This window comes from Brucella pseudogrignonensis, assembly GCF_002252525.1.
GTDB classification, from domain to species: Bacteria; Pseudomonadota; Alphaproteobacteria; order Rhizobiales; family Rhizobiaceae; genus Brucella; species Brucella pseudogrignonensis.
Window position 1 is genome coordinate 1 of the sequence record NZ_NNRM01000049.1, and the last position, 53270, is coordinate 53270.

Genomic DNA, 53270 nt, shown 5'->3' on the forward strand with positions numbered 1-53270 from the left:
TATGCTTCTTGGCCGTACGGCAAATGGGCTTTACTGGATGTTTCGCTATATCGAGCGCGCCGAAAACATGGCACGTCTGGTGGATGCGGGGCTACGCATGGCGCTGACCAAAACTTCGGATGCACCGGAAGAGTGGTCTTCTGTGGTTGTGTCAGCTGGTGCAAGCCAGACATTTTCAGCCAAATATCACGCTTATAATGCAGCAAACGTCGCAGACTTTCTGCTGCGGGACATGGATAACCCTTCCAGCGTCATGTCCTGTATGGAAACCGCACGTTCAAATGGTCGCATGGTGAGAACAGCGCTCACCCGCGAAGCGTGGGAAAGTGTCAACGAAGCCTGGATGACGCTGAAGAAATCCCTCTGCAAACCGTTGAAAGAAGCCGATCTTCCACCGCTCCTTGATCAGATAAAGCGGGAAACGGCACTCATACGCGGCGCATTCCATGGGACAATGCTGCGCAACGAAATCTTCGATTTCGCGGGGCTTGGCACATTTATTGAACGCGCAGACAACACTGCGCGCATTCTCGATGTCAAATATTACGTACTGTTGCCCGCCGTCTCCTATGTCGGGACCACGCTCGACAACTATCAATGGGAGTCCATTCTACGCTCCGTTTCAGCGCATCGGTCTTATCGCTGGGTTTATGATGGTGATTATCGCCCATCGCATGTTGCTGATTATCTGATCCTGAATGGCCGTATGCCGCGCTCACTTAATCATTGCTACCAGTGCATAACCGGTCATCTCGGCTTTCTTGGCAAAGACTACGGCGAGAGTGCTGCCTGCCATGCGACTGCGGATAAAATCTACGGCAGCCTGCTAAATCAGGACATTAGTGCGATATTTGATGTCGGTCTGCACGAGTTTCTGACCGAATTCATTACGCGCAATAATCGGCTCGGCAATGAGATCGCCGAAACCTATAATTTTTATTGAGGTGTTCGCTTGCTGCTCAATATCCGGCACGTCTCGCATTATCGCTATGAAAATCCGGTTCCCTATGCGGTGCAGCGCCTGCGTTTGCGCCCACCGACGCTGCCGGGACAACTGGTCAAACATTGGGAGCTGAAAATAGAAGGCGGCGAGCCTGAAGTCTCCTATATTGACGGCTTCGGTAATAAAACCGACCTCGTGCAGCACGCACGAAACATCAACGAGATCATTATTACAGCCAGCGGCAGCGTCGAGGTTGAGGATCGCGTCGGCGTGCTTGGCCCGGTCTATGGTTATGCTCCGCTCTGGCTTTTTGAGCGAGAAACGCCGCTGACCGAACCCGGAGAGCGCATTCGAGCTCTCGCTGGCGATCTCAGCAAAGAGCAGGAGCGTCTTGCATTGCTGCACGAGCTGATGAATGCAGTTCATACAGCGGTCGCCTATATGCCCGGCACCACCAGTGTTGCCACAAATGCAGAAAGTGCGCTTGAGGCAGGCAAGGGCGTTTGTCAGGATCACAGCCACATCTTTCTGTCTGCAGCTCGCTTGCTGGGAATCCCCGCACGCTACATTTCCGGTTATCTGCTGATGGAAGGCATGGAAGAACAGACTGCAAGCCATGCATGGGTAGAAGCACATATCGATGGACTGGGCTGGGTCGGCTTTGATGCTGCAAACAATGTCTGCCCCAATGATCGCTATGTGCGGATTGCAACCGGCCTTGATTACCGTGATGCTGCACCAATTTCAGGAGTAAGGCTTGGAGGAGCGGTTGAAAGCCTTGCGGTACACATCAATGTAGGGCAGTGATTATTTCAATTTACGATTTGCCTGCCGGAAACTGTTGATGACCTATTGCGTTGGAATGAAGATTGATCGCGGCCTTGTGTTTATGTCCGATACCCGGACAAATGCGGGCCTCGACAATATCTCGAAATTCTCGAAAATGCGGAGCTGGACCAAGCCGGGCGAGCGCGTGATCGTGCTCCTGTCGGCAGGCAATCTAGCGACGACGCAAGCCGTTGCGAGCCTGCTTGAAGAGCGCATGAAGGCACCGGAAGAGCGCCATCCTTCGATATTCGAAGCGCCATCCATGTTTCAGGTTGCGCGGCTTATCGGTGATACGGTCAAAGAAGTCATCTCAAATTCGGCCACAGGTGGACAGAATGCGGATGCATTCGGTGCATCCTTCATTCTGGGTGGGCAGATCAAGGGCGGACAGCCACGCCTTTTTTACATCTATCCCGAGGGCAACTTCATCGAGAGTTCAGATGACACGCCGTTTTTCCAGATAGGCGAAAACAAATACGGCAAGCCCATTCTGGTACGAGCCTATCAGCCTGAAATGAGTTTTGAAGACGCGGTGAAACTGCTGTTGGTTTCGTTCGATTCAACGTTGAAGGCTAATCTCTCGGTTGGTCTGCCACTCGATATGCAGATCTATGAAAGCGACGATCTAAAGCTCGGTGAGCATCGCCGCTTTGAAGCGACCGATCCTTACTATCAGACTGTGTCTGAGAGCTGGTCCGAGGCGCTGAAATCGGCACTCGAACAATTACCTTCTTTCAGCTTCGAGAAATAAAGAGAAAGCCGGGCGTTTTATCACCCGGCTTTTTTTGTTTTAGTCCTTCGTCACTGTTGCAACATAGTTGGCATCCGCCACCATATTGAAATTGTGAACGTTGGAAGCCGTTACAGCCGTTTCGATCTGCTGATAGATGACAGTGATCGGACTATCTTCCTGAAATTTTTTCTGAAGATCGTGATACATGGCTTCGCGCTTGGCTGTATCGCGCTCCTCTGCTGCGGCCATTGTTTCCGCTGTCAGCTCGGGAATATCCCAAGAGGCCTGCCAGGCCGTGGTCCGCAAGTTTACCTCATCACCATTATTCGGGTTGTTGGTAAAGGTGACTGCATTTGTATGTGGGTCCCAATAGTCTGGTCCCCAGATGCCAAGCGCCATCTGATGCTTGCGCGCACGGACCTTGGTTGTCGTGAGCTTACCATCGCCCTGCAAAATTTCGACATTCACCCCAGCCTTCGCCATGGTTTGCTGTATGTTTTCTGCGATGCCGACATAAGGCTGTGAGTTGCGAACATCAAGCGTGATGCTGATGCCATCCTTTAGTCCAGCTTTTTCAAGCAGTTCTTTCGCTTTCGCAACATCATACTTGAACGGCTTGTCGTCAGTAGCACCAAACATGCCGAGCGGTAGGAATGACTGATGCGTACGGCCGATACCCTTGATCAGCGTGGCTTCAATCGTATCGTAATCAATCAGATACTTCAGTGCCTGACGCACTTCCGGCTTGGCCAGTTCTGGCACATTCTGGTTTGCGCTCAGAAAGTAGATGCGGCCTTTCGGAGCGTTGATGACGCTGAACTTACTGTCCTTGCCAAGCTCCTCGATGTCGCCCGGTTCAAGATTGCGTGCAATATCAATATCACCCGCCTGAAGCAGCAGGCGTTGCGACATGCCTTCCTTCACATGACGATAGATGACGCGCTTCATCTCAGGCTTCGCGTCTGTATAATTGTCGTTGCGCTCAAGCAGCAGCACTTCATTGGCGCGCCATTGCTTGACGGAAAACGGGCCGGAACCGGCATAACCGTTCTTCAGCCATCCATAACCAAAATCCGTTTCATATGGATTGGTATCGGTCTTTTCGATTTTCTGTTCGTGTTCCTTCACCAGTTTGCTGTCAACGATAGACGCGACACTAGAGGTCAGGCAGTTGAGAACGAAGCTTGGTGCAAAGGCTTTGCCAGTGGTGAAAACAAAAGTCTTATCGTCAACGGCGACCACATTCTGATCGACATTTTCCCGCGTGATACCGAACTGGCTCAATATGAATGCCGGGCTCATGTCGAGCTTGATCGCGCGTTGAATGGAGTAAGCGGCGTCCTGTGCGGTAATCGGATTGCCTGACGCAAATTTCAAACCGTCTCGGATTTTGAACGTGATCGACTTACCGTCGTCTGAAAATGTCCAGCTCTCAGCAATCTGCGGAATGATCTTCGTCGGGTCTTTGGTATCGGTCGTCACCAGGCGCTCGTAAGTACTGGTGAGCATTTCCGATGTTGTGATCTCAAAAATTTCTGCCGGATCGAGCGAAATGACATCATCGATGCTCATCGCGATCACAAGCGTGTCCGCTGGCGTGGCAGCTTCAACAGCCTTAGGCGAGGCCGAGAGGCAAAGCGCAAAGGCAAGTGCTGCCGGAATGCTCGCGCGCATCATTCGTGTCGCAACGACATTCTTATTAAAGCTGAAAAAGGAGGTTTGAGTGTTGGCTTTCATGCGGTGTCCCTCTGGAGATCAGAGCCTATCAAGGCAAATGATCGTCAATGCTCATTGCGTATCCGTCGCGTCTCCCCAGACAGCGACTCTCAAGCACGCGCGAGCATTAGATTCCGTTTTTTGAGGGGGCACAATGGCGGGAATAATTTAGCCGCAAAATAAAAACGGCTGGAAAATCCAGCCGTTAATCTAATGCTTTGAAATAAATTATCCGAAGACTTTAAAGCGGTCGGCATCGTCCATGAATGCCTTTTCGCCGAACGGCTGTTCGTTCGAACCGAAAGGCATCTGCGCGCGCAGTTTCCACGAAGCTGGAATGTTCCAGGTCTTGGCAACTTCTGCATCGATCAGCGGATTGTAGTGCTGAAGGCTTGCACCAATACCTGCATTGGCAAGAGCCGACCAAACCGAAAGCTGAGCCATGCCGCCAGCCTGTTCAGACCAGACTGGGAAATTGTCTGCATAAAGCGCGAAATTTTCCTGAAGACCCTTAACGACGTTCTGGTCTTCAAAGAACAGAACTGTACCCGCACCAGCTGCGAAGCTGTCGAGCTTGGCTTCAGTCTGAGCAAATGCGTCCGCAGGAACGATCTTGTGAAGCACTTCCTTGGCGATGTTCCAAACCTTGTCGCTTTCGGCGCCAAACAGCACAACTGCGCGCGAGCTCTGGGAGTTGAATGACGATGGCGAATGCTTGATGGCTTCGCGGATCAGTTCGGCGACGGAGTCCTGGGAGAGGGGAAGCGTCTTGCCAAGAGCATACTGTGTGCGGCGCTTCTTAAGGGATTCGATATAGCTATTGCTCATCATCAATGTCCTGTTGTTCTGCGATTCTATGCTGCGAACCAATCGCAGCGAGTGGGAAAACTTGTTGCAAATATTGTGATTTTCACACGAGGCGCCAGCCCGTGTTTCTGAAACACACTGTCAACAAATAGGGATGGACAGTCGTATCATTGTCATCCTTTGGTGAACCAAAGTTGCTACGTTTTGGCTGTCTTTAGGATTTTTTCTTTCCCGCCGGTTTAAAATCTGATCAAATTAGTAGGAAACAAGGGAATGCCCAAAATAACGGGTCGATGGATGCGATATCCGTAAACCAGCGACGGGCAATGAGGTCACGATAATTTGAAGTCAATTATTATTATTGGTGGTGGTGCGAGCGGTGTTTTGATGGCCGCGCAGTTGCTTGGACAATCGTCAGATACAAGCGTTCGCATATTCGAGCGATCAGGTGATATCGGGACAGGGATCGCCTATTCAACACAAAACCCCAACCATCTTTTAAATGTTCGCGCCAGTAATATGAGCGCTTTTCCGGAAAAGCCGGATCACTTTTTAAACTGGCTCACAACCAACACCGAAACGCTCAGTGCAAGCGAATGGCAGCCGCAATCTTTTGCACCGCGCGCGTTTTACCGACTTTATCTCCAAAACTTGCTGCAGCCATATCTGACGAGTGAACAGCAGCGTCTTTTTATCGAGTGTTCGGAAGTTTCAGATGTCGCGATTGAAAGCGGCCGTCCGCAGGTCACGAGCTCATCAGGTGAGCTTTTTCCTGCCGATGCCGTTATCATCGCGACAGGAAACGAAGCCGCAATTGCAACATCCGGAAATCATGTAACCGAATATTGGTCCAGCAATGGATATTTCGACATTCCGTCGAATGATTCAGTCGCTATTCTTGGCACTGGCCTATCCATGGTCGATAGCGTGATTTCGTTGCTCGATAGTGGACATAAGGGTGAGATCCACGCAATTTCACGACGCGGACTGCTACCGGCACGCCACGCACCGGCAGATGCTATGTCGATAGACGCAGAACAACTTCCCGTCGCTGATGGTTTGCCCGCTCTGCTGCGTGATGTTCGGCATATGATTGATCAGCGGGAAAACGAAGGCAAAAGCTGGCGCGACGTTATTGACGGATTGCGACCGCATACGAAAAACATCTGGTCTAGATTGCCGATCAGGCAACGCCAGAGTTTTTTGCGTCACTTGCGACCGTGGTGGGACGTGCATCGCCATCGAATGGCGCCCGTCATAGCAGATCGCATTGAAGCTGCACGACAGTCAGGGCAACTAAAAATCATTGCCGCACACCTCGTTTCAGTCAAAAACCAGGCAGAGCACATTTCCATTCTTTACCGACAACGTCGCGGGCTAGCGATAGAACAGCTTGATGCAGCGACGATCATCGATTGCCGTGGCGGTAGTTCCCGTTTTTCAACCACGCGCAACTCTGCACTGATCAGCCTGATGGAAAACGGCTTGGCAAAGCCGGACGCGCTGGATCTTGGTCTTGACGTCACTGCGGATCTGCAAGTTCTCAATGCGCGGGGAGAACCTTCAGGGCCGATCTTTGCCATCGGACCAGTGACCAAAGGCATCTATTGGGAAGTGACGGCTGTGCCTGATATCCGAGTGCAAGCTGATCGTCTGACGAAAGTCCTTCTTGAAGGTTAGGAATCACTCATAAATATCGATAATTCCTGCAACCGGCACTTGTCATTCAGATGCAAAATTTACGCGGCAATATGTCCAGGAAAAAGCGGATATGTGGAAAACCCATACCAAAGACGCGCATTTCCTGGCCATTTGCAGACTAAAATGATTCAAATCATTGCGATAAGCCATTGAAAGCTATTGCCATAATAACCGCTAGCCGGTCATAATAATGACATCGGAATATATGATTCCACTCGACAACTTACCGGAGCGTTTCTGTTGCTGTTTTCTTGAGCGGTGCCTGCTTCGGATCAACCAAGAATTCGGTTTAGGAGGCCTTTAGCGCATGACGATGGACGGCAGAATGCTTTTTTTGCTAGTCCTTCTTCCCTTTCTTGGCAGCGCTATAACAGGTCTATTCAGAGGCGTTGATCGTACAGGATCAGCCTGGTTCACCGCAGCGATCGCAATGGTCGCATTCGTTATAACGGCAAGCCTTTATCCTATCGTTTCAGATGGTGGTGTCATTCGTGGCACAATCGAGTGGCTGCCTGCTTACGGCCTCAACATCACGTTGCGAATGGATGGCTTTGCATGGCTGTTTGCCATGTTGATTACCGGCATCGGCTTGCTGGTCGTCATTTACGCACGCTATTACATGTCGCCGGAAGACCCCGTCCCGCGCTTCTTTTCTTTCCTGCTGTCCTTTATGGGCGCGATGCTCGGCGTGGTGCTTTCGGGCAATATCATTCTGCTCGCAGTCTTCTGGGAACTTACCAGTATTTTCTCATTCCTGCTCATCGGCTACTGGTATCAGAATGCCAGCGCCCGCGATGGCGCACGTATGGCACTCACCGTTACAGGTATTGGTGGATTCTGTCTGCTTGCAGGCGTGCTGCTATTGGGTCACATCGTTGGAAGCTACGATCTCGACAAGGTTCTTGAAGCCGGAAATGTTGTTCGCACGCACCCGCTTTATGTTGTAGCGCTTGTTCTCATTCTTCTGGCCGCATTCACAAAAAGTGCGCAGTTCCCGTTCCATTTCTGGCTGCCAAATGCGATGGCCGCCCCAACGCCAGTTTCGGCCTATCTGCATTCCGCGACAATGGTGAAAGCAGGTGTATTCCTGCTTGCGCGCTTGTGGCCGGTTTTTGCTGGCACTGAAGAATGGTTTTGGATACTCGGTCTCGCTGGCTTGACCACGTTGTTGATCGCGAGTTTCTTCGCTGTATTTCAGCAAGACCTCAAAGGCTTGCTTGCCTATTCGACCATCAGCAATCTTGGTCTCATTACAGCGCTTTTGAGCCTTGGTAGTCCGCTCGCTGCTGTGGCTGCGATCTTCCACATGGTCAACCATGCGATCTTTAAAGCATCGCTTTTCATGGCGGCTGGCATTATCGATCATGAAACCGGCACGCGCGATATGCGAAAGCTTAGCGGCCTGGCGCGAGCGATGCCCTATACGGCAACGCTGGCAATGGTTGCCAGCGCATCGATGGCCGGTGTTCCGCTGCTTAATGGCTTTATTTCCAAGGAAATGTTTTTTGCCGAAGCCGTTGAAACGCACATGGCTTCGTGGCTCGACACGATCACGCCTTATGTTGCAACGCTGGCAGGCATTTTCACGGTCGCCTATTCGATCCGTTTCATCTATTCGACCTTCTTTGGACCGCCGCCACACGACTTGCCAAAAGAGCCGCATGAGCCACCGCATTGGATGCGCCGTCCAATCGAGCTGCTGGTTCTGCTTTGTCTGCTAATCGGCATCATTCCAGCTCTGTCTATCGGTCCATTCCTGCATTCAGCTGTTCTCTCAGTGCTTGGCGATGCTACACCGCAATATAGTCTCTCGGTCTGGCATGGCTTCAACCTGCCACTGATGATGAGCTTTGTTGCGATGATCGGCGGTATCATCCTGTTCTGGGCGCTGAAAAACTATCTTGCGACGAGTGAAGATGGTCCTCCATTGTTCCGTCACCTGCAGGGCCAGCGTATTTTCGAGCGCGTGCTTGTCACGCTTTCATGGAACTGGGCTCGTAAGGCTGAAAGCTTCTTCAGCACACGGCGTCTGCAACCGCAGCTGCGTATTGTTGTTGCCGTTGCACTGGTCGCGGCCGCATGGCCAATTCTCGAAGACGGTATCCATGCCGGAATGCTGGGTGCTCAGCCTGTCGATCCGATTTTCGCAGGCCTATGGATATTGGGTGGAGCCTGCGCGATTGGTGCAGCCTATCAGGCAAAGTATCATCGCCTTGCAGCTCTTATACTCCTCGGCGGCGCTGGCCTGATCACCTGCATCACCTTCGTTTGGCTTTCTGCGCCTGATCTAGCCGTTACACAGCTGCTGGTGGAAATCGTCACAACGGTTCTGCTTCTGCTTGGCCTTCGTTGGCTGCCAAAGCGTTGGGAAGATCCAGATCCGATCCCCGTCAAGTTTGGTCCACGTCTGCGCCGCTATCGTGACTTTGCGCTGGCGATTGGCAGCGGGGTCGGTGTTTTCATCATTTCCTATGCCATGATGACCCGTCCTTCGCCTTTGAGCATCGGTGATTACTTCTTGCAGAACGCCTATTCAGGCGGTGGCGGCAAAAACGTGGTCAACGTTACTCTTGTTGATTTCCGGGCCTTCGATACTTTTGGTGAAATTGCCGTTCTTGGCATTGTGGGTCTCACAGTCTTCGCATTGCTGCGTCGTTTCCGTCCTGCTCCAGACAGCACCGGCTCAACCGCGCAGCAGAAGATTCAGGACGCCTATGATGAGGCAATGGAAGACCGCGAGAAGGGCGAAACGCTCACCGATTATCTCGCAGTGCCGTCCGTAATCATGCAGTGGCTTTTCCCGGTCATCATCGTGCTTGCAGTCCATCTGATCATGCGTGGTCATGATCTGCCGGGTGGCGGGTTTGCTGCGGGTATCACTTTGGCAATCGCGTTTATTCTGCAATATCTGGCAGCTGGTACGCGTTGGGTGGAAGATCACCTGCGCATCCTACCGGTACGCTGGATCGGCGTGGGTTTGCTTGTTTCGGCCGCGACAGGGGCGGGCGCCTGGATATTCGGTTATCCGTTCCTGACATCGTATTTCCAGTATGCCGACATTCCAAATATCGGGAAAATGCCGATTGCGAGTGCGCTTCTGTTTGATATCGGCGTATTTGCTCTGGTCGTGGGTGCCACAGTTCTGATGTTGATCGCGCTGGCTCACCAGTCCATCCGTAAACACCGTGTCGAAAAACTAGCCGCTGCGAAGGAGGAGAACTGATGGAACTTGTTCTCGCTATAGCAATCGGCGTCCTTATGTCGTCCGGCGTTTGGCTAATTCTGCGCCCCCGTACGTTCCAGGTAGCCATAGGTCTGGCGCTCGTCTCCTATGCCGTCAATCTGTTCATCTTTTCGATGGGTCGCCTGCGGACCAATGCACCACCAGTGCTTGACTCCGGTATCAATGTTCAGGCGGCTCAATATACCGACCCAGTGCCACAAGCACTGGTGTTGACTGCTATCGTTATCGGCTTTGCAATGACCGCACTTTTCCTTGTCGTGTTGCTCGCATCGCGCGGAATGACACGTACCGACCATGTCGACGGCAAGGAGAATTGATGATGGATTGGAAATCGCACCTCATCGTCGCTCCCATTCTCCTGCCGCTGGTAACGGCTGCATTGCTGCTGATGTTCGACGAACGCAAGCGCAAGCTGAAGATGGCGATCAACTCGATCTCCATCATAGGCCTGATTGTCATCGCCTTCACATTGCTGGGTGTCGCAAGCGACAAAGCGCCGGCAGCAGATGTTTATCTGATCGGTAACTGGCCAGCTCCATTCGGCATCGTGCTGGTTCTGGACAGACTTGCAGCGCTCATGCTGGTGCTGACAAGTGTACTCGCAATGGCAGCGCTCAGCTTTGCGCTGGCGCATTGGCACAAGGCCAGTCCGAATTTCCATACGATTTTCCAGCTGTTGCTGATGGGGTTGAACGGCGCTTTCCTGACGGGCGATCTATTCAACCTGTTCGTCTTCTTTGAAGTCATGCTGGCAGCGTCCTACGGCCTGGCGTTGCATGGCTCTGGCCCGGCACGCGTTAAAGCCGGTATGCATTATATTGCAGTCAATCTGGTTGCATCGTCCCTGTTCCTGATCGGCGTCAGTCTGATTTATGGTGTCACCGGAACGTTGAATATGGCTGACCTTGCGCAGAAGATTGCACAGGTTACGCCAGAAGATCGTATGCTATTGGAGGCAGGTGCTGCCATCCTTGCCGTCGCCTTCCTGGTGAAGGCGGGTATGTGGCCACTCAATTTCTGGCTCGTACCCGCATATACGGCTGCTGCTGCTCCAATTGCTGCGATCTTTGCAATTATGAGTAAGGTCGGCATTTATGTTCTGCTGCGTCTTTCGCCGCTTATGTTCGGCATTGGAGCAGGGGACTCTTACGGCTTCGGCAGTGACTGGCTTTATTACGGCGGCATGATCACACTGGCCTTTGGCCTTATCGGCGTTGTCGCTTCGCAGGCCATGGGCCGTCTTGCAAGCTACAGCATTCTGGTTTCTTCGGGCACGCTGTTGGCAGCTATTGGCAGTGGTAATACCGCTATGACCGGCGCTGCACTCTTCTATATGGTCAGCTCGACACTGACGATTGCAGCATTCTTCCTGCTGATCGAGCTGGTCGAGCGCGGGCAGGATGCGGCTGCAAACGTTCTCGCTGTTACCATGGAAGCCTATGGTGACGATGAAGAAGAGGACGATGAAGAGGAAGTCGGTGTTGTTTTGCCTGCAACCCTTGCGATCCTCGGAACCTGTTTTGCCATCGTGGCAATTCTGCTGATCGGCCTGCCGCCATTCTCCGGATTTATTGCCAAGTTCCTGATACTCGCAGCCGTATTCAATGGCGACGGGACAGCACCAACACTGGCCATGCCTGTCAGCCCGGCAAGCTGGGCGCTGATCGCGCTTATTCTTCTATCTGGTCTGTCGGCTTTGATTGCGATGACCCGTACCGGCATACGCACCTTCTGGGCATCCCTTGAAGGTAATGTCCCGCGCGTTCTCGTCCGCGAAGTTGTGCCAATCGCCGGTCTTCTGGCCGTGTGTCTGGCGCTCACAATCGCAGCTGGCCCGGCCATGCAATATATGGATGCAACGGCTCGATCATTGCATAGTCCAAAAGATTATATCGATAGTGTCCTGAATGCGCCTCGTGTGGGCCGTGAAACAGTGGAGGTAAAATGAGAAAAATTCTACCTTTCCCGCTGCTCTTCGTTTCGCTGATCATCTTTTGGCTTCTGTTGAACGGGTTTACACGCGCGCAGCTGATACTCGGCGTCTTCATTGCGCTGTTTGCCTGCCATGCAATGACAGCACTTCAGCCGCAGAAGAACCACTTGCGATCTGTACCAACCATGATCTGGCTGTTTGGCGCCGTAAGCCTTGATATTCTCACATCAAACCTTGCTGTGGTGAAACTGATCTTGTCGCCCCGTAAGGAGCGTCATCCAGGCTTCGTTGTTATTCCGCTCGATCTGGAAAACAGAACCGCCCTTGCGGTGCTTGCATGCATCATTACGACGACGCCCGGCACTGCCTGGGTGGATTACAACGTAGCGCGCAAGGCTTTGACAATCCATGTTCTGGATCTGGAAGATGCAAAGGCTTGGCGAACGACCATCAAGCAACGTTATGAGCAGCCGCTTATTCGCATATTCGGAGCAAGAGACATCGTAAAAGAGGAGCAATCGGCATGAGCGCAGTTATTCTTTTCTGGTCGCTGCTCGCTGCACAAGTCATGCTGATTGCTGCAATGGGCTGTGCTGTTTATCGCCTGCTTATCGGTCCGCGCGCGCAGGACCGCGTGCTTGCTACCGATGCGCTTTATCTCAATGCTCTTCTTCTGCTGCTCACATTTGGTATGCGAACTGGCAGCGTTATCTATTTTGAAGCCGCACTGATTATTTCGCTACTCGGTTTTGTTGCAACGGTAGCGCTTGCCAAATTCCTGATGCGCGGGGAGGTGATCGAATGATCGGAGCTGCTGATCTGCCCGTCTGGGCTGCAATCATTATTTCGTTTTTTCTTGTCGCCGGTGCTTTCCTGACGCTCGTCGGATGTATTGGACTTGTTCGTTTTAAGAGTTTTTATGAACGCATTCATGCACCAACGATCGGTTCTTCGTTCGGCGCAGGTGGAATCTTGATCGCTTCCATCATGTTTTTCTCCATCTTGCAATCCAAGCCGATTCTGCATGAAGTGTTGATTACCGTCTTTGTGGTCATCACAACGCCGGTAACGCTCATGTTGCTGAGCCGTGCGGTGATTCATCGTGATCAAACGCAGGACAGCAAAGAGCTCCCTTCATCTTCCGACCAGAAGTGATGGTTGGAAGCGTCGGCTTGAAGCATTTGGAGGAGTGCTAAGGGCTGCGGCCAATTGTCCATATGCGCCTTGCATCCAGACATGCGGATTGAAGGTTCAGGTCATTTGAATTATCTGAATTTCAGTAATTTCTGAAAATTCAGAATTTACGGGAGAGAGAACTTGGAATTATCGCCAATTGTTCAGTCGTTTGTTCTCCACTTTGGAGAGATGGGTAGCCGCTGGGGCATCAACCGCACGGTTGGGCAGATCTATGCGTTGCTCTTTCTATCGTCTGAACCCCTGTGTGCGGATGATATTGTTGATGCGCTTGGTGTTTCACGCTCCAACGTCTCGATGGGTATCCGCGAGTTGCAGGGCTGGAATCTTGTGCTGCTGAAGCACATACCCGGTGATCGCCGTGACTTCTTCACGACGCCGGGTGATGTGTGGGTGATTTTGCGAACGCTTGCCGAAGAGCGCAAGAAGCGCGAGATCGATCCGACCTTGTCCGTACTGCGCGAAGTTCTGATGGAACAGCCGCAGGACGCTGGCGACCGTTATGCGCAAGATCGCATGAAGGACATGTATGCGCTGATCGAGCGTCTTACTAACTGGTACGACGACGTCAAGAAACTCGATACCGACAGATTGACCAGCCTTCTGGCGCTCGGCGCCAAGGTTACCCGCTTTCTGGAGACGACCGATAGGATCGTGGCTCTGGGACGCGGAAGAACAGCGGCCAAGAAGGAGCCTAAACGCGAGTGAAACCCGTTGCCCCCCGAACGGAAGAAACGGCACAACAAGACGGCGAAACTCCTGGCGACAAACGTCGCCCGCCTCGGCGTCCAGTTCCGGCTCTGCTCAAAACGGGGGCTAGGTTTCAGGCAGTGGCAGCACTTTTATGGCTGCCACAAGCCGCACTTCTCGCCTATGGCGTAGGCTATCTGGCCGATACTGGTTTTGACGCCACCATCTATTATCTGGCTGCCGGATTGTTTCTTATAGGTTGCTTACGCAGCCTGCTCGATGCACGCGGCGCAACCAAGGCTTTCGACGCAGCTCGCAGTGAGCTTGCCAGCTTACGCGAAAAAGCAGTCATCGCCTTATCCAAGCGCTCTCCACTTGATACATCGCGTCCATCTTCCGGCGAAGCCGCCAGCATATTGGCCGAGCAGGCCGAGATGGTCGTTCCTTATCTCTCCCGCTTTGTGCCTGTGCGTATTCGCGTGATGCTGGTTCCACTGGCGATACTCGCAGTTGTCCTGTGGTTTTCATGGATAGCTGCGCTCATTCTGCTCATTGCCGCACCTCTGATCCCGATTTTCATGGCGCTCATTGGCTGGCGCGCAAAGGCTGCCAGCGAAAAACAACTCGTCGCTTTAGGCGATATGAATGGCTTCCTGCTTGATCGTCTACGTGGCCTTGCAACAATCCGCAGCTTCCATGCTGTAGATATGACCGCTACACGTTTGCGCGACAATGCCGAGACTTTGCGTCGCAAAACGATGATCGTTCTGCGCATCGCATTCCTCTCATCCGCAGTGCTCGAACTGTTTGCTGCCTTGGGTGTCGCCATGGTTGCCGTCTATATCGGTTTCCATCTGCTCGGCCCTCTGGATTTCGGTGCATGGGGGCACAAGCTCACACTTGCGGAAGGCTTGTTCATTCTTCTGCTTTCGCCAGCATTCTTCGAGCCTCTGCGTGATCTGTCGGCTGTCTGGCATGATCGCGCTTCGGGTGAAGCGGCAATTGATGCCCTAGAACAGCTTGCAAAGCATGAAATGCCGGTGGTGGGCACTATCAAGCCTATTGGCGACGTTACAAACGAACCCTCGGTGATGTTGCGTAATGTCCGTTTTCGCTATGCCACGGGCACCGCAGATATATTCAACAGTTTTAATCTTGATATCGAGCCGGGCGAGCATGTGGCTCTGCTTGCGCCAAGTGGGTATGGCAAATCGACCTTGCTGGCCCTGATCGCAGGTCTGGCCGCACCACAGGAAGGCGAAATCCGGGTTGGGAATATCGCTTTGAGCGATGAAACTGCTGCTGCAATTCGCACCCGCATGAGCTGGGTGGGTCAAAAGCCGCATATTTTCGCGGGCAGCGCCCGGTATAACATCAGTTTAGGCCGCGATGCTGATGTAATGAAAACATCATCCATCATCGATCAGATGGCACTCAGCCATGTCGCGGGTGTCACCGGCTCCGGAGTTATTGGCGAAAACGGCGCAGGCCTTTCTGGCGGCGAAGCGCTGCGATTAGCCCTCGCACGGATCGTCGTCGATGATCATGCAGACATTATTCTTGCCGATGAGCCAACCGCGCATCTTGACCAAGAAACAGCAGGCCGCATCGCCGACAGTCTGGTTAGTCTCGCCAAGGGCAAGACGCTGATCATCTCCACGCATGACGAGAAACTCGCTAGCCGTATGGATCGGATCGTCCGGCTTGATGATCTGAGCGCAAATGCGCAGCTCTGGCAGAAGAGGGCCGCAGAATGAACGGCCTTCAATCACTTCGTCCGATCCTTCAGCTCTTTTTCCGCACAAAGGGTACAGCACTTTATGCAGGCATAGCGGCAGCCACCGCGACTGTTCTGGCAGGCATAGCGTTGCTCGGCCTATCAGGTTGGTTCATCACAGCCACAGCGATTGCTGGTCTTAGCGTTGCAACAGCGGTCGTGTTTGATGTTTTTGCACCTGCTGCGGGCATTCGGCTGCTTGCCATTCTGCGTACTGGCGCGCGCTATCTTGAACGCCTCGTCACGCATGATGCGACGCTTGCAATTCTTGCAGCGCTCCGCGAAAAACTGTTTCGCGCCTGGGCGCGGCCTGCCGCAGCCAGCAGCTTGCTCAAAAGGCCTGCTCGGCTTCTCTTCAGGCTGACAGCGGATATCGACGCACTCGACTCCCTCTACCTGCGCGTGCTTGTTCCGGCAGGGGCAGCACTCGCAACAGCCTTTGTTGCTGGTATTGCAATTGGCCTCATGCATCCGCTTTTCGGATTGGTCATCGCGCTGACATTGCTTTGTGTCGGTCTTGGATTGCCACTTGTTGCGGCCAAACGCTCGGAAAAGCCGATGCGCCAACGCGCCAAAGGAACTGAAGCCCTGCGTGCGCGAACTGTCGATCTGGTGGCAGGTCAAACCGAACTCGTCATGGCCGGACGCATGGATCATCAGAACGCCTCGATCATGCGTGCCGATAGCTACATTGCCTCAAGTGACCGGATACTTAATCGTATCGAAGTTTCGACCGGGGCAGGGCTAGGCATTCTTCATGCAGGGCTCCTTGCCGGTGGTTTGATTGGCACTGGTTTGCTGATGCAGGCGGGCCTAATCAATGCGCCTGTTGCAGCACTTGGACTGTTGATAATTCTCGGTGCTATGGAGCCCTTTGCTGCGCTAAGACGCGGTGCAATGGAACTCGGCCGCACTATACTCGCTGCGCGTCGTGTTGCTCCGGCACTCCATGCGACGGATGCAATTCAAACGCTCACTTTGCCTGCCGAGGGCGATGCGGTCCAGCTTGAGAATGTAACTGTCCGCCACGAGGGCTCCAGCACGAAAGCGCTCAATGCCATTAATCTGAATATCGCGACTGGCGAACGCGTTGCGCTTATCGGAACCAGTGGGGCCGGTAAATCCACGCTGTTTAACGTGCTTGCGGGCGAAATTCGGGCCAAAAGCGGTGAGATTTACGTCCTTCCTGCACGGCTTCTCACACAGCGCACCGAGCTTTTCAAAGACAGTCTTCGAAACAATCTCAAGCTCGCAAAACCTGATGCCACCGATGCTGATTTGAATGCCGCATTGGAAGCTGCAGGGCTTGGCGACTTTATGAAAACCCAAGCCGAAGGACTGGATACAGTTCTGGGCGAAGGGGGACTGGGGCTTTCTGGCGGTCAGGCCAGACGCCTTGCTTTGGCTCGCCTGTTTCTGACCGACGCTCCGCTGTGGCTTCTGGATGAACCCACGGAAGGGCTTGATCAGGCAACCGCTGAGGATGTGCTTCGCCGCCTCAGTGAACAGGCAAAGGGCCGTAGCCTGTTGATAGCAACGCATATTCAGCGCGAGGCACAGATTTGTGATCGAGCGATTGTTTTGGATCAAGGCGTGCTGGTTCAATCGGTGAACAAAGGAGAGCCGTCGTTTGGCACAACCCTCAATTCCTTGAGGTGAAATTTGAGTAGGGGGGCTGTTTGCTGATATCATATCAGTGACAGCTCGTAACATCAGGAGGGCCGGATTTGCCGGCTTAAAGAGATGGAATTCGATATTGTCTCCCTGTCGCGATTGCAGTTTGCAATCACGGCACTTTATCACTTCCTCTTCGTACCTCTGACATTGGGTCTATCCGTGCTGCTTGCCATCATGGAAACCGTATATGTTATGACCGGAAGACTCATCTGGCGGCAGATGACGAAATTCTGGGGTACGCTGTTTGGTATTAACTTCGTTATGGGCGTCGCGACCGGCGTTGTGATGGAATTTCAGTTCGGCATGAACTGGAGCTATTACAGCCATTATGTCGGCGACATTTTCGGAGCGCCGCTGGCAATTGAAGGCATGATGGCCTTCTTCCTTGAAGCGACCTTCGTTGGTCTATTCTTCTTCGGCTGGGATAAACTGTCCAAAGTGGGCCACCTTATGGCCACTTATGCAGTCGCCGCCGGTTCCAATTTTTCTGCGCTTTGGATTCTGATTGCGAATGGCTGGATGCAAAATCCGGTTGGTTCGGCTTTCAATCCCGAAACCATGCGCATGGAAATCACCGATTTCTTCGCAGTTCTTATGAACCCGGTTGCGCAGGCGAAATTCGTGCATACGGTTTCGGCTGGCTATGTAACCGCTTCGATTTTCGTGCTCGGTGTTTCTGCCTGGTACTTGTTGAAAGGCCGCTCCACCGAACTCGCCAAGCGGTCGATGACAGTTGCCGCATCCTTTGGTCTGGCGGCATCGCTTTCTGTTGTCGTTCTGGGTGACGAAAGCGGTTATCTCGCCAACGAACATCAGAAGATGAAAATCGCGGCAATCGAAGCCATGTGGGAAACAGAGCCAGCTCCGGCTTCGTTCACAGCGTTTGGTTTCCCTGACCAGGAATCCCGCGAAACCCATTATGCCGTGCATATTCCTTGGGTTATGGGTCTGATTGGAACACGCTCGCTGACAACGCCGATTGAAGGTATTGAACAGCTTGTCGGGAACGCTGAGGGCCATATCCGCAAGGGTATTATTGCCTATGACGCGTTGCAGCAGATCCGCGCTGCTGGCGATACAAATGCTGTGTCACAAGAGGTGAAAGATACCTTTGCCGATAACAGTCAGTGGATGGGCTACGCGCTTCTTCTGAAGCGTTATGTCGATGATCCACGTCAGGCAACGGATGCACAGATTACGCAGGCTGCGAACGATACTGTTCCCGGAGTTCTGCCGCTGTTCTGGGCCTTCCGCATCATGGTGGGTATCGGCTTCTTCCTGATCCTGCTGACCGGCACATTCTTCGTGCTTTCAGCGCGCCGTGCGCTGGATCGTCATCGGTTCCTGCTGAAAGTCGCAGTCTTTGCCATTCCGCTTCCATGGATTGCAGCTGAAATGGGCTGGATTGTTGCCGAATTCGGGCGACAGCCATGGATTATTGAAGGCATTCTGCCAACCGCAGTCGCCGTCTCCAATCTTGGTGCTTCGACGGTTCTCTTCACCATCGTCGGCTTTGTCGCGATCTACACGGTCCTGTTCATCATCGAGATGGGCCTGATGCTGCGCGCGATCAAAGCCGGACCTGAACCCGACAGCAAACCGGAAGCAAAGCTTGCCCCTGCAAGCATTGCGCCAGCGGAGTAAAGATCATGATACTCAGCGATTTGTTGGACTATGAAACACTGCGCATCATCTGGTGGGTGCTGCTAGGGGTATTGTTGATCGGCTTTGCCGCAATGGATGGTTTCGACCTTGGTGTCGGTACACTTTTGCCATTCATCGGCAAAACCGACATTGAACGCCGTGTCATCATTAACACCATTGGCCCTGTCTGGGAAGGCAATCAGGTTTGGCTGATCCTTGGCGGCGGCGCAATTTTCGCCGCCTGGCCACCACTTTATGCGGTGTCTTTCTCTGGCTTCTATCTGGCGATGTTCGCCATATTGTTCGCGCTCATCCTGCGCCCGGTCGGCTTCAAATTCCGCTCCAAGCGGGACAGCGTGGCCTGGCGGACAGGCTGGGACTGGGCATTGTTCATCGGCGGTTTCGTGCCATCGTTGATCTTCGGTGTTGCCGTCGGCAATGTGCTTCAAGGCGTGCCGTTCCGCTTTAATGACGATCTCCAGATCTTCTACGACGGAACGTTCTTCGGCTTGCTCAATCCGTTTGCACTTCTTTGCGGTGTAATTTCATTGACCATGCTTATTATGCACGGTTCCGCATGGCTTGTTCTGAAGACAACGGGTGTCGTGCAAGCGAGGGCCCGTGCCTATGGCAGCATCGCCGCACTGCTAACCAGTGTTCTTTATGTCGTTGCCGGTGTCATCAGCTGGTATTGGGTTTCGGGCTACAAGATCACCAGCGCCGTCGTTACCGGAGGGCCATCCAATCCGCTACGCAAGGCTGTCGAGCTTGATCATGGTGCATGGTTCGTCAACTATATGAACTATCCGGTATTGCTGATCGCGCCAGCTCTGGGCATCCTGGGGCCATTGCTTCTGTTTGTTTTGTTCCGCAGCAAACGTGAAGTGGCACCATTGCTTATCGGTAAGCTGTCGATCTTCGGCATCATCTCATCGGTTGGCGTTTCGATGTTCCCATTCATCCTGCCATCGTCGGCCGATCCACGGTCAAGCCTGACAGTTTGGGATGCATCGTCGAGCCATATGACCCTGTTCATCATGCTGGTGGTTACGCTTATCTTCCTGCCGCTCATCGTCGCCTATACGTCGTGGGTCTACAAAGTACTTTGGGGCAAGGTTGAGCAGCGCGACATCGAGGATGAAAGCAACCACGCTTATTAATCTATCTGCGGGCGCTTGCAGCCCGCATAACCCCAATCAAGAAAGGAGAGCAAGATGTGGTATTTTTCCTGGCTTCTGGGCCTGCCGCTTGCTGCAGCTTTCGCAGTTCTGAATGCCATGTGGTACGAGTTGATGGATGACAGGGCGCGAAAGCGCCTTGCCGGAGACCCGACCGCCGATCTGGCGCGCGAAGGCAACAAGCATCACTGAATTGAGAAAAGCGGTCCGGAAACGGGCCGCTTCTTTTTCGTATCACGATACCGATTGAGCGACACAGCGCATGATGCATCTGTGGACAAAATGCCTCATCCCACGATCATTATTGCTTATAAAGGTTTGGTAAGCGCTCGAATAGTACCAATTGGTACTGACGTTATCGTCAATTATGCGCAATAATGTTGCGTTCTCGACATCAAATATTACCAGATAAAACATATATAAAAACAGTCGTATAAGCTTGTTTCGGGAAGGGCCGTACACCTTCATTCGGCCCACCGAGAACGCTTTTGGAATTCAGGCCCTGACGCCTTTGAAGAATAATCTTGCTTTATTCTGAAACCCGTTCCACCCTGACAAAAGTGAAATCGGAGGAGGAAACCGGCTTCACGTCGCATGGGAGGAAATGAAGCTGATCTCATCTGGATTGGCTCTCGGCTGCACTTAAAGCTCGCAGCCGGAACAAAACGCAATTTCTCCCGTTCGACATTTTGTGCAAGTTTACGAGGAACACCTGCATGAGCGATGATGTCGTACTTTCTCTGCATGTCCCAGAACCGGAGTGGCGCCCCGGCGATGCTCCAGATTTCTCCCACGTTAAAATTCCGCGGGCAGGGAGTGTCAGACGTCCGGAGATAGACGAAAAGCCGGAAGCCATGCGCGATCTGGCTTTCAGCATCATCCGTGTGCTGAACCGCGAAGGCGAGGCGGTTGGCCCCTGGGCGGGTACGCTGACCGATGACGAGCTGAAAGACGGTCTCCGCCACATGATGATCCTGCGTGCTTACGATGCCCGCATGATGATGGCGCAACGACAGGGTAAAACCTCGTTCTATATGCAGCATCTGGGTGAAGAGGCGGTCAGTTGCGCGTTCCGCAAGGCGCTGCGTAAAGGCGACATGAATTTCCCGACTTATCGGCAGGCAGGGCTTCTCATCGCCGACGACTACCCGCTCGTCACCATGATGAACCAGATTTTCTCCAATGAGCAGGACCCGCTTAAAGGTCGCCAGTTGCCGGTGATGTATTCCTCGAAAGAGCATGGCTTCTTCACCATTTCCGGCAATCTTGCCACGCAATACACGCAGGCTGTGGGCTGGGCGATGGCTTCAGCCATCAGCCATGACACCAAAATTGCAGCTGCATGGATTGGCGACGGCTCGACCGCTGAAAGTGACTTCCACGCGGCACTTGTTTTTGCATCCACCTATAAAGCCCCGGTGGTGATGAATATCGTCAACAACCAATGGGCAATCTCAACATTTCAGGGCATTGCACGCGGTGGTTCGGGCACTTTTGCGGCCCGCGGACATGGCTTTGGCATTCCGTCACTTCGCGTAGATGGCAACGACTATCTTGCGGTTCATGCGGTTGCGAAATGGGCAGTCGAACGCGCACGCCGTAATCTTGGCCCGACTATCATTGAATATGTCACCTATCGCGCTGGCGGGCACTCGACGTCTGACGATCCTTCCGCTTATCGTCCAAAGGCCGAAAGCGATGCCTGGCCTCTTGGTGATCCAGTCTTGCGACTCAAAAACCACCTGATCCTGCGTGGCGTATGGTCTGACGAACGGCACAAACAAGCAGAAGCGGAAATTCTGGATCTCGTCGTCAGTGCACAGCGCGAAGCAGAAGCTATCGGCACGCTTCATGATGGTCGGAAGCCGTCGATGCGCGACATGTTTGAAGATGTTTATGCCGAAACACCGCCGCACCTTATTCGCCAGCGTCAGGAGGCGGGGTTCTAATCATGACAAAACTAACGATGATTGAGGCGATCCAGAACGCCCACGACATTGCCATGGAGCGCGACCAGAAAGTCGTCGTGTTCGGCGAAGACGTTGGTTACTTCGGCGGCGTTTTCCGCTGCACAGCCGGTTTGCAGAAGAAATACGGCAAGGAGCGCTGCTTCGATGCACCAATCAGCGAGCTCGGCATTGTCGGCACCGCGATTGGCATGGCGTCTTACGGCTTGCGTCCATGCATTGAAGTGCAGTTCGCTGACTATGTCTATCCGGCCTATGACCAGATCGTTTCAGAAGCCGCACGCCTTCGCTATCGTTCTGCGGGCGAGTTTACCTGTCCTATTGTTATCCGTATGCCTTCAGGCGGTGGCATTTATGGTGGGCAGACGCACAGCCAAAGTCCGGAAGCGCTTTTCACCCATGTTTCCGGTCTGAAGACCGTGATGCCTTCAACGCCTGCCGATGCCAAAGGCCTGCTGCTGGCAGCAATTGAAGATCCCGATCCGGTCATCATGTTTGAGCCGAAGCGCCTTTATAACGGACCTTTTGACGGACATCACGACAAGCCCGTCACTTCTTGGAAAAAGCATGAGCTGGGCGAAGTGCCAGAAGGCTACTATACCGTGCCGCTTGGCAAGGCTGCAATCCGACGTGAAGGCAGCGATGTGACTGTTCTGGCCTATGGCACGATGGTTCATGTGGCATTAGCAGCGACTGAAGAAACCGGCGTCGATGCCGAAGTGATTGACCTGCGCACGCTGCTCCCGCTCGACACGGAAACAATTATGGCTTCCGTCAGGAAGACCGGGCGTTGCGTCATTGTGCATGAAGCAACATTGACCTGCGGTTACGGCGCCGAGCTTGCGGCACTCGTGCAGCGCGAATGTTTCTATCATCTCGAAGCACCGATCATCCGCGTGACCGGCTGGGATACGCCATACCCACACGCGCAGGAGTGGGCTTATTTTCCGGGGCCAGATCGCGTCGGTCGTGCACTCGTTTCAATCATGGAGGCTTAAATGGCTCATTTTGCGATCAAGCTCCCTGATGTTGGCGAAGGCGTTGCAGAGGCTGAACTTGTCGAATGGCATGTGAAGGTTGGCGATATCGTCCGGGAGGACGATCTGCTCGCTGCCGTCATGACCGATAAGGCAACAGTTGAAATCCCTTCCTCGCGCAGCGGTAAAGTCATCGCGGTGAATGGCGAAATCGGCGAGAAAATTGCTGTTGGCTCCGAACTGGTTCGCCTTGAAATAGAAGGTGGAAGCAGCGAACAAAAAGCGGAAGCGCCGGAACCTGTCGCTGCCGCTCCTGCTGAATCCCTCACGCCGCCAGCAGCCAGCGCGGACGCGCCTGTGCTGTTACAGACGCCGGTTCCACCTAAACCTGCTGCGCTGAAAAAAGAAACCTCAAGCCGGGCTTTTGCCGGAGCTGGGCCGGTGCGCGCAGAAGGTGAAAAACCGCTGGCAACACCATCGGTCAGGTTGCGCGCACGCGACGCAGGCATTGATTTAAGACGTGTCAAAGGTAGCGGCCCTGCAGGGCGCATTACGCATGAAGATCTGGACGCCTTTTTCCAGACTGAGAGCGGAGCCGCGTCTGCAGTGTCGGGTTATGTTGCAGACACCTCAATCAACGAGATCAAGGTTATCGGCCTGCGGCGCAAGATTGCAGAGCGTATGGCCGAAGCAAAACGCCATATTCCGCACATTACTATCGTTGAAGAAGTGGATGTGACACAGCTTGAAGACCTTCGCACGGGGCTTAACAATGAGAAGAAGGAAGGGCGTCCGCGCCTGACCTTGCTACCATTTGTTATCCGTACAATCGTCAAGGCAGTCAAAGAACAGCCTGGTCTCAACGCACATTTCGATGATGAAGCAGACATAATTCGCCAGTTTGGCGGTGTGCATGTGGGCATTGCCACACAGACGCCAAACGGTCTTATCGTGCCGGTGGTTCGCCACGCGGAAAGCCTTTCTGTATTTACCGCAGCATCGGAGTTTGTCCGAGTGACGGAAGCAGCGCGCAACGGCACAGCCAAGCGCGAAGAACTGACAGGCTCGACCATAACCATCACGTCATTGGGGCCACTTGGTGCGATCGCAACCACGCCGATTATCAACCGGCCCGAAGTGGCGATTATCGGCATCAACAAAATGGCCGTGCGCCCGATGTGGGACGGCACACAATTTGTGCCGCGTAAAATGATGAACCTGTCGTGCAGCTTCGACCATCGCGTTATCGATGGATGGGATGCGGCAGTATTCGTGCAGAAGCTGAAGAGCCTGCTTGAAACGCCTGCGATGATTTTTGTAGAGGGCTGATCGGATGAGTGAGATTTCCTGCAAACTTCTGATCATTGGCGGCGGTCCCGGCGGTTATGTCTGCGGTATTCGCGCAGGCCAGCTTGGTATCGATACGGTTCTGGTCGAAAAGAAGCGGCTGGGCGGTACCTGTCTTAATGTCGGCTGCATACCGTCCAAAGCTGTTATCCATGCCGCTGACGAGTTTCATCGCCTCACGACATTCGCGTCTAAAGGCGCGCTTGGCATCACAGCTGAAAGTCCTAAGATCGATTTTGCCAAAACGCTCGAATGGAAAGACGGGATCGTCAATCGCCTGAACAGCGGTGTCGCCGGACTTCTGAAACGCTCCCGCGTGCGAATGTTCCAGGGGCAGGCGCGTTTTATGGATGGTAAAACCGTTGTGGTGGATACCGATACCGGACGCCAGACTATCCATGCCGAGAACATCGTGATCGCAACAGGATCGGTGCCGGTTGAAATTCAGTCGCTGCCTTTTGGCGGTAATGTCATCTCCTCAACGGAAGCGCTTTCACTCGATAAGATCCCTGAAAAGCTTGCCATTGTTGGCGGTGGTTATATCGGGCTCGAAATCGGTACGGCCTTTGCAAAGCTTGGTGCAAAAGTGACCGTCGTTGAAGCTACTGATCGCATACTGCCGCAATATGATGCAGAGCTGACACGCCCGATTATGGCACGGCTGAAAACACTCGGCGTTGATGTGCTGACGAACACGTCTGCTAAAGGCTTATCCACCGATGGAAAAGCGCTGGATGTGTTGCTGGCCGATGGCGAGACGCATTCAATTCCTGCTGACAGGATTCTGGTCACGGTTGGCCGCAAGCCACAAACCGATGGCTGGGGTTTGAGCGAAATCCGGCTCGATATGGATGGGCGCTTTATCCGCATCGATGACAAATGCCGCACATCAATGCGCGGCGTTTATGCCATCGGCGATGTAACAGGTGAGCCCATGCTTGCGCATCGGGCTATGGTACAAGGCGAAATGGTTGCTGAAATCATCGCGGGTGGCAAACAGGCCTGGGATAAGCGCTGTATCCCGGCAGTCTGTTTTACTGATCCTGAGATCGTAACAGTCGGCCTATCTCCTGATGAAGCGCGCAAGGCAGGTCATAATATCCAGACCGGCATTTTCCCGTTTCAGGCCAATGGACGTGCGATGACTATTGAGCGGGAGGATGGCTTTATTCGGGTTGTTGCCCGCGCTGATAACCACCTGATACTTGGCATTCAGGCCGTGGGTGTAGGGATTTCCGAGCTGTCATCCGCCTTTGCGCTTGCTGTTGAAACAGGCACACGCCTTGAGGATATAGCAGGAACGATCCACGCCCATCCGACCCTTGGTGAAGGCTTTGCCGAGGCCAGCATGAAAGCACTCGGCCATGCGCTTCATATTTAGAGCATGTCTCTAGCCCGAAACCGGCTTCCACTTTGGGTAGACAAGCTTTAGTCCTTTGATTTGCGCTCGTACCGCCATACAAAAATGGCGGCACCGGCAATCATGGCAGCAAGCGCAAACCATGTGATTGCATAAGAAAGATGGTTGTTGCGGAAGGTAACAACCGTCAGTCCGCCAATGGGCACATTGCCAGGATTGGATTTGGCATCTGCATCAATGAAATAGGGCGCGACTGTACCCAAACCTTCTTTTTCTGCGAAAGCTTTGACATCACGCGAATTCCAGTCATTGCGGGCAGGGTCGTTGGGACGCAGGAAGAAGCCATCAGGCTCCGGCATACGCAGAAGACCAGTTACGGTCGTCTCGCCTGCGATTTGCGTTTCTACGCGTGAAGATGGATCGCGCTTGGTATCCGGAATGAAGCCACGATTGATGAAGGTCAGCGTACCATCATCTGAACGCAACGGCGTCAGCACCCAAAAGCCTGAACCGCGTTCGGTCAGCGCACGAACCAGCACTTCCTTGTCATTGAGGTAAGAGCCGGTCAGCGTAACATGCCGGTATTCGTCATCGGCCTGATTGACATTGGCCCAGTCGTCTTTGCCCGGAGCAGCGACCGGCTCCGCATGAACGCGCGCATCAACGCGGGCAATCAGATCAAGCTTCCATTGCAGGCGCTCCACCTGCCAGATGCCAAGGCTCAGAAACAATGCGAAAAACAGCGCCCCCAGAACAGCCATGAAGCCAAGGAAGAAGCGTGATTTCTTCTTTTGCGGTGTCGAACTGGCTTGCATGGGCGTTGTCATGATTATTCCTGGGAGATGGGGGAGAATTGCTGTTTGAAATACTCCAGATGCGCGCTGTAATAAAGGGCGGCCGGGGCAAAACTACGTGATTGATCAATAAGAAACAGCGCCGACATCCCTCTGACCGGATGCGGCGCTTGAATATTCTTAGATTTACAGCGGTTCCAGTTAAGAAAGGATCGTTGGAACCGCTGTAACTGTTTGTTTTTACGCATTATCCGACGCAAAACCGCTTCGCACTTTTGCTGGAAATGCTATAATTATGCGCTTTTATGAACTCTGCGTCTGCGATGTGAGTAACCGCCCTTAGAAAGACGTAGAACGTTGCAAACCTGTGTTTTATCGTCAGAAGGTTGCTGCATCTGAGTTTGAGCATTCTGCAGCATCTGTGTCGTTACAGGGGTCGGTTTTGCACTTGGTCCAATTGTGATGCTTCTCATCGATCATTCTCCCTGTTTTTGGGCGCGGTAGCAGCCTCAACGGCTACTCCGTCCAGTAGTCAAGAATGTGCGAATGAACTAAGTATTAACCTTATTGGGGTGGTTGACAAGCACCAAATACAACCCTGCGTAAGCCATTGCACCCGCATAGTAAAAAGCCGGATCGTTGGAACGACCCGGCTTCTGCTATCTATAATCCGATCACTTAATCACGGTTGCCAGTGAGGATTTCACGCTTACCAACATGGTTAGCCGCGCCGACAAGGCCTTCCTGTTCCATACGCTCAACAAGTGAAGCCGCGCGGTTGTAGCCAATGCCGAGGCGACGCTGGATGTAAGAAGTCGAGCACTTCTTATCACGCAAAACAACCTTCACAGCCTGCTCATAGACATCGTCACTGTCTTCCGAACCCATGGCCGAAGCGTCGAAGACTGCAGTGTCCTGCACGGCATCTTCGTCTTCCTCGTCTTCAGTAACAGTCGCCAGATAATCTGGACGGCCCTGTTCCTTCAGATGATTGACGACCTTTTCAACTTCTTCATCCGAAACGAATGGTCCATGGACGCGTACAATGCGGCCACCACCGGCCATATGCAGCATATCGCCCTGACCGAGAAGCTGTTCGGCACCCATTTCACCAAGAATGGTGCGGCTGTCGATCTTCGACGTGACCTGGAACGAAATACGGGTCGGGAAGTTAGCCTTGATCGTACCGGTGATAACGTCAACCGAAGGACGCTGCGTCGCCATGATAAGGTGGATACCAGCAGCACGCGCCATCTGTGCAAGACGCTGCACAGCACCTTCGATGTCCTTGCCGGCAACCATCATCAGGTCGGCCATTTCGTCTATAATCACGACGATATATGGCATTAGCGTCAGGTCGAGTTCTTCCTGAACATAGGTTGCTTCGCCGGTTTCCTTGTCAAAGCCGGACTGCACCGTGCACATGACGGTTTCGCCCTTGCCCTTAGCAGACGCTGCACGCTGATTGAAGCCTTCGATGTTGCGAACGCCCAGACGTGCCATCTTGCGATAGCGGTCTTCCATTTCGCGTACGGCCCATTTCAGAGCCACAACGGCCTTCTTCGGATCGGTCACGACCGGCGTCAGCAGGTGCGGAATGCCATCATAGATGGAGAGTTCCAGCATCTTAGGATCGACCATGATCAGGCGGCATTCTTCCGGCTTGAAGCGGTAAAGCAGCGACAGGATCATCGTATTGATGGCGACAGACTTACCCGAACCGGTGGTACCAGCTACGAGCAGATGAGGCATCTTTGCAAGTTCCGCAATGATCGGCTCGCCACCAATGCCTTTACCCAGGCAAAGCGGCAGGCGGTAGTTCGAGGATTCGAACGTGCGGGAGTCAATCATTTCGCGCAGATAGACGGTCTCGCGATTGGCATTTGGCAGTTCGATGCCAATGACGTTACGCCCCGGAACTACGGCAACACGCGCGGAGAGTGCCGACATCGAACGCGCAATATCATCAGCAAGACCGATCACGCGGGACGATTTAACGCCGGGAGCTGGTTCAAACTCATAGAGCGTGACGACAGGGCCGGGACGAACATGGATGATTTCACCACGCACACCGAAGTCTTCCAGCACGCTTTCGAGCAAGCCAGCGCTACGCTCAAGCATTTCCTGCGTGATGACATTGCCATCAAGCGAAGGCGGTTCCTGCAGCAGATCACGCGGCGGAAATTCATAGTCGCCATGCATGACGACAGCTTCTGTCCGGGGGAGGGGCTGCGGCTGATAAAGAGCAATTGAAGGGGCTGCCTTCGCAGGGGCTTCAACCTTTGGGGCTTCTGCAACAGGTGCAGGAGCCACAACTTCCTCGGCCACATGCTCTTCTGCTTCAGCGACAGTAAGCACGACTTCATCTTCCGTTGCTTCAGCAGCAACATCAGTGACGACCTCGACAGGTGCCTGAGGTGCAGCCACTTCGATAGGCGCACGAGGTGCTTCAATCTTCACTTCTGCAATGGGAGCAGCAACTGGCTGTGGAGCTGGAGCAACCTGAACAGGTTGAGCGACTTCAGCAACCGGAGCAGGCTGTTCTACGACAGCGGCAGGTGCCTCCTGAGGCTTGCCATTGTTCCATTCAACCGTGCGGAACTGTGCGATGATCGATTCAACAGTCGGCGCAGCACGTTTTGGCGCCGCAACTTCTGCAACAACGGCAACAGGCTGAACTGGCGCAGTATCGAAATCAAAGCTTTCCCAAAAAGCAAAATCCGACAAATGTGCGAATGCCGAGATAGCTGCGGCTACATTCGCTACAGGCTCAACCTCAATCGATTGGGCAGCCAAAACAGGCGCCACTTCTACAGGCTGGACCACGGTTTCGGCTGGTACGGTCGTCAGAACAGGCGGCACGGGTGCGACGGGTGTGCGAACCATATTCTGTGAAACGGACTGCTGAAGAGCTGCAACAGCCATTGGCTGAGCTTCTGCAACTTTTTCGATCTCGATCGGAGCATGATCAGCTTCCACCTCTGCAGGCTTCGCACGACCGTTGATATCCGGCAGATCTTCACCGCGACGACGCACCAGATCAATCTCTGGCGTGCGGGTGAAACGTACATTCGCACCAAGCGAAAAATACGATTTCCACGTCCCGTCCGAATTTGGCGAATGCGCTCCCAACGGGTCGCGCTGCGGCTTCTGCTCTGGAGCAGACTCTGCACGATTTCCATCTGTATGGGGAAGATTTTCTCTCAAATTACGCATGATACCCGAACCATAGATATGTCGCCTGAATGAGCCTTAGTAATAAAAAATGAAGGTTAACAACCCCCTTCATAATTCACTCAAAACCGACAAATTTCTTTCGTCACATCAATCGATCCAGGGCATTAACTTGTAGAATAAAACAACATTTTATTATTAAATAACAATGAGATAAAGATTTAAAATAATCTATTTTATTAAAAAATCAGAAAACTTCTGCTCGGTTTACGAGCCGTGGAAGCTGTACTGCCACGGCCCTTTCATCAGACTCAGTGAGACTCGGAACTTTTAAGCCAATCCGCCAAGGAAATACGGCGATTTCCGCCACGGCCAACAAAGGTTTCAGCCGCACACATGGAATTCAGCACAGCCTCCTGTGTGGCCTCTGCTGTGGCTCGGAAAAGAATGTCGATACGATTCTCGTTCAGAGCCTTTAATGAGATCAGGTCGGATGCTTCATCGTGATCGAATGTTGCAGCCGTTGAAAAACCAATCGCAATATCGCCGCTGCCATTGCCCCAGAAAGCACCGAGGCGAGCCAATCCCGCACCACAACGTTTCGAAATACGCTTTAATTGCCGATGTTCGAGCGGCACATCGGTTGCAAGCACTAGGATAACCGAGCCTCTTTCCGGTTGCGCAATGGTCTTTGGCGATGGCCTGCGCCCATCCGGCAGAATCAGATCGCCAGTGCGCCCAAAATTCGTGAGCGCCAGAATGCCAAGCTGATAGGTTTCGCCATCCAGATCAAACCGACGAGATGCACTACCAACACCACCCTTGAAACCGAAGCATGTCATGCCGGTTCCTGCACCGACATTGCCCTGAAGGAAATGATTGCTGGCATTTCCAAGTGCTAGCCGCGCATGATCCTCAGTTATCGCCAAAGCTTGAATGTCATTGAATGGCCCGTCATTACACTCGAGAACAACGGGATTGACGGTTGCGGTCGTCCTGCCGATATCAGGATTTGCGGCAATTGCCTCACGAATAAGGGCATTAGCGCAAGTTCCGATGCCAAACGTGTTAGTGAGCAAAATAGGGGTCTCGATAGTGCCCAATTCCTCCACCTGCATCAGACCGATGCTTTTGCCAAAGCCGTTGATGATATCGCAGGCTCCCAGAACTTTCTGCCGATAGAGATTGCCGCTGTGAGGCATGATGGCCGTGACGCCGGTATTGATGTTGCCGTCTTTAACTGTGTGATGCCCCACCAGAACACCGGGAACATCGGTGATATCGTTCTTTTCGCCTGTTGGCATTGTTCCACAAACGATACCAAAATCTCTTGCCCTATAGGTCATGCTCTCATCCCACCTCAATATATCAACAGTCCTAGACGTTTTTGAGATCGCGCGAAACTCACAAACAGACATTGAGGCGTGACCAGAAAACCGCACGTTAAAGATACTTATGCTCATTTTAAGCAAAAGTGTCTTATTTCGATCAAATCACGATTGACAGACGAGGCTGAGAGGCGCAGCAAAAGCACCGTAGAATTTCGGCCGGAAAGAGGGGATCATCGCGGCATGAAAGTTACTATCGAACAAACGCTCGATCAGGCCGGAGCCGGCCCCTTCCAGCGCAATCTTCTCGGTGTATTCGGACTTGTATGGGCTGCAGATGCCATGCAGGTGCTGGCGGTAGGTTTCACCGCAGCCTCAATCGCCGCAACCTTCGGCCTCACCGTTCCACAGGCATTGCAGACTGGTACGCTGTTCTTCTTCGGAATGCTGATTGGCGCAGCACTGTTTGGCAGGCTTGCCGACAAATATGGTCGCCGCCGCGTTCTTCTCATTACAGTTGCATGTGATGCAGTGTTTGGCTTGCTGTCTGCTTTCTCGCCGAACTTTGCTATTCTTCTCGGCCTTCGCTTTCTGACTGGTATTGCGGTCGGCGGAACCTTGCCCGTTGATTATGCAATGATGGCTGAATTTCTGCCATCCAAGAATCGTGGCCGCTGGCTGGTTATGCTCGAAGGTTTCTGGGCTGTTGGCACAGTGATCATTGCGCTTGCTGCGTGGGCCGCAAGCCTTGCAGGCGTGGCCGATGCGTGGCGCTACATTTTCGTCGTTACCGCCGCACCGGCTTTGATCGGCATCTGGCTGCGTATCTGGATTCCTGAATCCCCGATGCATTTGCTCAAAACCGGCCAGACACAAGAAGCAAAGAGTGTGATGAATCGCGTTCTGCGCCGTAACGGCAAGCCGGAGCTGCCGCCAAAGGCTGTTCTTGATGCACCGCTTCTGGTGACAAACGAAAAACTTCTTTCGCCAAATCTGCGTCAACGCACGCTGACCACGCTGGCGATATGGTTCCTTGTTTCTGTATCCTATTACGGCATCTTCACATGGATTCCGGCCAAGCTTGCGAGTGATGGCTTCGGCTTCGTGCGCGGTTATGGCTTCCTGGTGGTCGTTGCACTGGCACAGCTGCCCGGTTATGCGCTGGCCGCATATGGCGTCGAGGCTTGGGGCCGTCGTAAAACGCTGATCGGCTTCCTGTTCATAAGTGCCGCTGCCTGCGCGCTTTTCACTGTCGCCGGAAGCTCTGCCCTGGTTGGCGCATCGATCCTCATCATGAGCTTCGCTCTGCTCGGCACATGGGGCGCGCTTTATGCGTTTACGCCGGAGCTTTATCCGACAGCATTGCGTGCAAGCGGTATGGGCGCGGCCGGCGCTATGGCACGCCTTGGCGGATTGCTTGCACCTTCGGCGTTGGCGATTGTCGTCACACAGAGCTTCAATACGGCTGTTGCAATGTTTGCAGGCCTGCTGGCGCTTGCAGGAATAATCGCCTTCTTCATCAATGTGGAAACACGAGACAAGGCGCTCAACTGATAAAAAAGCGCCCGGATTTCAAACCAGAAATCCGGGCGCCTTCATTTTAAATTACTTTATTAATTAATGCTATCTAACCATTGTATTTTATAGTTTTTATATTTTTCATTAGCTGGATTAAAGATACGTTCAGCCATTGCCGGAACCGCAGCTCCGGCAAGTAAAGCAGCCCCCATCGCAGTCCCTGTCGTCCCTGAAACAGCAACCACAACTCGACCAGCGAAACCTGCCAGAGCATGAATATAGATGCTGTTTGCCGCGAATGGACCTTCGACGATTATCGGACCATCAGCACCCAGAAGCTCAAGGCAACTTTGCGTCATCAATGCTGCATAAAGGCAGGAAGCTACATAACGCTCCGCTGGGCTTGCATCTTCGGCGTTTAACCAGCGTAGCGAAGTATCCGGATATGGCCCGCAACCCGGGACAGCAGAAGGTAAAGCCATGATGCCGTGAACCAAAACCTGATCCAGAACGCGTTCATGCTCTTGTTCGCTCGGGGGCATCAGATTTGCAGTCATCATATCGAATTCGCGTCCGCCCATATAGCGGGCAGAGGGAACAGCGCGACCGTAGGCATCGACATTGGCGAGCGTATCGCGTTTCGGATCAAGCCCTTCGAGATCACCACCAACCGCAAAACTCACAACCCATGTACCCGTCGAGACAACCGAAAAGGGCGGCTCGCGATCCATCAGATGCGCAAGCAAGGAAGCGTTTGAATCATGGATGCCGCAATAAACCGGAACCGGGGCTATAAGCCCGATTTCCTGCGCGAGTTCGGGCAGCAGATTATCCAGCGCATCGAATGCCGATCGCAGCGGCGGAAACTTGCCCTCAAGGCCAAGGCTTTCGACCAGCGACGAATAAGTACCGCTTTTCGGCAGCCACAGATCCGTATGGCATCCGAGTGATGTCAGCTCGACCGCAGGAACCCCGGTCAACCTATATGCCCAATATTGCGGATAGGTCACGACCAGCGCTGTTTCGGCAAACTGTTCAGGAAAAACTGTCTTCAGGTAATGAAGCTGTGCGCCGACATTGAGCCCCAGCGAAAGTGTTGGCGAATAAGTCAGCGCGAAGTCCGGCTTGATGCGCGCATAGGCTTCGCGAGTTTCAGCACCATAATCATGCTCGTAATCAAGCATGGGCATGGCAAGCTCGCCATCCTTGTCGAGCAATACTGCACTCGCACCATGGGTTGTAATCGAAATAGCGTCAAAGCCCGGGGCTTTTGCAAACTCGGTAAGGCTTTTCAGGAAAAAGCCCCACAGCGTCTCCAGATCATAATGCGGATAGGGACCATCGTGCAGCACTGTGTTTGGGATGCGCCGCACGGCAACCTCTTCACCGCTTACAGCATCAAGCAGAACGGTCTTGGCATTGGTTTTGCCGACATCGAGAATGGCAATATGCTTCATGGCATATGAAAGACAGGTTTGAGGTCGATGGAAATCGGCGAATTATCGGCATTCGTTTCCATGATGTCGGCCATATGCGCCCACCATTTCTTCATGACCGGATGATCTGGCAGCGCTGCCATGTCATGCGTCTTGGTTCGGGTAAGCGTGCCGAAAAGGATATGTGTGTCTTCATCCAGCCATATCGAATAATCAGACACTCCGGATTGCTGCAGCAAATCGATAAGCTCGGGCCAGATTTCATCATGACGGCGCCGGTATTCTGCTTCCTGACCGGGATGAAGCTTCATACGGAAAGCATAGCGCTCACTGGTCATGGCTTTTGCCTCGCTTTGAATTTGCGCCCGAGGATTGGCAGCGAGATCGTGATGATCAGCAAAAGCCCGATGAAGATCGACATGACAATGCCCGGCACATTGAGAAGGCCGAGGCCGAAGGTCACAAGCCCCATCACAAAAGCCGCTATTACAACGCCGATGATGCTGCCTGCGCCGCCGAGGATCGACACACCGCCGAGCACAACCATCGTGATGATTTCAAGTTCCCAGCCCTGTGCGATGGATGGCCGGGTAGAGCCAAGGCGTGACGTGAGGCACACGGCAGCAATGCCACTCATCAGCCCCGTCAGGATGAACAATGTAAACTTCATGCGCTCAACAGGGATGCCCGAAAAGCGCGAAGCAAACTCATTATTGCCGATGGCATAAATGCGTCGTCCGAAAGTAGTGGCATGCAGCAGTATGCCGAAAATCAGTGCGAAAGCGATGAACAGCACAAATTCAAACGAGAAAACCCAGACGACATAGCCCTGTCCGAAATAAGCAAAGCTTTCCGGATAACCACCATAGGCTTTGTCGCCGAGCACAATATAGGAAATGCCACGAAACAGACTCATCGTACCGATGGTGACAACGATGGAGGGAAGCTTAAGTCCGGCCACGAGCCCGCCATTGATCGCCCCGCAAACAAGTCCTGTACCGATACCGATCAACACGAGACCGGGCGTGCCTATACCCATCTGTGCTGCGGCCCCCATGGCGGTCGATGCTAAAGCAATGATCGCAGCGACCGACAGGTCAATCTCGCCGGAGATGATGAGCAACGTCATTGCAAAGGCAATGAGCGCTTTTTCGGTGAAATTGAACGTTGCGTCTGAAAGGTTCCAGGCATTGAGGAAATATGGCGAGGCAAATGAATTGGCGATGAAAATCGCAATCGCTACGCCAAGCAACAACATTTCCCAACTGGCAAACAGCCGCGTGTAGGACGTTCCCAGCCGATCCGGGATATGACGGCGTTCCGTTATCTCGCTCACGCTGCTGGCTCCTCATAAGTCTTTGCGGCCTTGTCGCGCAGAATGATACGTCCGCCGCGTTTCTCCTGTCGGGCATTGAAGATCACGGCTGCGATGATAACCGCGCCGGAAATCGCCATTTGCCAGAAGGGTGAGATGTTGATGACGGGCAGGGCGTTTTTGATGACGCCTAGAAACAGCGCACCCAGCACTGCGCCAAAGGCCGTGCCAATGCCGCCGATGATTGAAATCCCGCCGATCACGCAGGCAGCAACGCTGTCGAGTTCAAATCCGTTGGCGATATCGACATAAGCAACCGCATAGCGTGAAACCCAGAGATAACCGCACAACCCTGCCAACGAGCCGGAAAGCACAAAGGCGAAGAAGCGCGTGCGGCCCACATCGATACCGGCATAGACCGCAGCCGTCGGATTGCCACCTGATGCATAAAGTGCTCGGCCAAAGAAGCTGCGAGTGAGCAGCACATAGATGACGCCGATGATGAGCAGTGCCGTCCAGCCAAGGAGCGGAAGTCCCAGAAAAACCGTGCGGGGTGTATTAAGAAACGGCCCGGTCATCTGATGAGCATTGACCCAGCCACCACCCGACAGAACAAAGGCCATGCCGCGATAGATGGTCAGTGTGCCAAGTGTGACCACAATAGCTGGAATATCCAGCTTCCAAACCAGAATGCCATTGATCGCACCCAGAATGGCACCAATACCTACGGCTGCAACAATCAGCACGACCAGCGGTATTTCGGGGTAGGCGGCATTGAGCATCGCCACCGCCATGCCGGTAAATGCCAGATTGGCAGCCACCGAAAGATCAATAGACTTTGTCAGGATCACCGACATCTGACCCAGAGCCAGAATAATCAGGATCGACGTGTCGTTGAAAATGTTCGCGAGATTGCGCGGCGAACTGAAACCCGGCGCACGCATTGAGAACAGCCCGATCATGATCGCAATGATGACAAGTAGCAGGAGTTCGCGCTGTTTGAGAAGCTGTTTCATATCTTACTCCGCATTCTCACCGGCATTTCCAGTGGCCGCACGCACCAGAACTTCGGCATCAAGGTCGGCACGATCAAAAATGCCTTCCACCAGCCCTTCGCGCATCACCATGACGCGATCCGACATACCTATAATTTCGGGTAGTTCGGACGAGATCATAATGATGCTCAGTCCTTCCGCAGCTAACTCGCTGATAAATTCATGCACGGCTGCTTTCGAGCCAATGTCGATGCCTTTGGTCGGTTCATCGAGAATGATGACCTTTGGATGGGTCGCGAGCCATTTACCGATAACCACTTTCTGCTGATTGCCGCCGGAAAGCGTTCCCACCGGCACAGAAAGTGCGGCGGCGCGCAAATCAAACCGCTCGGCATATTTGCGTGCGAGCTTGAATTCTTCCGCCATGCGCAGAAACCCGCGCCGCGATGTGCGCGTCAGTGAGGGGAGCGATACATTCTGAAAAATCGGCATCTGCAAAACCGCGCCATGCCGTCCGCGCTCTTCCGGCACATAGACAATGCCCTGAGCAATTGCATCGCCCGAGCGGCGGATTTTGATTTCCTTGCCTTCCAGCAAAACTTGACCGGATGAAGGCGTTGTCATGCCAAACAGCGATTGCGCGAACTCAGAACGACCAGCGCCCACCAGACCATAGACACCGAGGATTTCACCGCGCCGCAGTTCAAAGGATATGTCGCGAAACTCGGTCGGATGAGAATAGTTCGTAACCTTCAGCACCGTGTTGCCAAGCGCAACATCCTGCTTGGGAAATGCCTTTTCCACCGAACGTCCAACCATCAGCCGGACAATTTCGCGTTCATTCATCTCTGACAATAGTCCGTGCCCGACCGCACAACCATCGCGGAAAACCGCATACCGATCCGCTATCTCATAGACTTCATCGAATTTGTGGCTGATGAACAGGATTGCTTTGCCCTGTGATTTCAGCCGCTCGACGATGCGGAAAAGATCATCGACTTCCTTGCGCGACAGAGCTGCTGTCGGCTCATCCATGATGACGACGCGGGAATCCACCGAAAGCGCACGCGCAATCGCCACCAGATGCCGCTGCGCGATGGAAAGTTCTCGTAGCTTGATACGAGCATCAACCGTGATTTCCAGCGAAGAGAGCAGAGCCTGTGCCCGTGCAAAAACTGCCGCCCAATTGACGAAGCCAAGCTTCGTGCGGGGCGCGTGGCCGAGATAGATATTCTCGCCAACGGATAATTCGTCGAAAAGCACTGTTTCCTGATGAATGGCGGTTACACCGGCGTCGGTCGCATCCTGCGCAGTCGAAAAATGAACCGGCTGACCATCAATCAGAATTTCGCCTTCGTCCGGGTGATAAATTCCCGTCAGAATTTTGACAAGCGTCGACTTGCCCGCTCCGTTTTCGCCGATCAGTGCTGTTACCTGGCCTGGATAGAGCGCGATATTGACGTTATCGAGCGCTCGCACTCCGGGAAATGTCTTGGCAATGCCGCGCATTTCCAGCAAAGGCGTATCCGGATGGCTGGCAGGCAACACCGATTGCCCGCTTTTCTGCAAAGCTGCATTCATCAGAAATACCTGAATTCAATTCGGAAAATGATGGCGGTGCAAGATTATCTCTCGCACCGCCAGCCTCAGTCTTAAAATTAAAAGACCTTGGAGAATTCGTCGATGTTCGATGCGTCATAGACAAATGGATCGCTCATCGCGGCTTCGCCGTTTTCGCCAATCTTGATTTTGCCCATGCGACCGGCTTCGATTTCCGAGCCCGGCTTGCCGTCTGCATCACCCTTTACGAGATGATAGGCAATCTGCGTTGCAGAATAACCCAGATCGATCGGGTTCCAGATCGCGAATTCCTTGGTTGCACCCGACTTGATGGCGCCTGCCATTTCAGACGGCAGGCCAAGGCCGGTTACATAAACATCGCCGATTTTGCCTGCATCTTTGACAGCCTGCGAGGCAGCAAGCACGCCAACCGTAGTTGGAGCGACAATCACCTTCACATCAGGATTTGAGGTGAGGAGGCCCTGCGCTTCACGGTAGCTCTTGTCGGCAAGGTCATCACCGTAAACGGTGGTGACGAGATTAAGGCCCGGAAAATCCTTGAGCTGCTTCTTCATCTCGTCAATCCAGATATTCTGGTTGGTCGAGGTGGTCGTTGCCGAAAGGATCGCGAAATCACCCTTGCCATCTGGCAAATGATGCGCTGCGAGCGTGAGGCACATTTTGCCGATCAGATCGTTCGATGATGGATTGAGATGGACGATGCGGCCTTCAGGCGCGACACCGGAATCCCACGAGATAACCTTGATACCGCGCTGCGCAGCCTTCTTGAGTGCTGGAACAACCGCATCCGGATCGTTTGCCGAAATTGCAATTGCATCCACGCCTTGCGCAATCAGCGAATTGATGACTTCAATCTGACCTTCGGCAGTCGTTGTCGTTGGTCCGGTGTAGATGACTTCAACGCCACCCAGTTCCTTGGCAGCTTCCTGTGCGCCCTTATTGGCCGCTTCAAAAAAGCCATTGCCCAACGATTTCGCAACAAGTGCGATCTTCATGTCGGCAGCCTGTGCGGCATTCGCCATGAAAGCAACCGCCAGCGCTGTGCTCAATGCCAGTTTCGTGAAAAGTTTCATGTCCCATTCCTCCCGATTAAGAACATTCATATGTTTGGTTACAGCTTAGGCAACTTCTGTGGCTTCCCCCCGTTCGTCACCCTTGCCAGCATTTGCAGAGACCTGCGCTACGATGAGCTTGATGCCCGCATTCTCCACCATTCGCCGCGCATCATCCGAAATGCCTTCATCGGTGATCAGCGTGCTGACCCGATCAAGAGGGCAGAGGATAAGGCTTGAGCGACGTGTGAATTTCGATGAATCGACCATCAGGACAATTTCGTCCGCCTGGCCCATGAGTTTCTGCTCGCTCTGGATAATCAGGGCGTCAGCTTCCATCACGCCGAGAGGGCTGACACCCTGACAGCCCATGAACATGCGGCGTCCGTAGAAGTTACGGATCACATCATTATCGAATGGTGACAGAATAAGGCTCTGATCACGATAGATCGCGCCTCCCGGCACAATGACCGTGCTTTTCGACTGGCGCAAAAGATGTTCAGCGATGGCAAAGGAATTGGTCAACACCTGCAGACGACGCGCTGCGAGATAATGCACCATCTGAAAAGTCGTAGAACCACCGTTAATGATGATGCTGTCACCTTCTTCACAAAGCGAAACAGCTTCGCGAGCAATCGCGCGCTTGCAATCCGTGTTTTCCGATTCCGAAACCTTGAAAGGTCGGCCTGCAAGGCTGCCGAACTGCGGGGGATGGATAGCCTCCGCGCCGCCGCGAACCCGCTTGATACGGCCCTGCATGTGAAGCGATGCAATGTCGCGCCGAAGGGTCGCTTCCGACGCCTCCGTCAATTCCACCAGATCCTGAATGGTGATCACCGGCTTTTCCTGAACGGCACTCAGGATAATACGGTGGCGCTCTCTTTCGTGCATGGTTCCTCCTTTTTCTTGTATCGAACACAAATGCGGGCAGTGTCAATCATAAACAATCATCACAGCGCACAAAAATAACATATATGATTATTTATGATCGTTTTTGATTGACAATAATTTGCACAATACGCCATATCTTTTCCCAACATGATCGTTTGTGCGTGAAAAAGAAAGCACGCATTCCGGTCTTCACCATAAAACGGGAGGATGAAATGGTGGCCCAAAGCAGGCTCTTGGATAATCGCTGGGATGACGCCAAAGCGGCAACGTTGGATGAGCCAGGCAAGCTGCTTTATCGTTCAAACCTGCTCGGTTCCGATAAGCGCATCACCAATTATGGTGGCGGGAATACATCGGCAAAAGTACAGGAAATCGATCCGCTGACCGGCGAACAGGTTCCAGTGCTCTGGGTGAAGGGCTCGGGCGGCGATGTTGGCACCATTAAGCTCGACGGCTTTGCTACGCTTTATCAGGACAAGCTCGACGCGCTGAAAGGCATCTATAAGGGCGTTGAAGACGAAGACCGTATGGTCGGCTTTCTTCCGCACTGCACATTCAATCTCAATCCTCGTGCCGCTTCCATCGATACGCCGTTGCATGGTTTTGTACCATTCACCCATGTTGATCACATGCATCCTGATGCGATCATCGCAATTGCCGCATCAAAGAACTCACGCGAGCTGACTGCCGAGATTTTTGGTGATGAAATTGGCTGGCTGCCATGGCGTCGTCCGGGCTTCCAGCTTGGTCTCGACCTCGAATCCTTTGTGAAGTCAAATCCGAATGCAAAGGGCGTAGTCCTTGAAAGTCATGGTCTTTTTACTTGGGCCAATGATGCTAAGGACTGCTATGAACTGACGCTTGCCATTATTAACAAGGCTATAGAATGGCTTGATAAGAAGGGTGAAGGCAAGGCCGCTTTTGGCGGTTCCGTGACCCAAAGCCTGGATGTTTCGGAACGCCGTGCAATTGCTGCGCGTCTCATGCCAGAGATACGCGGGTTGATCGGAAAGGAAGAGCGCAAGCTTGGCCATTTCGATGATCAGGATGCGGTTCTGCAATTCGTAAATTCAAAAGAACTAGAGCCACTCGCACGCCTTGGCACATCTTGCCCGGATCACTTCCTGCGCACGAAAATTCGCCCGCTTGTGGTCGATTTCGATCCCGCTAAACCGGATGTTGATGGTGTCGTGGCTGGCCTTGAAGCTTCACTCGAAGCCTATCGCGCTGATTACACGCGCTATTATGAGAGCTGCAAGCACGACAATTCACCGAAAATGCGCGATCCCAACCCGGTCATTTTCCTGATCCCCGGTGTCGGCATGTTGTCTTTCGCACGCGACAAGGCGACAGCGCGTATTGCCGGCGAGTTCTACGTCAATGCGATCAATGTCATGCGCGGAGCATCATCCGTATCTGAATATCAGGGGCTGCCCGAACAGGAAGCCTTCGATATTGAATATTGGCTGCTTGAAGAAGCCAAACTCCAGCGTATGCCGAAGCCAAAAAGCCTAGCCGGGCGCATTGCGTTGATTACCGGCGGTGCAGGTGGTATCGGCTATGCCACCGCTGAACGTCTGGCAGGTGAGGGCGCTTGCGTGGTTCTGGCAGATATCGACGCAGAATCGCTCAAAACCGCTCACGCCAATCTCGCCAAGCGTTTTGGCTCCGATCAGGTTCGCAGCGTCGAGCTGAACGTCACCAATGAGGGTGCCGTCATCAATGCTTTCACAGAGGCAAGTGTTGAACTTGGCGGCATAGATATACTGGTTTCAAATGCTGGTATTGCATCGTCTGCTTCGGTCGAAAATACCGAGCTTTCGATGTGGAACCGAAATATCGACATACTTGCTACAGGATATTTTCTTGTTTCTCGTGAGGCATTCCGGCTTTTCCGGCGTCAAAAACTTGGCGGAAACGTGGTCTTCGTTGCTTCCAAGAATGGGCTCGCCGCTTCGCCGGGCGCATCCGCCTATTGCACGGCAAAGGCTGCGGAAATCCATCTGGCGCGTTGTCTCGCCCTTGAAGGTGCCGAAGCTGGCATTCGTGTGAACGTGGTCAACCCGGATGCTGTGCTGCGCGGTTCGAAAATCTGGGACGGCGAATGGCGCGAACAGCGTGCAGCGTCATCGAAGATTGATGTGACGGAACTGGAAGAACATTATCGCAAGCGCTCGCTGCTCAAGCTCAATGTACTCCCGGAAGATATTGCTGAAGCGATCTACTTCCTTTCAAGCGATGCATCTGCCAAGTCCACCGGAAACATCATCAATGTTGACGCCGGAAACCAGCAGAGTTTCCCGCGCTAATTACTCAGAAGGCAGGTGAGGCAATCTTGCCTTCCTGCCTTTTATCCAAGAAATTGAGGACATTCTGGGAGGAACCATGTCCGAACAACGTATTGCAGCCAATTTCATCGCTGAGCACAATTCCGGCTTTGAGAATGCACAAAAGAGCGACTATCAGGCTCTTGGCGAACAACTTGCTCGCCGCGGCATTGAAATTGAAAAAATCACTGAGAAAGTTGCAAAATATTTTGTCGCTGTACCCTCTTGGGGGACAGGAACGGGCGGTACACGCTTTGGCCGTTTCCCCGGTCGCGGTGAGCCGTGCGGGATTTTCGACAAACTCGACGACTGCTCGGTCATCAACGAACTTTCACGCGCAACGCCGAATGTTTCGCTGCACATTCCGTGGGACAAGGCTGATCCGAAAAAACTGAAAGCCCATGCGGAAGCACTCGGCCTTGGTTTTGACGCGATGAATTCCAACACGTTCTCGGATTCGGCTGATCAGCAGTATTCTTATAAATATGGCTCGCTTACCCATGTCGATCCGGCCGTGCGTGCTCAGGCTGTTGAACATAATATTGAGTGCATCGAGATCGGAAATGCCATTGGTTCCAAAGCTCTGACCGTCTGGCTCAGCGATGGTTCAAACTTCCCCGGCCAGCAGAATTTCACCCGTGCATTCGAGCGTTATCTGCATTCGATGGGTGAAATCTATAAGGCGCTTCCGGAGGACTGGCGGCTGTTCTCTGAACACAAAATGTATGAGCCAGCCTTCTATTCGACAGTCGTTCAGGATTGGGGCACGAATTACCTTATAGCCTCAACGCTTGGTCCAAAGGCACAATGTCTGGTCGATCTTGGCCACCATGCACCAAACACCAACATTGAAATGATCGTGGCGCGGTTGATCCAGTTCGGAAAGCTCGGTGGCTTCCATTTCAATGACAGCAAATATGGCGACGACGATCTCGATGCGGGATCGATTGATCCATACCGTCTGTTCCTCGTTTTCAACGAGCTGGTCGATGCAGATTATCGCGGTGTAAAGGATTTCCATCCTGAACATATGATCGATCAGTCGCATAATGTGACCGACCCGATTGAAAGCCTGATTTCGTCTGCCAATGAAATCCGCCGCGCTTATGCGCAGGCTTTGTTGGTGGATCGGGAAGCGCTGGAAACCTATCAGCAGGAAAACGATGCCCTGATGGCATCCGATACGTTGAAGCGCGCTTATCGTACCGACGTCGAGCCAATTCTGGCAGAAGCGCGTCGTCGTACCGGCGGAGCAATCGAGCCGATTGCGGCTTATCGCGCCAGCGGCTATCGCGAGAAGGTTGCGAAAGAACGCCCTGAAAGCAAAAGCGACGGCGGTGCGTTCAACTAGAGCGCGTTCGATCTGAATATTCGTTTTAACGCGCATCCCGAAAACCATTTCACCCTTTTCGGGATGCGCTCTAAATTATGTAGCGGAAAAAATGCGCGTTCCAATGAATGCGGCGAGTTAAAGAATCCACACATCTAATTGAAGTTATTTAGCTTTTCTGAATGTAAGATTATAGCGAATTCGACCAAGTTGCGGATACTCTCCATCCTTCAATGGCAGAATGCCATGATAGAAGAGTCGGGATGGTCCACCCCAAACGACCACATCGCCGTGGTGCAGCACGAATTTGCGTACCGGGTCACTGCGCTGCAATCCGCCGAATTGAAATGTCGCGGGTAGTCCCAGCGACACAGAAACAATCGGATTTTTGAAATCCTTCTCGTCCTTATCCTGATGCAAAGACATTTTTGCGCCGGGTTCATACCGATTGATGAGACAGGCATCCGGTAAGAAATCAGGATAACCGGCTTCGTCCGCAGCACTCTCTGCAAGATCGCGAAATGCCCCCGGCATTGAAGGCCACGGCTTTTCCGTTTCAGGATCAACGGCGCTGTAACGATAGCCCTTCCGGTCCGTCACCCAGCCAAAAGACCCGCAATTGGTCATAGCGACTGACATGCGAAATCCGCCTGGCGTCGTCATATTCCGAAAAGGTGCATCATTCTCAACATCTTGCATGGCGTTGAGAATTTCGGCTTCGTTTGCGAGCGCAAATCCCCGCAAAAGAACGGCGCCGTCGGCAAGCTTTTCTCGAGTTTCAAGCTGGGAAAACAGATCAATCATAAGGTCATTCTAACACAAAGCCGCACAAGAACTTCCCGAAAATTGCTTTCGTATTATCGCCTCTCTTGACAAAGTCGAAGACTCGTAACATATAAAGTTACATGAAAAAAGGTAGCAAACTTTCGGGCGTCCTCCACGTCCTCCTTCACATGGCTGAGTATAAAAAGCCCGTGACCTCCGAAGTCCTCGCAAAAGCGATGGGCACCAATCCCGTTGTCGTGCGTCGCGTCATGAGTGGTCTGCGAGAGCAGGGCTATGTGCGCTCCGAAAAAGGTCATGGCGGCGGATGGGAGATCGCTTGCGATCTTAGCAAAGTCACGCTGCATGACATTTACAACGCCATCGGCAAACCGTCGCTGCTTGCAATGAGCAATCGCACGGAAATGCCGGGTTGCCTCGTCGAGCAGGCCGTCAACGCATCGCTCAACAAGGCGTTCAGCGATGCAGAAGAGCTTTTATTGAAACGTTTTGGCGAAGTGACACTCGCCATGTTGAGCGCGGATTTTCATCAGCGCGCGATTGAACGCGGCGCAACTTTCGACTTGGAGACAGCCCATGACGCATCATGATGTGATTATTATCGGTGGCAGCTTTGCCGGACTTTCGGCGGCAACCTATGTGGCGCGCGGCAGACGCTCGGTTCGCGTGATCGATGCAGGCAAGCCACGCAACCGCTTTGCCGAACATTCACATGGTTTCTTCGCTCAGGATGGAAGCAGCCCGGTAGCAATGCTCGAAACGGCAAAAGAGCAGGTTAAAGCCTATCCGACTGTAAGAGTAACGGAGGGTAAAGCTGTAAACGGAACCGGGCAGATTGATGACTTCTCGATTGAACTGGATACAGGCGAAGTCGTCAGTGGGCGCAGACTGATCTTTGCCTTCGGCATTTCTGACGTTTTGCCAGATTTACCGGGGTTGGCTGAACGCTGGGGCAAATCGGTTATTCATTGCCCCTATTGCCATGGCTACGAGTTCAGCGGCAAAAAACTCGGCGTGTTGAACCTTTCGCCGATGTCGTCTCATCAAGCCATGCTTATCTCCGAATGGGGACCTACCACATTCTATCTGAATGGCGGTGAAGAGCCTGATGCTGCAACTTTGGCAGAACTCGAAAAGCGTGGCGTCACGATTGAAGCAAAACCAGTCGCAGGCATAAGAGGTGAGGGAACATCCATCTCCGAGATCGAACTTGCTGACGGTCGCCTGTTGCAAGCTGACGCATTATTCATTGGACCATCCAACCGCCTGAACAGCCCGCTCGCTGAGCAACTCGGCTGCACATTGGAAGACATGCCGCTTGGAAAAGCCATCAAAACTGATGAGATGAAAGCGACAAGCATTCAGGGTATCTATGCCGCCGGCGACATATCAAGGGGCGCACATAGTGTTGCATGGTCCGTTGCGGATGGTGTTTCGGCTGGCGTTTCGGCCCATCGGTCTTTGGTATTTTAGATTTATATCACTTTATAAGAAAACGGGGCCAACGCCCCGTTTTTATTTAATTTAGTCGTTTGTACCAAACCGCTCTTCGCTCAGCGCTGCGGCCATGAGAGCCTTCGTATAATCCTCATAGGGGTTATCGAAAACCTGTTCTGTATCGCCTTGCTCGACGATCTTTCCGTTCTTCATAACAATCACATAGTCGGACACGGCACGTACCACCGCCATGTCGTGACTGATGAAGAGATAGGAAAGCCCGTGTTCCTTCTGCAGATCACGCAAGAGCGTAACAATCTGCTTTTGTACGGAACGATCCAGCGCACTGGTCGGCTCATCAAGCACGATCACCTTTGGTTTCAGGATCATTGTGCGTGCGATGGCTATACGCTGACGCTGGCCGCCTGAAAACTCGTGCGGGTAGCGATTACGCATTGCCGGGTCCATGCCGACTTCTCGAAGCGCTTCCTGCGCGCGACGATCCCGTTCCTTTGCCGAAAGGTTCGGTTCATGGATAAGCAGACCTTCGGTGATGATCCGGCCGACGGTCATACGCGGGCTAAGCGATCCGAACGGATCCTGAAACACCAGCTGAAGCTCACGGCGCTTGGGCCGCATGGCCTGCGATTCCGTCGGTAACTCTTTGCCCAGATAAGCAATCCGACCTTCTGACGGAAGAAGGCGCAGGATCGCGCGGCCAAGCGTCGATTTGCCTGAACCGGATTCACCGACAATCCCGATTGTCTGGCCTTCCTTCAAGGTCAGAGAAACATCATTTACCGCCGTCATGTAGGTAGCGGCACCAAGCCAGGGCTTATTGATAAGGAAGTTCACCTTCACATTATCAGCACGGATAAGGACCGGCGCTTCTGCAGGCGGAGACAGCTTTTCTCCTTCCGGTTCAGCATCAAGCAGCATCTTCGTATAGGGATGCTCTGGTTCGGTAAAAAGCTTTTCCGTCTCGTTGGTTTCCACCACTTCACCTGAACGCATCACATAGACGCGGTCGGCAAAACGACGCACGATACCAAGATCATGGGTAATGAACACAACCGCCATCCCCAGCCGCTGCTGAAGATCAGCCAGCAGGTCGAGAATTTGCGCCTGAATGGTGACATCGAGCGCGGTTGTCGGCTCATCGGCAATGAGAATATCCGGCTCATTAGCCAGCGCCATGGCGATCATCACGCGCTGGCGCTGACCACCTGAAAGCTCGTAAGGGTAGCTATCGATACGGCGTTCCGGTTCAGGAATGCCGACCAGCTTCAGCAGTTCCAGAATACGTGGCCGTGCCTGCTTCTTGCTCAATCCGCGGTGATAGCGCAGGGGTTCTGCCAGCTGATCGCCAATCCGATAAAGTGGATCAAGCGATGTCATCGGCTCCTGAAAGATCATGGTGATCTTAGCACCACGGATTTTGTTCAGCGCCTTATCGGACATGCCGATAAGATCCTGACCGCGATAAAGCGCCTGTCCGGTGGCTTTACCGTTTTGCGCCAGCAATCCCATCATCGCCATGGTGGTCTGGCTTTTGCCAGAACCGGACTCACCTACGATTGCGATTGTTTCACCAGCTTTGACATCGAGATTGATGCCGCGCACAGCATCAACGGGACCGTCATGCGTGTCGAAAGTGACGCGAAGATCGCGAACGCTCAGAATATTTTCTTTTGTCATCTCAGCGATCCTTCGGGTCAAGACTGTCGCGCAGGCCGTCGCCAAGGAAGTTCAGCGCAAACAGGATGATGGTGAGGGTTGCGGCAGGCCAGATCAATTGCCAGCTTGCGCCGCGCATGTTCTGAGCGCCTTCCGAGATGAGGAGGCCGAGCGAGGTGAGGGGATCCTGCACGCCCAGGCCAAGGAACGAAAGCAGGCTTTCAAGCAGAATAGCCTTTGGCACCAGAAGCGTCACAAAGACAATAACCGGCCCCAATGCATTCGGGATAATATGGCGGGTGATGACGCCGCGACGGGTTGCGCCGAGCGCTTCTGCCGCCTGCACAAATTCCTGCCGTTTGAGGCTCAATGTTTGTCCACGCACGATGCGCGCCATATCCAGCCATTCGGTTGCACCAATGGCAATGAAGATGATGAAGATCGACCTCCCGAAGAAGACGAGCATCAATATGACGAAAAAGATGAAGGGCAGGGAATAAAGAATATCAACAAGTCGCATCATGATGTTGTCGGCACGGCCACCGAGATAGCCCGAAATAGCACCATAGCCAACGCCAAGTACCAGAGCCATGGCTGAAGCCAGCAGGCCGATTGCCAGCGACATGCGCACACCGATGAAGATGCGGGTCATCAGATCGCGGCCAAGATTATCTGTACCGAGCACAAAATAGTTGCGCGCGACATTCAATGTCAGCTTGCCACTCAAACCATCAGCAGCAAGTTCGATCTTAGGATTACTGAACAGGTCCGAGCGCTGGAAGTAGCGAAGAACGCGCTCATCGGTCGGGCGTTGCGTAGTGAAGTCGATGACCACATTGCTTCCGGTCAGTTCTGGTTCAGCTGATGCTGTGAGGCGAGCACGAGCCAATTCACGTTCCAGTCCCGGCATGATCGTGTCAGCGCGCGGATAGGCTTCCAGACTTGGGGCCACGCGGACAAACTGCGGATAGATCTTGTCATAGGGATGCGGGCTAAGCATCGGCCCGAAGATACCGACAAGTGCAAGCACGATCAGCACGATAGCACTTGTTACAGCTGCCTTGTTCTTGCGCAGGCGCAGCCATGCGTCCTGCCAGAGTGAACGGCTTTGTACTGAACCAAGCTTTTCCGTTTCAACGGCTGCAGTAAAATCAGTCATAGCGAACCCTCGGATCAAGCCATGCATAAAGAAGGTCGACGATGAGATTGAACACCACGACAAAAACGGAAATGACGACAACGGTTCCCATCACCATCGTATAATCGCGGCTCAGCGCGCCTTGCACGAAGTAACGGCCGATGCCGGGGATACCAAAGATCGTTTCAACGACAACCGAGCCAGTAAGGAGAGCAGCAGCTGTCGGCCCCAGATAGGAAACCGCCGGCAACATGGCAGCACGCAGAGCATGAACGCCAACGACCACGCGCGCGGGCAGGCCGTAAGCGCGAGCTGTCCGAACGTGATTGGCGCGCAAGGCTTCAATGGTTGCGCCGCGCACGAGGCGCGCAATAACGCCAACCTGCGGCAGCGCCAAAGTCAGCACTGGCAATATCCAGTAAAGGATATTGGCCGAAGACCAGCCACCCGCCGGCACCCATCCGAGGATGACGCCGAAAAGAAGGCTCAAAAGAGGAGCAACAACAAAATTCGGTGTGGTAATGCCAAAAGTGGCGAGTGCTACAACGAAATAATCAATCGGAGAATTCTGTTTCAGTGCCGCGATTGTACCGAGAAATGTTCCGATAATCGCAGCCAGACTAAGGGCCAGCGCACCAAGCATGATCGAAACCGGAAGGCCGGAAGCGAACAAGTCATTGACGGTGAAGTCGCGGCGCGTGAAGCTTGGGCCAAGATCACCGCGCAACAGATTGCCCAGATAAATCAGATACTGCTGCCAAAGCGGCGCATCCATATTGTAGGCTTTCTTGAGGTTTTCGAGGATCAGCGGATCAATCGGGCGCTCAAGGTCGAAAGGACCACCCGGCGCAAGCCGGATAAGGAAGAAAGTCAGTGTGACGATGATAAAGATAGTTGGTATTGCACTACCCAATCGTCGGAGCGTGTAGCCCAGCATTTTTATTTCCCTTCTTTGCCGGAACGCTCAAAAAGCGACCCGGCAAATCCCACTAAGGGCGTTCCTGTTTTTTGTTTAGCCTTTTATCGACAGCCAGTGTGTGGCGTGCGAATTCATCAGGTTGTCGTCGTAGCCTTTGACCTTGTCGGCAACCAATGCGGTAGATGAATAGTAGAGCAGAGGAATAGAAGCCCCGTCTTGAAGCAAAATCTTCTCTGCATTGGTGAGGATTTTCGCCCGTTCACCCAAATCTGCTGTGATGGCTGATTTCATCATCAGCGCGTCATAGTCCTTGTTCGACCATTGCGCGTAGTTGAAGTAGCTGTCGCTCGTGAAGAGTGACAGAAACGAGTTCGGATCATTGTAATCCCCAACCCAGCCATCGCGTGCGATATCGAACATGCCTTTCTGCTCAAGATAATTGAAATAGGTCGTGCCATCGACTTCGTCGAGCGTGGCATTGATACCAATATCCTTGAGCATGTCTGCAATCGCCGCCATCGTGTTCTTGTGATTTTCCGATGTGCTATATCTCAGCACTATCGACAGACTACCAGGTGTGACACCGGCATCTGCCAACAGCTTTTTTGCCTTGTCTTCGCGATCAAGAATGTCTTCTTTGGCGTAGCTTAGCTGCGGTCCGTCTTTAACGTAATTATTGATGCCGGGAGGCACCATCGAGCTGGCAGGGAGCATTGTACCGCGCCAGACTTCCTGTGCCAGAAAATCACGATCAATCGTCATTCCAATGGCTTGTCTGACACGAGGGTCGCGCAACTTGCTGGAAGGCTCACCTTTGATGTCGATGTAATAAATGCCCAGCAGCGGCGCCTGATGAAACCATTTACCGAGGTTCTGTTTCACATAGTCCATCTGCTCGGCGGCAACATCAGAGCAGATATCAACTTCTTTCGCCTCAAACCGGCGCATACAGCTGGAGCGGTCCTGAAACGGTATCCAGTTTACCTGATCAATCTGTACATGCTCCGCATCCCAATAATAGGGATTTTTCTTCATAACGATCTTGTCGTTCGGATTGAAACTGACAAGCTCATAAGCGCCATTGCTGACCATATGGCCTGGCTGGCTAAACTTTGACCCGAATTCCTTTACGGCTTTCGGATTGACCGGAAATCCGGTGTTATGGGTCAATAATTCAATGAAATATGGAGTAGGGGCGTTGAGCGTGATCTGGAGCGTTTTGTCGTCCAGTGCCTTCACGCCAAGCTGATCGACATACATATGACCCGTCGCGATCTGCTCGGAGTTTTTGATTGAATAAAAGACACTGGCGTAGCCCGCAGCCGTCTTAGGGTCCATCAGGCGGCGAAATGAAAACTCGAAATCGCCTGCCGTTACAGGATCGCCATTCGACCATTTTGCATTGTCGCGCATGTGAAAAGTATAGGTGAGGCCATCGGGCGAAATTTCCCATGATGTCGCCGCACCGGGAACTGCTCTGCCGTGGCTATCCTGCGCCACCAGCCCCTCATAAAGATCTTTTAAAACGCGGTCTTCCTGAACTGTAGTGGTGAGCTGCTGATCCAGCGTTGAAGGATCCATATCATTGCCACGGTTAAGCACAATTGCAGCAGACGCGGCGCTGCCAAGCGAAATCAGGCAAACGCCTGCCAATAAAATTTCGCGAACCATCGTGAAACTCCCATAAGTCTTAAAAAATATATGTCCCATGAAAAGAGGGACCCTCCGACCCTCCCAGGTCGAAAGAAAAAGGGGCCGCGCCGAAAGGCGCAGCCCGAACTGAAAATTTATTGTTTGAACGATAGCCAGCGGGTTTTGTGGCTGTCCATAAGGTTGTCGTTCCAGCCATCGATCTTGTCAGACACAAGAGCGCGCGAGGAATAATAAAGAATAGGAATATTGCTCATGTCATCGAGCTTGAGCTGCTCGGCTTCAGCCAGAACCTTGGCGCGGGCATCCAGATCAAGAATCTTCGCTGCTTCAGCCATCTTCGCATCATATTCCGGGTTTTTAACCTTGGAATAATTGAAGCTGACATCGCTCTGGGCAATGTAGAGGAAGTTCTGCGGATCGTTGTAATCGCCGATCCAGCCAGCGCGTGCGATATCGAACGGACCGTCTTCACGCAGGAAGTTGAAGTAGGTAGCGCCTTCGGTTTCGTTGAGCGTTGCCTTCACACCGATATTGCCAAGCTGATCGGCAATTGCTGCCATCGTGTTCTTGTTGTTTTCAGATGTGTTGTAGAGCAGCTCAATCGAAAGCGTGTTTGGCTCAACGCCTGCTTCCTTCAACAGCTCCTTGGCCTTGTCTTCACGATCCAACATGTCGTCGGAATAGTCGAGCTTAGGCGCATCCTTGACGTAGTGGTTGATACCTGGAGGAACCAGCGAATAACCTGGGAGCATGGTGCCCTGCCAGACCTGATCGGCAATGAAATCACGGTCGATCGCCATGGAAAGAGCCTGACGAACGCGCGGATCTTTCAGCTTGCTGTCAGCAGTCTTGCCTTTGACCGGCAGATAATAAACGCCGAGATAAGGTGCCATACGGAATTCGTTGGCGAGGTTCTTCTTCACATAATCCATCTGTTCGGCTGGAACGTCCGAGCAGACCTGAACTTCCTTGGCCTCGAAACGTCGCATGCAGCTGGCACGGTCTTCGAATGGAATCCAGTTGATGGTATCGATCTTGACCTGATCGGCTTCATAGTAGTTCGGGTTCTTCTTCATGACGATTTTGTCGTTCGGCGTGAAGCTGACCAGTTCGTAAGCGCCGTTCGTCACCATTTTCCCAGGTGTCGTGAACTTGTCGCCATTTTCTTCAACGCTCTTCTTATGCAGCGGGAAGCCGGTCTGGTGCGTCAGAAGTTCAAGGAAATAAGGAGCAGGGGAGTTGAGCGTCACCTTCAGCGTGTGATCGTCTACAGCTTCAACACCCAGCTCATCGACAGGCTTTTTACCACTAGCAACGTCTTCCGCGTTCTTGATGACAAACAACATGCTCGCATAGCCGGCAGCTGTCTTAGGGTCCATCAGACGGTGAAAAGCGAAGCTGAAATCACCAGCAGTTACCGGATCACCATTCGACCATTTCGCGTTATCGCGCAGATGGAAAGTGTAGACCAAACCGTCTTCCGAAATATCCCATGACTTCGCCACACCCGGTACGGCTTCACCATTCGCGTTCTGGATGGTCAAGCCATCATACAAATCGCGAAGGACGTTGCCTTCAGACACGGTGGACGTGCGATGATGATCAAGCGTTGCCGGATCAGTGTCATTGCCGCGATTAAGAACGACCTCAGCCGATGCCGCTCCCATCAGTGTCAGAAGACACACGCTTGTCAGTAGAGTTTTGCGAAACACGATGAACCCCTCCTAGGTAATTTTTGAAATGGCGTGCATCTTATGGATAAGATTGGTTCTTGCAAGAGAAGTTCTCAAGATACTGAATTAGTTACCAGATTGACTACGCTGCAGCTAATTTAGAAGGCAAAAAACTGGTACGCAGTGGCGATTTTAAAGCGCTTTTGAATGCAAACTCAGAGGAAGAAAAATCAAGAAAACTCCATATTTTGCGGCACTTTTATAAGCTGCTGCCAGCATTTTTATGCAGGCTACGACATCCGATTCGCTTAAATTTTCACCAGAGTTTTCGAGTTGTGGAAAACACGCAAAGGAAAGCCATTTGAACTTGGTTTGAGTGACCATCACCGCATCATATTGGGGCGGCCAGAAATGTTTCATCGCAACAAGATGCTGGCTTTTCATTCTTTTGTTCGTTCCATAACATACGTTATGCAATCAACCTTTGCAGTCCGGGTGGGTTCTAGTTTGAAGTGCGACTTGCAAATGATAAC

45 protein-coding genes are annotated in these 53270 nt (G+C 52.9%); 25 read left to right on the plus strand and 20 right to left on the minus strand.

Annotated features, from left to right (window positions below):
• The first annotated feature begins 1 nt into the window (after position 1).
• Genes CEV34_RS24330 through CEV34_RS24340 form a run of 3 tightly spaced genes read left to right on the plus strand, consistent with a single transcriptional unit; the run spans position 2 to position 2522 of the window.
• The gene (locus CEV34_RS24330; protein WP_064321734.1) at positions 2–943 is read left to right on the plus strand and encodes an alpha-E domain-containing protein; all 942 of its coding nucleotides are present in this window, start codon (positions 2–4) and stop codon (positions 941–943) included.
• A 9-nt stretch (positions 944–952) separates the two neighbouring features.
• On the plus strand, positions 953–1750 hold the full coding sequence (locus CEV34_RS24335) for a transglutaminase family protein (RefSeq protein ID WP_094544726.1): 798 nt from the start codon (positions 953–955) through the stop codon (positions 1748–1750).
• A gap of 37 nt (positions 1751–1787) precedes the next feature.
• Positions 1788–2522 carry a proteasome-type protease gene (locus CEV34_RS24340; protein WP_007879208.1) on the plus strand — a complete coding sequence of 245 codons (735 nt, stop codon included), beginning with the start codon at positions 1788–1790 and terminating at the stop codon, positions 2520–2522.
• Between the two features lie 39 nt (positions 2523–2561).
• Here the strand turns inward: CEV34_RS24340 and CEV34_RS24345 are convergent, their stop codons facing one another.
• Together CEV34_RS24345 and CEV34_RS24350 are read right to left on the minus strand one after the other, a co-directional pair.
• Positions 2562–4241, minus strand: coding sequence for an ABC transporter substrate-binding protein (locus CEV34_RS24345; RefSeq protein ID WP_007879203.1), 1680 nt, complete (start codon positions 4239–4241; stop codon positions 2562–2564).
• A 207-nt stretch (positions 4242–4448) separates the two neighbouring features.
• The gene (locus tag CEV34_RS24350; protein WP_007879201.1) at positions 4449–5048 is read right to left on the minus strand and encodes a nitroreductase family protein; all 600 of its coding nucleotides are present in this window, start codon (positions 5046–5048) and stop codon (positions 4449–4451) included.
• 321 nt (positions 5049–5369) lie between these two features.
• Here CEV34_RS24350 and CEV34_RS24355 point away from each other — a divergent pair, with 321 nt between their 5' ends.
• The 17 genes from CEV34_RS24355 to lpdA all read left to right on the plus strand — a co-directional run bounded on the left by CEV34_RS24355 (position 5370) and on the right by lpdA (position 25737).
• Positions 5370–6707 carry an FAD/NAD(P)-binding protein gene (locus CEV34_RS24355; RefSeq protein ID WP_007879200.1) on the plus strand — a complete coding sequence of 446 codons (1338 nt, stop codon included), beginning with the start codon at positions 5370–5372 and terminating at the stop codon, positions 6705–6707.
• A gap of 328 nt (positions 6708–7035) precedes the next feature.
• Positions 7036–9951 carry a monovalent cation/H+ antiporter subunit A gene (locus CEV34_RS24360; RefSeq protein ID WP_007879197.1) on the plus strand — a complete coding sequence of 972 codons (2916 nt, stop codon included), beginning with the start codon at positions 7036–7038 and terminating at the stop codon, positions 9949–9951.
• Entirely contained in the window at positions 9951–10289 is a 339-nt protein-coding gene (locus CEV34_RS24365; RefSeq protein WP_007879195.1) for a Na+/H+ antiporter subunit C, read from the plus strand. The genes CEV34_RS24360 and CEV34_RS24365 overlap by 1 nt, the downstream gene beginning before the upstream one ends.
• Positions 10290–10291: 2 nt before the next feature.
• A complete protein-coding gene (locus tag CEV34_RS24370) occupies positions 10292–11920 on the plus strand; it encodes a monovalent cation/H+ antiporter subunit D (RefSeq protein WP_007879193.1) in 1629 nt (542 codons plus the stop codon).
• Positions 11917–12432: a Na+/H+ antiporter subunit E gene (locus CEV34_RS24375; RefSeq protein WP_007879190.1), complete on the plus strand. Its 516-nt coding sequence runs from the start codon at positions 11917–11919 to the stop codon at positions 12430–12432. Before CEV34_RS24370 ends, CEV34_RS24375 begins: the two co-directional genes overlap by 4 nt.
• On the plus strand, positions 12429–12710 hold the full coding sequence (locus CEV34_RS24380; RefSeq protein ID WP_007879189.1) for a K+/H+ antiporter subunit F: 282 nt from the start codon (positions 12429–12431) through the stop codon (positions 12708–12710). The genes CEV34_RS24375 and CEV34_RS24380 overlap by 4 nt, the downstream gene beginning before the upstream one ends.
• A complete protein-coding gene (gene mnhG / locus CEV34_RS24385) occupies positions 12707–13060 on the plus strand; it encodes a monovalent cation/H(+) antiporter subunit G (RefSeq protein ID WP_007879184.1) in 354 nt (117 codons plus the stop codon). The genes CEV34_RS24380 and mnhG overlap by 4 nt, the downstream gene beginning before the upstream one ends.
• Positions 13061–13222: 162 nt before the next feature.
• Positions 13223–13807: a GbsR/MarR family transcriptional regulator gene (locus tag CEV34_RS24390; RefSeq protein WP_171379675.1), complete on the plus strand. Its 585-nt coding sequence runs from the start codon at positions 13223–13225 to the stop codon at positions 13805–13807.
• Positions 13804–15546, plus strand: a complete 1743-nt coding sequence (gene cydD, locus CEV34_RS24395; RefSeq protein WP_007879180.1) for a thiol reductant ABC exporter subunit CydD — start codon at positions 13804–13806, stop codon at positions 15544–15546. Before CEV34_RS24390 ends, cydD begins: the two co-directional genes overlap by 4 nt.
• Entirely contained in the window at positions 15543–17225 is a 1683-nt protein-coding gene (gene cydC, locus CEV34_RS24400) for a thiol reductant ABC exporter subunit CydC (protein ID WP_007879173.1), read from the plus strand. Before cydD ends, cydC begins: the two co-directional genes overlap by 4 nt.
• Positions 17226–17309: 84 nt before the next feature.
• Positions 17310–18887 carry a cytochrome ubiquinol oxidase subunit I gene (locus CEV34_RS24405; RefSeq protein ID WP_007879171.1) on the plus strand — a complete coding sequence of 526 codons (1578 nt, stop codon included), beginning with the start codon at positions 17310–17312 and terminating at the stop codon, positions 18885–18887.
• 5 nt (positions 18888–18892) lie between these two features.
• Positions 18893–20047 carry a cytochrome d ubiquinol oxidase subunit II gene (cydB, locus tag CEV34_RS24410; RefSeq protein ID WP_007879169.1) on the plus strand — a complete coding sequence of 385 codons (1155 nt, stop codon included), beginning with the start codon at positions 18893–18895 and terminating at the stop codon, positions 20045–20047.
• Between the two features lie 54 nt (positions 20048–20101).
• The gene (gene cydX, locus CEV34_RS24415) at positions 20102–20257 is read left to right on the plus strand and encodes a cytochrome bd-I oxidase subunit CydX (RefSeq protein ID WP_007879168.1); all 156 of its coding nucleotides are present in this window, start codon (positions 20102–20104) and stop codon (positions 20255–20257) included.
• 524 nt (positions 20258–20781) lie between these two features.
• The gene (locus tag CEV34_RS24420) at positions 20782–22014 is read left to right on the plus strand and encodes a 3-methyl-2-oxobutanoate dehydrogenase (2-methylpropanoyl-transferring) subunit alpha (RefSeq protein WP_007879165.1); all 1233 of its coding nucleotides are present in this window, start codon (positions 20782–20784) and stop codon (positions 22012–22014) included.
• Between the two features lie 2 nt (positions 22015–22016).
• Positions 22017–23030 (plus strand): alpha-ketoacid dehydrogenase subunit beta, encoded by a 1014-nt coding sequence (locus CEV34_RS24425; RefSeq protein WP_007879164.1) that lies wholly within the window; start codon positions 22017–22019, stop codon positions 23028–23030.
• Positions 23031–24338 (plus strand): dihydrolipoamide acetyltransferase family protein, encoded by a 1308-nt coding sequence (locus CEV34_RS24430; RefSeq protein WP_094544727.1) that lies wholly within the window; start codon positions 23031–23033, stop codon positions 24336–24338.
• A 4-nt stretch (positions 24339–24342) separates the two neighbouring features.
• Complete coding sequence (lpdA, locus tag CEV34_RS24435; RefSeq protein ID WP_007879154.1) at positions 24343–25737, plus strand: dihydrolipoyl dehydrogenase; 1395 nt, start codon at positions 24343–24345, stop codon at positions 25735–25737.
• A 47-nt stretch (positions 25738–25784) separates the two neighbouring features.
• On the opposite strand, the gene CEV34_RS24440 is transcribed toward lpdA, so the two are convergent.
• The 4 genes from CEV34_RS24440 to CEV34_RS24455 form a co-directional block, all read right to left on the minus strand.
• On the minus strand, positions 25785–26543 hold the full coding sequence (locus CEV34_RS24440; RefSeq protein ID WP_007879152.1) for an SURF1 family protein: 759 nt from the start codon (positions 26541–26543) through the stop codon (positions 25785–25787).
• Positions 26544–26803: 260 nt separating this feature from the next.
• A complete protein-coding gene (locus CEV34_RS27520) occupies positions 26804–26983 on the minus strand; it encodes a hypothetical protein (RefSeq protein WP_079213827.1) in 180 nt (59 codons plus the stop codon).
• A 205-nt stretch (positions 26984–27188) separates the two neighbouring features.
• A complete protein-coding gene (locus CEV34_RS24450) occupies positions 27189–29546 on the minus strand; it encodes a DNA translocase FtsK (protein WP_408912949.1) in 2358 nt (785 codons plus the stop codon).
• A gap of 449 nt (positions 29547–29995) precedes the next feature.
• Complete coding sequence (locus CEV34_RS24455) at positions 29996–31030, minus strand: DmpA family aminopeptidase (RefSeq protein WP_039860790.1); 1035 nt, start codon at positions 31028–31030, stop codon at positions 29996–29998.
• 225 nt (positions 31031–31255) lie between these two features.
• Here CEV34_RS24455 and CEV34_RS24460 point away from each other — a divergent pair, with 225 nt between their 5' ends.
• Positions 31256–32566, plus strand: a complete 1311-nt coding sequence (locus CEV34_RS24460; RefSeq protein ID WP_007879144.1) for an MFS transporter — start codon at positions 31256–31258, stop codon at positions 32564–32566.
• A gap of 59 nt (positions 32567–32625) precedes the next feature.
• On the opposite strand, the gene CEV34_RS24465 is transcribed toward CEV34_RS24460, so the two are convergent.
• The 7 genes from CEV34_RS24465 to CEV34_RS24495 all read right to left on the minus strand — a co-directional run bounded on the left by CEV34_RS24465 (position 32626) and on the right by CEV34_RS24495 (position 39800).
• Positions 32626–33987, minus strand: a complete 1362-nt coding sequence (locus CEV34_RS24465) for an FGGY-family carbohydrate kinase (protein ID WP_094544728.1) — start codon at positions 33985–33987, stop codon at positions 32626–32628.
• Positions 33984–34304 carry an L-rhamnose mutarotase gene (gene rhaM / locus CEV34_RS24470; RefSeq protein ID WP_007879140.1) on the minus strand — a complete coding sequence of 107 codons (321 nt, stop codon included), beginning with the start codon at positions 34302–34304 and terminating at the stop codon, positions 33984–33986. Before rhaM ends, CEV34_RS24465 begins: the two co-directional genes overlap by 4 nt.
• Positions 34301–35302, minus strand: coding sequence for an ABC transporter permease (locus CEV34_RS24475; protein WP_007879139.1), 1002 nt, complete (start codon positions 35300–35302; stop codon positions 34301–34303). Before CEV34_RS24475 ends, rhaM begins: the two co-directional genes overlap by 4 nt.
• On the minus strand, positions 35299–36297 hold the full coding sequence (locus tag CEV34_RS24480) for an ABC transporter permease (protein ID WP_007879138.1): 999 nt from the start codon (positions 36295–36297) through the stop codon (positions 35299–35301). The genes CEV34_RS24475 and CEV34_RS24480 overlap by 4 nt, the downstream gene beginning before the upstream one ends.
• A gap of 3 nt (positions 36298–36300) precedes the next feature.
• Entirely contained in the window at positions 36301–37857 is a 1557-nt protein-coding gene (locus tag CEV34_RS24485) for a sugar ABC transporter ATP-binding protein (RefSeq protein ID WP_094544729.1), read from the minus strand.
• A 77-nt stretch (positions 37858–37934) separates the two neighbouring features.
• Positions 37935–38930, minus strand: coding sequence for a rhamnose ABC transporter substrate-binding protein (gene rhaS, locus CEV34_RS24490; RefSeq protein ID WP_007879134.1), 996 nt, complete (start codon positions 38928–38930; stop codon positions 37935–37937).
• 45 nt (positions 38931–38975) lie between these two features.
• The gene (locus tag CEV34_RS24495; RefSeq protein WP_007879133.1) at positions 38976–39800 is read right to left on the minus strand and encodes a DeoR/GlpR family DNA-binding transcription regulator; all 825 of its coding nucleotides are present in this window, start codon (positions 39798–39800) and stop codon (positions 38976–38978) included.
• Between the two features lie 212 nt (positions 39801–40012).
• Between CEV34_RS24495 and CEV34_RS24500 the strand changes: the two genes are divergently transcribed.
• Positions 40013–42109 carry a bifunctional rhamnulose-1-phosphate aldolase/short-chain dehydrogenase gene (locus tag CEV34_RS24500; protein ID WP_007879132.1) on the plus strand — a complete coding sequence of 699 codons (2097 nt, stop codon included), beginning with the start codon at positions 40013–40015 and terminating at the stop codon, positions 42107–42109.
• Between the two features lie 76 nt (positions 42110–42185).
• A complete protein-coding gene (gene rhaI / locus CEV34_RS24505) occupies positions 42186–43478 on the plus strand; it encodes an L-rhamnose catabolism isomerase (protein WP_007879130.1) in 1293 nt (430 codons plus the stop codon).
• A gap of 144 nt (positions 43479–43622) precedes the next feature.
• Here the strand turns inward: rhaI and alkB are convergent, their stop codons facing one another.
• Complete coding sequence (alkB, locus tag CEV34_RS24510; RefSeq protein ID WP_007879129.1) at positions 43623–44261, minus strand: DNA oxidative demethylase AlkB; 639 nt, start codon at positions 44259–44261, stop codon at positions 43623–43625.
• Between the two features lie 101 nt (positions 44262–44362).
• Between alkB and CEV34_RS24515 the strand changes: the two genes are divergently transcribed.
• Both CEV34_RS24515 and CEV34_RS24520 read left to right on the plus strand, forming a co-directional pair.
• Positions 44363–44830, plus strand: a complete 468-nt coding sequence (locus tag CEV34_RS24515; protein ID WP_007879128.1) for an Rrf2 family transcriptional regulator — start codon at positions 44363–44365, stop codon at positions 44828–44830.
• A complete protein-coding gene (locus CEV34_RS24520; RefSeq protein ID WP_007879127.1) occupies positions 44817–45713 on the plus strand; it encodes an NAD(P)/FAD-dependent oxidoreductase in 897 nt (298 codons plus the stop codon). Before CEV34_RS24515 ends, CEV34_RS24520 begins: the two co-directional genes overlap by 14 nt.
• Before the next feature lie 51 nt (positions 45714–45764).
• On the opposite strand, the gene CEV34_RS24525 is transcribed toward CEV34_RS24520, so the two are convergent.
• The 6 genes from CEV34_RS24525 to CEV34_RS24550 form a co-directional block, all read right to left on the minus strand.
• Positions 45765–47375, minus strand: a complete 1611-nt coding sequence (locus CEV34_RS24525; protein ID WP_094544730.1) for an ABC transporter ATP-binding protein — start codon at positions 47373–47375, stop codon at positions 45765–45767.
• A gap of 1 nt (position 47376) precedes the next feature.
• Positions 47377–48513, minus strand: a complete 1137-nt coding sequence (locus CEV34_RS24530) for an ABC transporter permease (RefSeq protein ID WP_007879124.1) — start codon at positions 48511–48513, stop codon at positions 47377–47379.
• Positions 48506–49429 (minus strand): ABC transporter permease, encoded by a 924-nt coding sequence (locus CEV34_RS24535; protein ID WP_007879123.1) that lies wholly within the window; start codon positions 49427–49429, stop codon positions 48506–48508. The genes CEV34_RS24530 and CEV34_RS24535 overlap by 8 nt, the downstream gene beginning before the upstream one ends.
• A 75-nt stretch (positions 49430–49504) precedes the next feature.
• Complete coding sequence (locus tag CEV34_RS24540; protein WP_007879115.1) at positions 49505–51082, minus strand: peptide ABC transporter substrate-binding protein; 1578 nt, start codon at positions 51080–51082, stop codon at positions 49505–49507.
• A 116-nt stretch (positions 51083–51198) separates the two neighbouring features.
• Positions 51199–52776: a peptide ABC transporter substrate-binding protein gene (locus tag CEV34_RS24545; RefSeq protein ID WP_007879114.1), complete on the minus strand. Its 1578-nt coding sequence runs from the start codon at positions 52774–52776 to the stop codon at positions 51199–51201.
• A gap of 153 nt (positions 52777–52929) precedes the next feature.
• The gene (locus CEV34_RS24550) at positions 52930–53181 is read right to left on the minus strand and encodes a hypothetical protein (protein WP_007879112.1); all 252 of its coding nucleotides are present in this window, start codon (positions 53179–53181) and stop codon (positions 52930–52932) included.
• Positions 53182–53270: the final 89 nt, after the last annotated feature.

Excerpts from the sequence above, each read along its gene's own strand:
- CEV34_RS24330 (WP_064321734.1), top strand. The coding sequence starts at position 2 with ATGCTTCTTGGCCGTACGGCAAATGGGCTTTACTGGATGTTTCGCTAT.
- CEV34_RS24340 (WP_007879208.1), top strand. The coding sequence starts at position 1,788 with ATGACCTATTGCGTTGGAATGAAGATTGATCGCGGCCTTGTGTTTATG.
- CEV34_RS24345 (WP_007879203.1), bottom strand. The coding sequence starts at position 4,241 with ATGAAAGCCAACACTCAAACCTCCTTTTTCAGCTTTAATAAGAATGTC.
- CEV34_RS24350 (WP_007879201.1), bottom strand. The coding sequence starts at position 5,048 with ATGAGCAATAGCTATATCGAATCCCTTAAGAAGCGCCGCACACAGTAT.
- CEV34_RS24360 (WP_007879197.1), top strand. The coding sequence starts at position 7,036 with ATGACGATGGACGGCAGAATGCTTTTTTTGCTAGTCCTTCTTCCCTTT.
- CEV34_RS24365 (WP_007879195.1), top strand. The coding sequence starts at position 9,951 with ATGGAACTTGTTCTCGCTATAGCAATCGGCGTCCTTATGTCGTCCGGC.
- CEV34_RS24370 (WP_007879193.1), top strand. The coding sequence starts at position 10,292 with ATGGATTGGAAATCGCACCTCATCGTCGCTCCCATTCTCCTGCCGCTG.
- CEV34_RS24375 (WP_007879190.1), top strand. The coding sequence starts at position 11,917 with ATGAGAAAAATTCTACCTTTCCCGCTGCTCTTCGTTTCGCTGATCATC.
- CEV34_RS24380 (WP_007879189.1), top strand. The coding sequence starts at position 12,429 with ATGAGCGCAGTTATTCTTTTCTGGTCGCTGCTCGCTGCACAAGTCATG.
- mnhG (WP_007879184.1), top strand. The coding sequence starts at position 12,707 with ATGATCGGAGCTGCTGATCTGCCCGTCTGGGCTGCAATCATTATTTCG.
- cydC (WP_007879173.1), top strand. The coding sequence starts at position 15,543 with ATGAACGGCCTTCAATCACTTCGTCCGATCCTTCAGCTCTTTTTCCGC.
- CEV34_RS24405 (WP_007879171.1), top strand. The coding sequence starts at position 17,310 with ATGGAATTCGATATTGTCTCCCTGTCGCGATTGCAGTTTGCAATCACG.
- cydB (WP_007879169.1), top strand. The coding sequence starts at position 18,893 with ATGATACTCAGCGATTTGTTGGACTATGAAACACTGCGCATCATCTGG.
- cydX (WP_007879168.1), top strand. The coding sequence starts at position 20,102 with ATGTGGTATTTTTCCTGGCTTCTGGGCCTGCCGCTTGCTGCAGCTTTC.
- CEV34_RS24420 (WP_007879165.1), top strand. The coding sequence starts at position 20,782 with ATGAGCGATGATGTCGTACTTTCTCTGCATGTCCCAGAACCGGAGTGG.
- CEV34_RS24425 (WP_007879164.1), top strand. The coding sequence starts at position 22,017 with ATGACAAAACTAACGATGATTGAGGCGATCCAGAACGCCCACGACATT.
- CEV34_RS24430 (WP_094544727.1), top strand. The coding sequence starts at position 23,031 with ATGGCTCATTTTGCGATCAAGCTCCCTGATGTTGGCGAAGGCGTTGCA.
- lpdA (WP_007879154.1), top strand. The coding sequence starts at position 24,343 with ATGAGTGAGATTTCCTGCAAACTTCTGATCATTGGCGGCGGTCCCGGC.
- CEV34_RS24440 (WP_007879152.1), bottom strand. The coding sequence starts at position 26,543 with ATGACAACGCCCATGCAAGCCAGTTCGACACCGCAAAAGAAGAAATCA.
- CEV34_RS27520 (WP_079213827.1), bottom strand. The coding sequence starts at position 26,983 with ATGAGAAGCATCACAATTGGACCAAGTGCAAAACCGACCCCTGTAACG.
- CEV34_RS24455 (WP_039860790.1), bottom strand. The coding sequence starts at position 31,030 with ATGACCTATAGGGCAAGAGATTTTGGTATCGTTTGTGGAACAATGCCA.
- CEV34_RS24460 (WP_007879144.1), top strand. The coding sequence starts at position 31,256 with ATGAAAGTTACTATCGAACAAACGCTCGATCAGGCCGGAGCCGGCCCC.
- CEV34_RS24465 (WP_094544728.1), bottom strand. The coding sequence starts at position 33,987 with ATGAAGCATATTGCCATTCTCGATGTCGGCAAAACCAATGCCAAGACC.
- rhaM (WP_007879140.1), bottom strand. The coding sequence starts at position 34,304 with ATGACCAGTGAGCGCTATGCTTTCCGTATGAAGCTTCATCCCGGTCAG.
- CEV34_RS24480 (WP_007879138.1), bottom strand. The coding sequence starts at position 36,297 with ATGAAACAGCTTCTCAAACAGCGCGAACTCCTGCTACTTGTCATCATT.
- CEV34_RS24485 (WP_094544729.1), bottom strand. The coding sequence starts at position 37,857 with ATGAATGCAGCTTTGCAGAAAAGCGGGCAATCGGTGTTGCCTGCCAGC.
- rhaS (WP_007879134.1), bottom strand. The coding sequence starts at position 38,930 with ATGAAACTTTTCACGAAACTGGCATTGAGCACAGCGCTGGCGGTTGCT.
- CEV34_RS24495 (WP_007879133.1), bottom strand. The coding sequence starts at position 39,800 with ATGCACGAAAGAGAGCGCCACCGTATTATCCTGAGTGCCGTTCAGGAA.
- CEV34_RS24500 (WP_007879132.1), top strand. The coding sequence starts at position 40,013 with ATGGTGGCCCAAAGCAGGCTCTTGGATAATCGCTGGGATGACGCCAAA.
- rhaI (WP_007879130.1), top strand. The coding sequence starts at position 42,186 with ATGTCCGAACAACGTATTGCAGCCAATTTCATCGCTGAGCACAATTCC.
- alkB (WP_007879129.1), bottom strand. The coding sequence starts at position 44,261 with ATGATTGATCTGTTTTCCCAGCTTGAAACTCGAGAAAAGCTTGCCGAC.
- CEV34_RS24515 (WP_007879128.1), top strand. The coding sequence starts at position 44,363 with ATGAAAAAAGGTAGCAAACTTTCGGGCGTCCTCCACGTCCTCCTTCAC.
- CEV34_RS24520 (WP_007879127.1), top strand. The coding sequence starts at position 44,817 with ATGACGCATCATGATGTGATTATTATCGGTGGCAGCTTTGCCGGACTT.
- CEV34_RS24525 (WP_094544730.1), bottom strand. The coding sequence starts at position 47,375 with ATGACAAAAGAAAATATTCTGAGCGTTCGCGATCTTCGCGTCACTTTC.
- CEV34_RS24530 (WP_007879124.1), bottom strand. The coding sequence starts at position 48,513 with ATGACTGATTTTACTGCAGCCGTTGAAACGGAAAAGCTTGGTTCAGTA.
- CEV34_RS24535 (WP_007879123.1), bottom strand. The coding sequence starts at position 49,429 with ATGCTGGGCTACACGCTCCGACGATTGGGTAGTGCAATACCAACTATC.
- CEV34_RS24540 (WP_007879115.1), bottom strand. The coding sequence starts at position 51,082 with ATGGTTCGCGAAATTTTATTGGCAGGCGTTTGCCTGATTTCGCTTGGC.
- CEV34_RS24550 (WP_007879112.1), bottom strand. The coding sequence starts at position 53,181 with ATGAAAAGCCAGCATCTTGTTGCGATGAAACATTTCTGGCCGCCCCAA.